Raw genomic sequence first — 51,132 nt, forward strand, 5'->3', positions numbered from 1 at the left:
GTCGGTCGCGACGCACCCGCCCCCCACGTCGAGCCCGCGCATTTACGCGGTCGAGCGCGGTCACGGCCGCGAGACCTCGGGGAAGATTTCGACGCTCGCCGCGCCGTCCGCCTCGATGCACGAGGCCAGCGAGCAGAGCGACGAGCACGAGGCCGGCGTCGAGCGCCGCGCCCCTCGATGGCCTCGGGGTCGGTCGCGACGCACCCGCCCCCCACGTCGAGCCCGCGGATCTACGCGGTCGAGCGCGGTTACAGCCGCGAGACCTCGGGGGAGATTTCGACGCTCGACCCTCGCCGCGCGCCGCCTCGATGCACCCGCCCCCCACGTCGAGCCCGCGGATCTACGCGGTCGAGCGCGGTCATGGCCGCGAGACCTCGGGGGAGATTTCGACGCTCGACCCTCGCCGCGCCGCCTCGATGCACGAGGCCGGCGAGCACGAGGCCCACGTCGAGCCCGAGGCCGACGAGCTAGGGCCGGCGAGCACGAGGCGCACGTCGAGCGCCGCGCCCCTCGATGGCCCCGGGGTCGCCCCCCACGTCGAGCCCGCAGATCTACGCGGTCGAGCGCGGTCATGGCCGCGAGACCTCGGGGGAGATTTCGACGCTCGCCGCGCCGCCTCGATGGCCCCGGGGTCGGTCGCGACGCACCCGCCCCCCACGTCGAACCCGCGGATCTACGCGGTCGAGCGCGGTCACGGCCGCGAGACCTCGGGGAAGATTTCGACGCTCGCCGCGCCGTCCGCCTCGATGCACGAGGCCGGCGAGCAGGGCGACGAGCACGAGGCGCACGTCGAGCGCTGCGCCGCCTCGATGCACCCGCCCCCCGCGTCGAGCCCGCGGATTTACGCGGTCGAGCGCGGTCACGGCCGCGAGACCTCGGGGAAGATTTCGACGCTCGGCCCTCGCCGCTCGCCGCGCCGCCTCGATGCCCGAGGCCGACGAGCACGAGGCCCACGTCGAGCCCGAGGCCGACGAGCTGGGGCCAGCGAGCACGCCCTCGGGGTCGGTCGCGACGCACCCGCCCCCCACTTCGAGCCCGCGGATCTACGCGGTTGAGCGCGGTCACGGCCGCGAGACCTCGGGGAAGATTTCGACGTTCGCCGCGCCGTCCGCCTCGATACCCGAGGCCGGCGTCGAGCGCCGCGCCCCTCGATGGCCTCGGGGTCGGTCGCGACGCACCCGCCCCCCACGTCGAGCCCGCGGATCTACGCGGTCGAGCGCGGTCAAGGGCTCGAAATCCCTGGGACGATTCTCCGGCCGGCAAACCCCGAGGCAGACAAAATGCCCCGCGTCGAACCCCAGGCTGGGCTTCGATACACCACGGGCGCCGGGCCGAGCGGGGGGGCGAGGGCCAGGAGCTGCGGGCCCGCTAGCATGAGGGCCGAGGGCCAGGGCCGGGAGCTGCGGGCCCGCGAGCTCCCGCTTCGGGGCGGGAAGATGCGGCCTCGCGATCACGAGGGCGCCGCGAGCGCCGCTCCCCTCGCCCCAAACAGAAATGTGATACAAGGCAACGGTGATGAAGCGCAGATTCACGCCTGCCTTTTGGGCACGTGGCGACGTGGCGTCCGCCTGGCTTGCCGCAACCGGGTGGAACGTCGGGACTCGGCGAGCGCGGCGCGGAACGGTGAACATCCCCGCTCCGAAGGCCGGAGGGCTGTATGACCTCCATGATGTCGCATGTGTCGAGGGCGTCGGCGCGAGCGACATCGTCTCCCGTGTCCTCGGATGGGCGTCAGCGCAAGGGATTGACCAGGCCAGCACCGCTGCGGGGCCGGTCACCGAATAGCACGCTGTTTGGCACACAGACCACGTCATGAACACGTAAGATGGAACACGATACCACATTGCGCTTCATGGTCAGTCTTGCATGCGACACGCGGGAATTTTTCCGGTGGCAGTGCCCACATTGCGGGCTCGACTTTAAGTTAAAGGTTGATGCCGATGCCACGCAGGATGTTCTTGCAAGCTGGATGAGCCGATATCTCTCAACGCAGGGTGTAAAAGATCAGGACGACACCGAATCCATCACGGCCCCAACCCTGACAACGTGCCCGTACTGCGGCACAGCTTCGGAGCGGCAGGATTTTGTTCATCCCCAGGTCGCCCAATTCATCCGAGCCTTCGCATTCAGGGAAGTCGTCGAGCCACTCGTTACGAAGATGTTTCGTGACTTCGCCTCGGGCATCAAGTCGTCGAAGCACCTCACCGTCAAAGCATCATTTTCTGAGGCGCGCGCACAACGACCCCTGTCCGGTCCTGAGCCTGACGATCAAGTGGTGATTCTGTGCCTGGCATGTCGGCAGGAGTTTACCGTAGAGGAAAGCTGGCGTGGGACCGTTGCGTGCCCAGGATGCCAGACCGTACTCGTCCCACAATAGGATATAAGCTGACCATGACGGATCGAAAAACTATCGTTGATGCCCTCTCGGACTTCAAGCTAGCGCGAGACGCACTCGTACATGCGGGGGCCGACGAGTTTGCTCACCAACTCCAGGCATTCGTAAAGCAGCTCGACGGCAATCCTCTCTGCCGGAATGTAATCTCCGCCGTGCCATCCTTCGATGTTGAAGCATGGTGGTCGGCCCAGCTGGCCAAGCATCCCCAGGGATACCCGCAGTTCGACGTACTCGACTTGCCGACAGACAAGAATCAGCAGCTCGCGATCTTGATCGACCTTGCCCGCTCATTTGCATCCGGCGACCCAAAGCAGACATCCGTGGATGGATTCGGGTCACTCTTCGGCAAGTACAAGCATTCCGAGGCAATCGCAATCACACAATCCCTTATCCTCCGCCCTCTAGCCGAGGAGCTTACGCGCAGACTGCGTGATGCGGCAGCGCTCGCAAACCCGGATATCCGAGAACTAGCCGGTGTGCCGTTGTCCAGAATCCCAAAGGAGGCTGAGGTGCGCATCTTCTTGAGCCACAAGTGGGCAAATAAGCCGATGGTTCGGCGATTTCACAGTGCGCTACAACAGATTGGCTTCACGCCATGGCTGGACGAAGAAGCGGTTACGGCGGGACAAGTCCTGCACCGTGCGCTCGACGATGGCATGAGTGAATCCTGTGCAGCGGTTTTCTTTGTGACACCCGAGTTTCGTGATGACCGCTGGATCAGCCAGGAAGTCGACCTCGCAGTCCACCGAACGATCGAGCAAGGGGACCGTTTCCGCATTATTACGCTTGTATTCGGGGACGCCGAAGTGCCGCGCCCGCTACAGCGGTATGTGTATGCCAAGATTGAACACGAACTGGACGGTCTGCGCGAGATTGTACGTGCGCTGCCTATCGAGCTTGGCCCCCCCCGTTGGAAGGAGTCAGTGACGGACGCGAAGAAACGTGCCTAACTTTGCCCTGGTGCTGACGGGCGGGGTGTACCCCGCCCGCAGCAGACCGCAGGGTTAGCTCAGACTGGCATCGAGACGGCCCCGTCACGATGCCCCGCCCCCACGCAGGGCTTTGGCACTTTCCCGGTCGAATGCGGTCCGGGGCCGCGGGGTCTCGCGAAGATTTCCACCGTCCGACCGGCGTCGAGCCGAGGGCCGGGAGCGCCGGGAGCTGCGGGCTGGCGAGCACGAGGGCGCGGCGAGCGTCGCCCGGCTCGATACCGTGGCCCTCGGGGTCGGTCGCGACCCATGTCCGACTGCTGCGTTTTCGCCGTTGAGCGCGGTCAGGGTCGCGAGACCTCGGGGAAGATTTCGACGCTCGACGCGCCGCGCCGCCTCGATGCACCCGCCCCCCGCGTCGAGCCCGCGGATTTACGCGGTCGAGCGCGGTCACGGCCGCGAGACCTCGGGGAAGATTTCGACGCTCGCCGCGCCGGCCGCCTCGATGCCCGAGGCCGACGAGCACGAGGCCCACGTCGAATGCCACCGCCTCGATGCACGAGGCCGACGTGCACGAGGCCCACGTCGAGCGCCGCGCCCCTCGATGCACGAGGCCCACGTCGAATGCCGCGCCGCCTCGATGCACGAGGCCGATGAGCACGAGGCCCACGTCGAATGCCGCCGCCTCGATGCACGAGGCCCACGTCGAATGCCGCGCCGCCTCGATGCACGAGGCCCACGTCGAATGCCGCCGCCTCGATGCACGAGGCCGACGAGCACGAGACCCACGTCGAGCGCCGCGCCGCCTCGATGCACGAGGCCGACGAGCACGAGGCCCACGTCGAGCGCCGCGCCCCTCGATGCACGAGGCCCACGTCGAATACCGCCGCCTCGATGCACGAGGCCGACGAGCACGAGGCCCATGTCGAATGCCGCCGCCTCGATGCACAAGGCCGACGAGCACGAGGCCAACGTCGAATGCCGCCGCCTCGATGCACGAGGCCAATGAGCACGAGGCAGGCGTCGAGCGCCGCGCCCCTCGATGCCCGGCCGCCTCGCTGTACGAGGCCGACGAGCTGGGGCAGGTGTCGAGCCCCGCGCCCGTCGATGCACGAGGCCCACGTCGAATGCCGCGCCGCCTCGATGCACGAGGCCGACGAGCACACGGCCGGCGTCGAGCGCCGCGCCCCTCGATGCACGAGGCCCACGTCGAATGCCGCGCCCGTCGATGCACGAGGCCCACGTCGAGCGCCGCGCCCGTCGATGCACGAGGCCCACGTCGAATGCCGCCGCCTCGATGCACGAGGCCGACGAGCACGAGGCAGGCGTCGAGCGCCGCGCCCGTCGATGCACGAGGCCCACGTCGAATGCCGCCGCCTCGATGCACGAGGCCGACGAGCACGAGGCAGGCGTCGAGCGCCGCGTCCGTCGATGCACGAGGCCCACGACGAATGCCGCGCCGCCTCGATGCACGAGGCCGACGAGCTGGGGCAGGCGTCAAGCGCCGCGCCCCTCGATGCACGAGGCCGACGAGCACGAGGCCCACGTCGAATGCCGCCGCCTCGATGCACGAGGCTGACGTCGAGCGCTGCGCCGCCTCGATGCCCGAGGCCGACGAGCACACGGCCGGCGTCGAGCGCCGCGCCCCTCGATGCACGAGGCCCACGTCGAATGCCGCGCCGCCTCGATGCACGAGGCCGACGAGCACGCGATCGGCGCGCCATGCTCGCCGGGGGGTCGGTCGCGATGCACCCGCCCCCCACGTCAAGCCCGCGGATCTACGCGGTCGAGCGCGGTCATGGCCGCGAGACCTCGGGGGAGATTTCCACGCTCGCCGCTCGCCGCTCGCCGCGCGCCGCCTCGATGCCCGAGGCCGACGAGCACGAGGCCCACGTCGAGCCTGAGGCCGACAAGCTGGGGCCGGCGAGCACGAGGCCCACGTCGAGCGCCACGCCCCTCGATGCCCGAGGCCGACGAGCAGGAGGCGCACCCGCCCCCCACGTCGAGCCCGCGGATTTACGCGGTCGAGCGCGGTCATGGCCGCGAGACCTCGGGGGAGATTTTGACGCTCGACGCTCGCCGCGCCGCCTCGATGCACGAGGCCGACGAGCACGAGGCCGGCGTCGTGCGCCGTCCCTCGATGGCCTCGGGGTCGGTCGCGACGCACCCGCCCCCCACGTCGAGCCCGCGGATTTACGCGGTCGAGCGCGGTCATGGCCGCGAGACCTCGGGGGAGATTTCACCACTCGCCGCGCCGTTCGCCTCGATGCACGAGGCCGACGAGCACGAGGTCGACGTCGAGCGCTCCGCCGCCTCGATGCACGCGGCCGACGAGCCCGGGGCTCGCGTAGAGCCCGAGGCCGGCGAGCTGGGGCCGTCCGGCGAGCCCGAGGCCGACGTCGAGCGCTGCGCCACCTCGATGCACGAGGCCGACGAGCACGAGGCCCGCGTTGAGCCCGAGGCCGGCGAGCTGGGGCCAACGTCCGGCGAGCCCGAGGCCGACGTCGAGCGCTGCGCCGCCTCGATGCACGAGGCCGACGAGCACGAGACCCACGTCGAGCGCCGCGCCCCTCGATGCACGAGGCCGACGAGCACGAGGCCCGCGTCGAGCCCGAGGCCGGCGAGCTGGGGCCGGCGTTCGGCGAGCACGAGGCCGACGTCGAGCGCTGCGCCGCCTCGATGCACGAGGCCGACGAGCACGAGGCAGGCGTCGAGCGCCGTGCACCCTCCCACGGGGTGCCATCGTGATGACGTATCAGGGTGTTCCGGGGGTTCGTTCATCCGTTCCGGAATCGTTCCGGAATCGTTCTGAACCCCCTCGAAAGGGGTCTTTCGGTGCGCTTGAAGAGGGGAGCGGCGAGGGGCGACCCCTGAAAATCCGCGGAAATCCAGGGGTCGCCTGCTAGGGTGTTCCTCCGCCCCCCACGTCGAGCGCCGCGCCTCTCGATGCCCGAGGCCGACGAGCACGAGGCCGACGTCGAATGCTGCGCCGCCTCGATGCACGAGGCCGACGAGTACGAGGCCCACGTCGAGCGCCGCGCCCCTCGATGGCCTCGGGGTCGGTCGGGACACACCCGCCCCCCGCGTCGAGCCCGCGGATTTATGCGGTCGAGCGCGGTTACGGCCGCGAGACCTCGGGGGAGATTTCGACGCTCGCCGCGCCGCCCGAGGCCGGCGAGCTCGTCGCGCCCCTCGATCTCCCCCGCCCCCCACGTCGAGCCCGCGGATTTACGCGGTCGAGCGCGGTCACGGCCGCGAGACCTCGGGGAAGAGTTCGACGCTCGACGCGCTTCGCGCCGCCTCGATGCACGGCCGACGAGCACGAGGCGCACGTCGAGCCCGAGGCCGACGAGCTGGGGCCGGCGTCCAGGGCGACGAGCCCGAGGCCGGCGTCGAGCGCCGCGCCGCCTCGATGGCCGAGGCTCACGAACACGAGGCGCATGCCAAAGCGCCGCACCCCTCGATCGCCTCGCGGTGGATCACGGCGCACCCGCCCCCACGTCGGGGCCTGCTGATGTACGCGGTCGAGCGCGGTCGCGGTCCCTAGATTTCAGATTTGCAGAGCAAAGGGCGCTACGAACCCCACACGGCGAGGGGTATGCCCGGATCGTTGTTGCGATGCGCCGTTCGGTGGGCGCGCCTTCTCACCATCGATGTTCGAGCACTGAGCGCGGGGACGTCGCATTAATTGGGCGGACAGTCATTCCCTTTCGAGATCTCGGTCCGCGATAAAAGCCTGCCATCGGACCTGAAGACAAGACAAGTCGGCACTCTCGACGGGCTGCTTTGAAAGGGCGGATCGACGTACGTTATGCAGCGAAGCGCGCGAGATCCATCGGGGGCGACGCTTGCCAGAGAGCACTTGTCGAAGCCCGTCCGCTTGGTCCGGCCTTCCCCATCGAACCAACCTTGGTAATTCTTGCGGAGCTGCTCAGCGTCCACGTTCCGCGCCATGAAAAAGCGACGGGTCGGAAGTGCATGACAGGCGATGATGCGTTCCACGTCGCGCGAGTCGATCGCCGATTGATACGTCCCCAGCCATGTTCGCTCGGGCTGTCCTAAAATCTCCATGGGCATGCCGATCGCGGTGGACGTGCCGATCGCGGTGGACGTGCCGATCGCGGTGGACGTGCCGATCGCGGTGGACGTGCCGATCGCGGTGGACGTGCCGATCGGGGCGGACGTGCCGATCGGGGCGGACGTGCCGGAAACGCTGGGCGACAACGACGAGAGCGTGGAGAGCACAACGATCACGGTCACAAGCACGAAAATGCAGGCCGCCAATACGATGATAACGGCGCCCCTCGTCCCGGAGGATCCGCTCGTGCTCGTGGCGCTCAATGGCGCGCCCGGACTGGCGGACTGGACCACGAGCCCACTCGATCCGCCTGTTAGAATTGGCGATGCAGCAACGGCGCGGGGTTCATTACTTCCCGTATCGAACGCTGGTGCCGTTCCGAGCGTGGGCGGCCCGGCCAGTCGACCATGGAGAGCCTTGAGCAATTCCTGGTAAGACTCTTCAGAATAGGGCTCACCTCTCAGGTCGATATAGGCATTTCCCAGGAGGAAGCTCGGTGCAGCGGACTTCCACTCGCCCTTGCGCAGAACGGGAATGAACTTACGGTGATTGGATCTCGTAAACACCTCGGCGGTGATGATCCCCCCCTCGTATCCGACGCCGCCTTGTCTATCGTCGGATTTGGCCTTGTACTTCGGGGTGCAAATGAGAAGGACGAAATCGTTCGCGCGGATGGCCCGCTCCATGAACGCCGGCAATGGGTCGCCGGGCGCGACGTGCCATTGATCAATTTGTACGTCGACCCCGCCCTCTTTGCGGAGACGCGTGGCGAGATCGCGCACCCACGCCTTTACATCGTCCTCCCACGCGTACGAGATGAAGGCCGTCGGCGTTCTGCCGGTCACGTGTCGAATCTCCTTATTGATAATGGTCGGCCGATGACAGCGGGGGACTCCCCCGGGGCGGGCCCTTGCTCTTCTGGAGCCATAAGAGATGAACTACACATAGTTCGTCGCGCACGCAACAAAACCTTAGTCTCAGGCCGAGCACGAGGCCCGCGTCGAGCGGTGGGCCGCCGCGATGCCCGGGGCCGATGAGTACGAGGCAGGCGTCGAGCGCCCCGCCGACTCGATGCACGAGGCCGACGAGCACGAGATCGGCGCGCCCTGCTCGCCGGGATCGGTCGCAACGCACCCGCCCCCCGCGTCGAGCCCGCGGATTTACGCGGTCGAGCGCGGTCACGGCCGCGAGATTTCGGGGAAGATTTCGCCGCTCGACGCGCGCCGCGCCGCCTCGATGCACGGCCGACGAGCACGAGGCGCACGTCGAGCCCGAGGCCGACGAGCTGGGGTCGGCGTCGAGCGCCGCGCCGCCTCGATGCACGAGGCCGACGAGCACGAGATCGGCGCGCCCTGCTCGCCGGGGTCGGTCGCAACGCACCCGCCCCCCGCGTCGAGCCCGCGGATTTACGCGGTCGAGCGCGATCACGGCCGCGAGACCTCGGAGGAGATTTCGCCGCTCGCCGCCCGCCGCGCCGCATCAATGCACGAGGCCGGCGAGCAGGGCGACGAGCACGAGGCGCACGTCGAGCGCTACGCCCCTCGATGGCCCCGGGGTCGGTCGCGACGCACCCGCCTCCCACGTCGAGCCCGCGGATTTACGCGGTCGAGCGCGGTCACGGCCGCGAGACCTTGGGGGAGATTTGGACGCTCGCCGCTCGCCGCGCCGCCTCGATGCCCGAGGTTGGCGAGCCAGAGGCGAGCGTCGAGCGCCGCGCCGCCTTTATGCACGAGGCCGACGAGCTGGGGCCGATGTCCAGGGCGACGAGCACGAGGCGCGCCCCCCTCGGACGCGCTCAATTCATCTTTCGCAGCCTTTCCGGCTCGACGTTCGGAAGCACTCGAAACCGACCATTCCCAGCGAAATCTACCACGCGAGGCCCGCGCAAAGCCTGCTGTAGATGCATCAAGCCGCTCGCTTGCCCTTCCGTGCTGACGACGAAACCGAGCATGGACCAATGCTTCGCCTCGTCCTCGCTGGCGTACGGCATCACGACAAGCTCGCATCCAGCGGCAAAGGACGCGCAGAGTCGGCGGACCACAGCCAAGTCGACATTTCGTTTCCGATAGGCGTCATCAATCGACATCTCTGCGATATAAAATAGGTCGGTACCGTGCCCCTGGTCGTACTCATCCTTGAACCAATCCTCATCAAAGTAGACCGGATAAAGCGCCTCGAATTCGGCCCCCTCCGCGTCGAGCGCATCGAGCAGGGAAACGTTGCACTGTGCAGCTTCGCCTACGTGGATGATCGCGACGAGCGCGCTACCGATGTCCGTTTCGTCGTCGTCCTCGCATTCGTCATCATCGTTGCCGCTCGACTCGTAGACGATGCAGTGGAGCCACGTGATAAGCCCCCTGTCTTCGTTCGGTTCGCCGACAGCCAGGTTTCCTACGATACGGATCCCGAACATGGTGCGCTTCTATCCACGGAAGCGTGCATCCGTCAACCCGGGTAAAACCTGGACGCCTCACGTGCTCGCCTGCGTTCACGCTTGCGTCGAGCGGCGCCACGTGCTCGCCCATCGACGGCACGCCGTGCGCTCGACGGCAAGGCCGGCGCTCGATGTACCGACGAGCGGCGCACGCGCCACGTGCTCGCCTGCGTCCACGTTCGCGTCGAGCGGCGCCACGTGCTCGCCCGTCGACGTCACGCCGTGCGCTCGACGGCAAGGCCGGCGCTCGATGTCCCGACGAGCGGAGCATGCGCCACGTGCTCGCCTGCGTCCACGTTCGCGCCGAGCGGCGCACGCGTCACGTGCTCGCCTGCATCCACGTTCGCGTCGAGCGGCGCACGCGCCACGTGCTCGCCTGCATCCACGTTCGCGTCGAGCGGCGCCACTGCTCGCCCATCGACGGCACGCCGTGCGCTCGACGGCAAGGCCGGCGCTCGATGGTCCGACGAGCGGCGCACGCGCCACGTGCTCGCCTGCGTTCGCGTCGAGCGGCGCCACGTGCTCGCCCATCGACGGCACGCCGTGCGCTCGACGGCAAGGCCGGCGCTCGATGGTCCGACGAGCGGCGCACGCGCCACGTGCTCGCCTGCGTTCGCGTCGAGCGGCCACGTGCTCGCCCATCGACAGCACGCCGTGCGCTCGACGCAAGGCCGGCGCTCGATGGTCCGACGAGCGGCTCACGCGCCCCGCGCTCGCCTGCGTCCACGTTCGCGTCGAGCGGCGCCACGTGCTCGCCCATCGACGGCACGCCGTGCGCTCGACGGCAAGGCCGGCGCTCGATGGTCCGACGAGCGGCGCACGCGCCCCGCGCTCGCCTGCGTCCACGTTCGCGTCGAGCGGCGCCACGTGCTCGCCCATCGACGGCACGCCGTGCGCTCGACGGCAAGGCCGGCGCTCGATATCCCGACGAGCGGCGCACGCGCCACGTGCTCGCCTGTGTCCAGGTTCGCCGCGCTGGCGCCTCATGTCATGATGTGACCGTCCGTACGCCCCGGAGCACGCGCCGAGGCACCTCGCGAGGGGGTTCGGGGTTTCGTTCATCCGTTCCGGAATCGTTCCGGAATCGTTCCGAACCCCCTCGAAAGGGGGGTTTTGGGTAGGCTTGACAAGGGGAGGGGGTTGGGCTCACCCCCTGAAATCCCCGGATTTTCGCTGCTCAGCTCGATCCGATTCCTCTGCCCCCCACACCCCCCGCTGGCTCGCCTCCACTTCGCGGAGCTCCGTTGCGGCTCGCCTTCGAACCGGGGCGTTCGAACCCGGGACGGGCACCGGAACGGGCTCGGGGCACGCGGTGGCGCTCGCTCCTTTGGTTGACAGCCCCTAGGGGCGACTTATCGTCTCACGGCCCTGCGACCTGTGCGGGGCGTCCCTGTCGCCCGCGATCATGAGTCAAAAACGGGATTTTTACGACGTCCTCGGACTGGCCAAGGAAGCTTCGGCCGACGAGATCCGCAAAGCGTACAGGGCGGCTGCCCTCAAGAACCACCCGGACCGGAACCCGGGCGACAAGGAGGCTGAGGCGCGCTTCAAGGAAGCCACCGAGGCCTATCAAGTCCTGTCCGACGACCAGAAGCGCGCGCGTTACGACCGCTTCGGTCACGCCGGCGTCGAGGGCATGCCCGACATGGGCGGCCAGGACATCTTCACGCACTTCCAGGACATCTTCTCGGAGCTGTTCGGCGGCTTCGGCGGCGGCGGCGGCGGCTTCGCCGGACAACGTCGTTCGCGTGGTCCGGCGCGCGGGCAAGACCTCCGCGTCGAGCAACGCCTCACGCTGCGCGAGGCGATGACGGGCACGAAGCGCGAGGTCGTGCTGCGGACGCCGGTTGCCTGCGAGGAGTGCCAGGGCAGCGGCGCGAAGCCCGGCACGAAGCGCAAGACGTGCGGCACGTGCGAAGGCGCCGGGCAGGTGTCGACCGCGCGTGGGTTCGTCATGTTCACGCAGACCTGCCCCGAGTGCCGCGGTGAAGGCACGGTCGTGAAGACGCCGTGCCCCGCTTGCAACGGCGCCGGCGCGGTCGAGAAGTCGCGCAAGGTCGTGGTGAACTTCCCGGCCGGCATCGACGCCGGCCAGCGCCTCCGCGTGCCCGGACAAGGCATGCCCGGCGCGCTCGGCGGGCCTTCCGGCGACCTCTACGTCGACGTCGACCTCCAGCCCGACGAGCGCTTCGAGCGCGACGGCGCCGACCTCGTCACGCGCGCGACCGTGTCGTTTGCCAGCGCGACGCTCGGCGGCGCGTCCGAGATCGAGCTGCCCGACGAGAGCACGGTGCGCGTCGACATCCCCGCGGGCACGCAGCCCGGCGAGGTGATCACCGTGCGCGGCAAGGGCATGCCGCGCGTCGATGGCCGCGGCCGCGGCTCGCTCCAGGTCGTCGTGCAGGTGCAGGTGCCGAAGAAGGTCTCGGCCCGCGCGCAGGAGCTCTTGAAGGAGCTTCAAGCCGAGCTCGGCCACGAGAACGAATCCGCCTCCGCGAAGAGCGCGGCGACGACGTCCTGAGCTTCTAGGCGTCCGACAGTCCCAGCCAGGCCCCGAGGCACGCGAGCCCGAATGCGAGCGGCGCGCACGCGAGGGCGATCACCACCGCCACCGGCGCCGCGAGCCCGAGCAGAACGATCGCCCCGCCGATCGCCAGGAGCGCGCTGATCGCCGGTTCGAGCACGCTCCGCGTCGCCGATGCGCGCGCCACGATCCACCCCGCGAACAGGAACGACAAGAGCGCCGCGCTCGCCAGGAGGAGCAGCGGCGCGATCGCGTTCGACGCGTCCCGATCGATGGCCGCGAACTCGAAGCCGAGCCTTCGACCGAGCAGCACCGCGCCCACCAGCATCGCCGTGATCACGCCCGTCGTCACGAGCATGCCGAGCCCGATCCAGAAGAACGAAATCGGCCGCTCCGAGCGCTTCAGCGCCTCGCGCATCGCTCGCAGCGACGGCGGCGCGAGGGGCAAGAGGCGCGCCTTCTTCGGCTCGTGCTCGCGCTCGCGCGCCTCGATCTTCGGTTTGTCCGTGCCCCGCTGCAGCACGTCGCGGAAGGCGAGCCAGGCGATCCCCGCGGCGAACGCGAGGATCGGCAGCGTCGCGAGCAGCGCCGCCGGCCCCCGGGCAAACGCGACGTGGTGCGCGACCGCGTTGCCGCCCGCGGCGCAGACCCACGCCCCGTTGAACCAGCCGCCGCCCATGCGGCCTTGCTTGTCGCGGCCGAGCGCGAAGCCCCACCACGTCGCGAGACACGTCGCCGTGAGCGTCGTCAGCGCCGTGCGCGCCGGCGCGATGAGCGAGAACGGCTGCCCGATCAGGAACAGCGCGCTCTTCAGCGTCATGAACCCGAGCGCCGCGGCCGTCGCGTACGCGATCGCGTCGATCGGCCGATGTTGCCCCACGCGCAGCCGAAACGCAGGCGTCGTCGCCGCGACCTTGAGCGCCTCTTCGAGCGGCGCGGCCACGAGGTAGGCGTACACGAGCGCCGCGAGATCGATCCCCACGCCGACCTTGCGCGGCCCGAGCAGACCCGTCAGCGCGCGCTCGCAGAGCTCGGCCGGGATGCACGCGAGCATGCCGAGCGCGAACGTCGCGACGACCGAGCGGGGGCTCGACGGCCGCAACGTTTCGCGCGAGGCAAACCCCACGTACAGCGCGACGGGCGCCGCGAGCGCGAGGAGGCCGATGAGGATCTGGAGGGCGAGCAACGTCCTAGAAGTGCAGCCCGAGCACGGCGGTGCCGGTCACTGCGGCACCGTAGCTCGAACCCTCGGCCTTGAGCACCTCCGCGCGGGCTTGCTGGAGGGTCGAGAGGTTCGGATCGCTCTGGATCTCCGTGACCTTCGAGGGATCGAGGCCCGGGCGCGTCAGGCCGAGGACCTCGGCGCTCGCGCTCACGCCGAGCGAGAAGATCGGCGTGATGTAGTAGTCGAGCCCGGCCTGGGCGCGCACGTAAAACCCGTGGATCTGCGTGTTCTGCAGGGCCGTCGCCGCCGCGCCGCTCTGCAGCGCGCTCTTGAAGCTGCCGAGCGCCGTGTAGCCGCCGCCGAGCTCGAAGTGCGGCTCGAGGTTGCCGAGCGGCAGGTGCAGGCCGAGCTCGCCGCCGACGCTGAAGAGGTCCCACGTGTTGAAGAAGCCCACGCGTCCGCGCGCGCCGAGCGTGATGAAGAGCAGCCGCACGCCGAGCCCCGCGCCGATCACCGGGCCGCTTGCTTGCGTCTCGATGAACCCTGCGCTGAAGCTCTCCTCGTCGATGTTGAAGGTCCGGAGACCCACGTGCTGGAAGCCGCCTTCGGCCTCCAGGTAAACCCACTCGAGGCCGCGGCCCGAGTCGCTCTTCTTCGCGTCGTCGAGGTCTTGCGACGTCTCCGAGGCCGCCGAGGCCTGGCTTTGCGCGGGCGCCATCGGCGGCGGCGGCGAAAGCCCTCCGGCCGACATGTCCTGTGCTTCTGCGGTCCTTACGTAAGCCAAGGATACGAGCAAGACCGCGGAGGCGAGCGTGATCCCGGCGAGCCGGGTCGTGCGTTTCGTCGTCACGTTTCTTCGTCTCCCTTCGGTTCGTCGGTGTCGTCGTCCCTGCGCGCCCCTTCGCCCTCCAGCGTACTCGTGTCGACGGGCGGGCCTGGCACACGGTAGGCACCCGTGAGCCAACGCTCCAGGTCGAGCACCTTGCACCGTGCCGAGCAGAAGGGCCGCGCAGGGTTGTCGGGCCCGAGCACGGCCTCGCGGCCGCACTGCGGGCAAGTCGATCGGGAGGATGCTCCCATGATGGCTGCTAACGTAGCAGCCTCCCGGGCGAGCATGTAGCCTCGGGGGCATCATGCGCTCGTGGAACCGAGCCGCGGCATTCGTGCTCGCCGCGGCGCTGCCTCTCGGATGTGCGGGTCGCGCCGACCTCGCCACCACCCTCGAAGACGAGGACGCCGATGCTTCCGTCCCGCCGATCGACATGGGTCCGCCCCCCGCGGCCGCCCGCGCGGACAAGCTTGATCTCCTGCTCGTCGTGGACAACTCGCGCAACCTCGACGCGGCGCACGGCCTCCTCGTCGAGACGTTGCCTTACCTGCTCGACCGGCTCACGCGCCCTGCTTGCGTGAACGGCTTCGGCACCGTCGTCTCCGAGACGGCGAGCCTCGAGGAGCCTTGCCCCGTCGGCGTGCGGGATTTCGCGCCTGTCAGGGACATTCACATCGGCGTGATCTCCACGAGCATCGGCGGCCACGGCGCGGACGTCTGCAGCCCCGCGAGCCCGAGCTTCGACCCGACGGCCAACGATCGCGCGCGGCTCCTGACCCGCGCGGCGAGCGGAGGCGCCGTGCCCACGTGGGAGAACAAGGGCTTCCTCGCGTGGGATCCGGGCCAGTCGTCGAGCCCGCCGGGCGACGCGGATCTCGGCGCGGTCGGCGCGAAGCTCGCGGAGATCGCGGGCGGCGTCGGCACGAAGGGCTGCGGCTACGAGGCGCAGCTCGAGAGCATCTACCGCTTCCTCGTCGACCCCGAGCCGTACCTCGACATCTCGGTGGTCGACAACAAGGCCGTTCCGAGCGGTGTCGACGACGTGCTCCTCCAGCAACGTGCGGACTTCCTCCGCCCCGACTCGCTCGTCGCCGTCCTCCTGCTCACGGACGAGGACGACTGCTCGACGCGCGACGGCGGCCAGTTCTTCGCCGTCAACCAGGCCCTCGGGACCGACGGAAAACCCTTCCGCATGCCGCGCGGACGCAGCGTGTGCGCGGAGGCGCCGAACGATCCTTGCTGCGTCTCCTGCGCGCAGCCCGCGCCTTCGGGCTGCCTCGCCACGGAGCTCGATCCCGCGTGCACCACGCCCGTCGAGGGGATCGAGGATCCCTTGAACCTCCGCTGCTTCGATCAGAAGCGGCGCTTCGGCATCGACTTCCTCTACCCGACCTCGCGCTACGTCGACGGCTTCACGAGCGACGTCGTCCCGAACCGCGCGGGCGAGCTCGTGAAGAACCCGCTCTTCGCGAGCGGCCGTGCAAGCGAGCTCGTCTTCTTCGCCGGCATCCTCGGCGTGCCGTGGCAGGACATCGCGGTCGATCCCAAGTCGCTCGCGATGGGCGTGCGCCCCGCGACGGAGCTCGACTGGTCGCTCCTCCTCGGCGATCCCAAGACCGGCGAGCTGCCCGCCGATCCCCTGATGCGGCCCTCGATCGATCCGCGCGACGGCATCCATCCGCTCACGGGCGTCCCGCTCGCACCGCCTTCGGCGACGAGCGCGCTCGCGAACCCGATCAACGGGCACGAGCGCACGATCCAAGGCCGCGACGACCTCCAGTACGCGTGCATCTTCCCGCTGCGCGTGCCCAAGGAGTGCACAGGCCAGACCGACTGCGAGTGCGCGGGCATCGACGCCCCGACGAACCCCATCTGCCAGGCGCCCGACGGCAGCTTCGGCTCGACGCAGCGCTTCGCCCGCGCCGTGCCCGCCACGCGCCCGCTCGCCGTCATGAAGGAGCTCGGCACGCAGGCCGTCGTCGCCTCGATCTGCGCCGACAAGGTGAGCTCGCCCGTGCAGCCGACCTTCGGCTACAAACCCGCCGTCGACGTGCTGCTCCGCTCGATCCGCCGGAGGCTCGAACCCGGCGGCTGAGCTTTACTCCACACGCACCGCCGCGTAGAGCGCCTCGCCGTCACGGCGCAGCCGCACGAGCAAGGTCCCCGGCCGCTTCGCCTTGTCGACCAAGCGCAAGAAGTCCGCGCCGTGCTCGATCCGCTGGCCGTTCACCTCCACGACCACGTCGCCCACTTCGAGCTCGCCCGCCGCGGCGCCGCGTGGATCGAGCCCGTCGATGCGCGCGCCGCCGCCGAGCGCGTCGCTCACCGACACGCCGATCGTCTTGCGCGGGCCTATGTCCTCGGGTTTCTGCGCCGGCTTCTCCTCGGACTCGGGCTTGGCCAGCACCACGCGCTTGACCCGCTCGTCCTTGCCGTGCCGGACGACGAGCCGCATCGACTCGCCGGGCTTTCGGTGCCCGAGCATCCGCGCGAGCTCGGCCGCCTGCTCGATCGGCTCTTCGTCCGCCGAAAGGATCACGTCGCCCGGCTCGATGCCGACCTTCTCCGCCGGCCCGCCCGCCTCCACGTCGGTCACGAGCGCGCCCGTCGGCCCCGGCAGCGAGAGCGCGCGCGCGAGGTCGTGCGAGATTGCCTGGAACGCGACGCCGAGCACGCCGCGCGACACGCGCCCCTCGTCGCGCAGCTCCGGGATGATGGCGCGCACGTCGTCGATGGGGATCGCGAAGCCGATGCCCTGCCCGCGCGCGTGGATGACCGTGCTCACGCCGACGACGCGGCCGTGCCCGTCGAAGACCGGGCCGCCGCTCGACCCGGGGTTGATGCTCGCGTCCGTCTGGATGAGGTGGTCGAAGGGCCCGAGGCCGAGCACGCGCTCCTTCGCGCTCACGATCCCGAGCGTCACCGTGTGCCGGAGGCCAAACGGGCTCCCGATGGCCACGAGGTAGTCGCCCACGCGGAGCGCCTCGCTCGTCCCGAACTGCGCCACGGGCAGGCCCGTCGCGCCGCGCAGCGCGAGCAGCGCCACGTCGAGCTTCTCGTCTTCCCCGAGCACCGAGGCTTCGTGCTCACGCCCATCCGCGAGCTGCACCCGCACCCGCTCGGCGCCGTGCACCACGTGCGCGTTCGTCACGACGAGCCCGTCGGGGCTCACGATGAAGCCCGATCCCAGAGACCGCTCGATCGAGCGTGACGTCCCACCGGCGCGCACGCGCTGCGGGTCTTCGCGCTCCTCGGATCCGCGTGTGGCCGCGACGCTCACCACGGTCGGCCGCACGTGCTCGACGAGGGCCGAGATGTCGAGCGCGACGCCCGCCTCTCCCGGCGGGGCCGGGGGCAACACCGCCGCCGCGGTGGGCGTGAAGGCGCGGTCATGCGTGGTCGCATCGGCGCGGTTGCTGCAAGCCGGAACCCCCTGAGAGAGGGCCAGGCCAAGCGTGAAGGCCAGCGCGGAGGACGTCATGGACGGCACGTAGAGCCGTCCCCTTGGGTCGCAAGCGAGCCTCACCCACCCCAACCCTCCCTCTCCACCCGGTGGAGAGGGAGGGAGCGCACGCATGCGCCCGTTTCTCCCCCTCTCCGCCGCGCGGAGAGGGGGTTAGGGGGTGAGGTCAGCGTGGGGAGTGAGCTCAGAGCTCGACCCGCAGGAACTCCACCTTGATCTCGACATGACGCCCGCTCGTTTGCGTGAACGAGGCGACCCCGCGTTTGCCCTCCCAGCGATGCGCCAGGCCGAACGCGCCGGCGCCGCTCGGATCCTCGGGCGCCTCCGTGTCGCTGAGCTCGACCGAGAGCCGGAGGATCTGCTTGCCCGCGGTCACCGAGCTGCCTTGCAGCGCGAAGGTCCCGCCGCGGAGCAGGGCCATGGTGTTCTTGGCGGCCTTGAGCAGGTGCGCGGGCGGGTTCGGCGCGAGGGGCTCGACGCCGGTGATCTTGCCCTCGTCGCTGATGATCATGGCCACCTCGATCGACCCACCGCTGCCGACCGGCAGCTTCCCCCACGCCGCATCCGAGCCGCTGGCCATCGGCAGGGCGCGGGTAAAAGCCCGCCCCAGGTCCCGCACCGACGAGGCCCCCGCACTGCCGAACGAGCCCCCGCCTCCCGGAGACGATTCCCCGGGGGGATCCTTGTCGCCGGAGCCGGGGGATGTGTTGTTCGACACGGGGGGCGTCGTTTTGGTGCGGGGGAGTGTGTTTTTGGATACGGGGACTCGCTTGTCGGAGGGGGGGATCGACTCGCCGGAGGGGGGGATCGACTCGTCGGAGGGGGGGATCGACTCGTCGGAGGGGGGGACTGGCTCCTCCGGCTCCGTTTTTGGCTCCTTGGGCTTGGGCGGATCGGCCTTGGGCTTGGGCGGATCGGCCTTGGGCTTGGGCGGATCGGCCTTCGGCTTCGGCGGGTCGACCTTGGGCGGCGGCGGAGGCGGCTCGGCGGGCTCGCTCGGGGCGGCTGCGGGCGGCTCAGGCGGGGCGGCGGGGGCGGGGGCGGGGGCGGGCTGGCCCGGCGCGCCCCCGACCTCGCTGCCGGTCACGTCCACCTCGTGAAGCTCGCCACCGATGGGCGCGGCCGTCGTGCCGGCCCACGTATCCGCGGGCGGCGTGAGCTCCTCGGGCGCGCGCTCCTTTCGTAGCCCGGCGGCGGCGATCAGCGACGCGTGCGCCAGGATCGACACGATGACCGTTCCTTGCATCACCCACGTCGTGCTGGATCCGTCGCGTGCCATCCCGGTTGTCCTCGCGCCTTCGCGCTCGTAGTGTCCGCCAGGCAGGACAACGCCCGCGCGCTCACGTTCCCGGTCCCGGTCCCGATCCAGACTACCACATGAGGCTCCTCGCCATCTCCACCTCCACGCCTCGCGGCAGCGCGGCCGTCTTCGACGGAGGCAAGCTCATCGGCGCGTCCGTCTACACGGACCTCGAAGGCCACGCCGAGCGCATCTTCCTCGCCGCCGAAGACGCCCTCCGCGCGGCGGGCGTCTCCGCCGCGTCGATCGAGGCCTTCGCCTGCGACATCGGTCCCGGCTCGTTCACCGGCGTCCGGGTCGGGGTCGCCGCGACGAAGGGCATGGCGATCGGCCGAGGCGCGCCGCTCGCCGGCGTCGGCTCGCTCGAAGCCATGGCCGCGGAGGCCTTCGCGAGCGGCCAGGCTGGGCCACACGACCTCGTCGTCGCCGCGCTCGACGCGAAGAAGCAGGAGCTCTTCCTCGCCGCCTTCGACGTGCGCGGCGCCCTTTGCTGGGCCCCGCGCCACGTCCCTCGCGCCGACGTGGCCGCGCTCGTGCTTGCTGGCCCGGGCGCGTCTCTTCCGCCGGGCGGGCTCCTTCGCGTCGTCGGCGAGGTCGCGGCCGAGGATCCGGCGCTCGCCGCGTTCGTGCTTCGCTCGCCCGGGACCGACCTGCCCGACGCTGCGGCCGTGGGACGCGTCGCGCTCGGTAGGCTGGTTTCCGGCGGTGACTTCGACCCCGAGTACATCGAACCGCTCTACGTTCGTCCGCCGGACGCGAAGCCGATGGCATCGGGCGGGCCCAGCTAGGTAGACTCCGGACCTGGATGGACCTACCCGACGAAGATCCCGAGGCCGCCGAGGCGGCGCGCGTGCTCATCGCGCGATTCGGCCGCAGTTTCCAGCCCGGCGAGGTGATCTACCGGGAGGGCGAGCCCGGCACGGAGGCGTACCTGCTCGAGGAGGGCCGCGTGCGGCTCATCAAGAAGGTGCGCGGCGCCGAGCGCAGCTTGATGGTGCTCAAGCCTGGCGACCTCTTCGGCGAGTCGGCGCTCGTGCCCGGCGCGGAGCGCTCCTCGACCGCGGTCGCGCTCTCCTCGGGCCTCGCGCTCGCGATCGACCAGACGACGCTGCAGAACTTGCTCGAGCACAACGCCAGCATCGCCTCGCGCATGGTCAAGCAGCTCGTGCGACGGCTGCGTGATGCCGAGGATCAGATCGAGCTCATCATGCTCACGGACGTGCAGTCGAAGATCGTGAGCGCGCTCCTCAAGCTCGCGCAGCAGACGCGCGAGGCGGGGGGCAACAACGCGGTCTTCACGGTCACGCCGATGGAGCTCGCCACGCGCGTCGGCCTCGACGTCGACACCGTGAAGCGCAGCGTCCAGAAGCTCCGGGAGGGCCAGTACATCCGCGTCGCCGACGAGCGGCTCGAGGTCCCGGACATCGAGGGCCTGCGCAAGCTCTACGGCCTCCTCGGACAGAAGGACGAAGTCGCGAACGAGGCGTGAACCGCCCGCGTTTCGGTTCCGTTCGGCGCTCTCGGACGAACGTTGCGCCTCAAAACAACGCCGAATCTTCCCGCATAACACGCTCTCGCCCCCTCGCGCCACGTCTTCCTTGCGTGCGCGTGTTTCTTTGTGCCGACGCGTGGGGGAGGGCGTCTTTTGCGGGTTGACGCTTCTTCCAGCCTGGGTTACCCAAGTTTTCCCGGGCGCTTGGCCCGGATTTGGGCCTCGGGCAGAGCCCGGGGGCGGATCGGGAGAGCCCTTCTCCTACAAAACAAGGGCATCTCGGTCAGTGAGGACGCATGATCCAGGGGCAAACGGGCGAGAAGAGGGGCGGCTGGTCGCGCAAGATGCGCGGCCCCGCGGCGCTCACTTGCTCGGTCTTGCTCCCGCTCCTCCTCACGTTCGGGCCGGCCTGCAGCGGCGCACAGGAGCGTGTGGACGGCGTGGATGCGAAGGCCCGCGCCGAGTATGACCTCGGGCGTGAGGCGTTCGAGGGAGGGCGTCTCCGCGAGGCGCTCGGCCATGCGCAGGCCTCGATCCGTATCGACGAGGCGAACCCCGACGCGCACTATCTCGCCACCGTCATTCTTTTGGCATTCTGCGCGGTGGACGAGACGTCGACCGACTGTCGCTTCGAAGAGGCGGAGCGCCACGCGCGCGCCGCGCTCGAGTTCGCGCCCGACCTGCGCGACGCGAAGAACGCGCTCGGCGTGATTCTCGTGCATCGGAAGAAGTACGACGAAGCTGTGGCCGTCCTCAAGCCGCTGGCCGAGGACATTCTTTATGCTTCCCCCGAGCAAGCGTGGGGAAATCTTGGCTGGGCATATCTTTCGCGCGGGAGCGTCGACGAGGCGATCGACGCGCTCCGGCGATCTCTCGCGGCGCAGCCGCTCTTTTGTGTAGGGAACTACCGCCTCGGGCTGGCGTACGAGCAAAAAGGCGAGCTTGCGCTTGCGCGAGAGGCCTTTACGAAAGCGCTCGAGACGGATAAACCTCAGTGTCGGAACCTCCAGGAGGGGTTCGCCGCCCGCGCTCGCGTGGCGGGAAAGCTCGGGCAGCAGGATCTCGCCCGGGAAGATCTCGAACGATGCCGCGATGTGGCCCCGGCGACAGTGGCCGGAAAACGTTGCGCTGCAGAACTCGGGTCTTTGCAATGAGTTTTTGCGCGGCTTTTTCTGAAATCGTGCAAAAGGGAGTCAATCGAATCGATTGAATGAACGGGTGAAGTAGGGATGGAGTCGATCGGCCGCTACCTGAGACATGCCCGTGAGACGAGGGCAATGAGCGTGGAGGAAGTCTCCCGCGCCACCCGCATTCCCGTCCCCTCGATCGAGCGAATCGAGGCGGATCACTTCGACGATTTGCCAGGTGAAGTGTTCGTCCGGGGGTTCCTCCGCGCCTATGCGCGCGCGGTCTCCCTCCCCGTGGAAGAGGTGCTCGCCCGGTATACCGCGAGCCGCCGCGTCGCCGTGGTCACGCCACTTCCCATTGCGTCCCCAGCCGGCGGCTCGCAAGGGAAGCGCTTCGGCGTGGCGATGGCCTTCGTGCTCCTCTTGATCCTGTTCACGCTGGCCCTGAGCATCGTCATGCGGCCGCGCGGGCACGACATGCCGCCTGAGCTGTCGAGTCGTGACGCCGGGGGAATTTCGGCGCACGTGAACGCCCAGGGATGACGTGATGAAGAGCTTGCAGGCGCTGGGGCTCCTCGCGCTCCTCGCGACGGGATGCAACCCCTTGCCGGCGTGGACGTCGGGGCAGGTCGGCTGCGCCGAGGAGCAGATCGTGATCACCCGCGACGAGATGGGGTTCGCGGGGCGCACCTGGACGGCCGTTTGCCGGGGCAAAACGTTCTACTGCACCTCCGTCAACACCGGGCCCCAGGGGGCCATGCAGGTCTCGTGCAAGGAGGAAGCGCAATCCGACGCCCCGCCCCCGAGCGCCCCGCCCCCGAGCGCCCCGCCTGCCGCGACCGGCTGCCAGTACGACACGCAGTGCAAAGGCGACCGGATCTGCAAAGAAGGGCAATGCGTCGACCCGTAGCTCGACGCTGCGAGCGCCGCCGCTAGAACATCGATCGGTTTGCAACCGCTCGATGTTCTAGCTCTTTTGTCCCGAGGGGGACGCCTCGCGTCCCCCTCTCGTCCGGGCAAAGCCCGGACGATTCACCCCCCGAGGGAAGCTCGCTTCGCGATCTTCCGAGCATCGAACCGGTCGATGCTCTAGAGAAGGCGCATGCCCCGCCCCCCCCGGACCAGCTCGACCCGCTTGCGCACCGAAGCGCTGCTCGTCCGGCGGGTCCCCGTGGGCGAGGCCGATCTCATCGTCACATTGTTCACCGAGGCGCGGGGGATCATCTCGGCCGTCGCGCGATCGGCGCGTCGATCGAACAAGCGGCTCGTCGCGCTGGAGCCAATGCATCTGCTCCGCGTGACGCTCGAAGAGCGCGAGCAAAAAGATCTGGCCGTGCTCGGCGAGGCGGCGATCGCGCACCCACGCATGCAGCTCGTCTCCGCGCTGGATCGCCTGGAAGCCGCAGGAAGAGCGCTGCGCTGGGTCCGCTCGGTCGCGCCGCCCGGCACACGCGAGCCGGGCCTTTTCGCCACGGTGAACGAGCTGCTCGACGCGCTCGACGCGCCCACGCCCGCGCGCTCGTCCGAGGCGGAGCTCGCGACGTCAGGGCTGCGTTTGCTCGCGGATATGGGCTTCGGCCTGGTGCTCGATCGATGCGTGCGTTGCAGTCGCGTTTGCCCAGCGGAGGCACCTGCGTGTCTGGATGCACTCGCCGGCGGGCTCGTCTGTCGCGCTTGCGGCGGGGCGCGGCTCGTGCTTCGAGCAGACCTCCGGGGGCGAGTCGAGGCTGCCTGCGCGGGCGACGATGAAGCGCTGCGCGCAGAGGACACGCGAATCGTGGTGGACCTCGTGGAAGCCGTGATCCAGGCGCACGCCGGTCCGGCGAAGTAGGCGCTGGGAGGCGCTGAGCTGGGGCGTTGCCCCAGGCCCCACCAGGGGCTATCCGCCCCTGGACCCGGACCAGCGCAAGCGCTGGACCCGGGGTCGATGAACTGCGCGATGCGCAGTTCATCGAACAGGCCGAGTCAAGACTGGCGAGCGACGCTGCCAATCGAGACAGCCGCGCTGCCATTTCGACCGGCAACGTTGTTCCTGGTCTTGCCACCGGCTCGTGGAAGAACCGCGCATCGCGCGGTTCTTCCAACCCGAGTCCAGGGCTTGCCCTGGTTCGGGTCGAGGGGCGAACAGCCCCCGCGGGGTCCGGGGCAGCGCCCCGGCGCGGCGGCCCTAGGCCACCAGATACCGCCGCACCGCGCGCGGCACCCCGTACGCCTGCTCGATCTCCAGGTACGGCCTTCCCGGCGCATTCCGCGGGAATGCGAAGCTCGCCGTGTTCGCATACCGCTCGGTGAGCGCCTCGCGGTGCGTGTGACCAAAGACCACGAGCCGCGCGCCCGTCGCGTCCGCGATGCGCGTCGCGCCCTCGGCGAGCTGCTCGGCCACCGACCCGGCATAACGGTTGTGCCCGCGCGCCCAGCTCAATGTCATTGCCAGCGCGCCAATCGAAAAGGCTGCCCCGCCTGCTCGCTTTTGGCCGAGCGCCGCTGCGGACAGCCCCGCGCTCATCGCGAGCGTGGACAGCACCCGATCGAAATAGAGACGCGAGAACGTCCGGCTCAGGCTGGCCATCGTCGGCCGCGCCCCGAGCGGGAGCATCGTGCCCACGAGCTCGGGCGGGATGCCGAGCTCTGCGATGAATCGAGCGGCCTCCTCCGCGCCGAGCGGCGCCTCGTCGTCCGCGCGCCTTTGATAAGACCGCCCGCTGCGCAGGATCGCGTGAATCGCGGCGTGGAAATACCGATAGATCACGTACGGGGCGCGCGGGCCGTAGAACGAGAACGCCGAGAGGAAGAGCCTTAGGGGCGTCTCGTCGTTCATGTTGAGGTAGCGAAACGCGCCCGTCGGAGCGATGAATTGCTCGACGAAATGCACGCCCAGGCTCGCTTCGCCCACGACGAGCGGGTGAGCCGGGGCGTTGTCGGGGTCGTAGAGGTGGCCGTGCTCGATGTGGAGGTCGCCCTCGCGAAAGAACCAAGGGGTCGTGCGCAGCCGCGCGCGGGCCTCCGCGGGTGGGTCCAGCGCCGTGACCAGGGCGCTCCGGAAATCGGAAAGCGCGAGGGCCGCGTCGTGGTTGCCGCTCACCAGCCAGAGCTCGCCTCCTCGCGCAAGGTGCCGGCCGAACGCGGCTTTGGCGGCCGGATGCGCCTCGAACACCGCCTCCACCGCGCGAGGCAGCGGCAGGCGGGGCAGATCGGCCGAGAGATCGAAGAGGTCGCCGGCGCACACGATTCGCGCGCCCGGGTGTGCGTCGACCAGGCGGGCGAGATCCTCGGACACGGCCCGTGGCACCGAGCGGGTCAGGTGAACGTCACCGAGCACGACCGTGGAGGGCGATTGCACCATGGTCACTTCTTATGACCCGTCCAGCCGGGGCGAGCAAAGTGATGTTTTGGGTCGTCGAGCGCCCGGCAGTCGAGTGCAAGTGATGGGGGCTTTCGCTCGGCAAGCCGAGCTGCCGCCCCCATACCCCCGCAGCCCCCATCGACAAACCAGAGGGCACGCACCAGGGAGCCATTCATGGAGAGCTCGATCCGTCGCCGAGAGGCCAATGAGCAGCCCCTCATGGAGCAGATTCGCCACGCCCTTCAGATGCGGGACGTGGAAGCGCTCGCCAACCTTTATGCCGAGGACGCCGTCCTCGAGGAGGTTTCGAGCCTGAACCCGCCCGCCCACCCCATCGTGGTGCAGGGCCGCGACGCCATCTTGAAGCAGCTCCGCGACGAGTTCCTGCGGGACCCGGTCGGCGGGTGGCATCGCGAGGTGAAGAGCACGGACATCATCGACGAGATGGAGACGGACGAGGCCGTCGCCTTCACCGAGGTGCGCACCTACGCGGCCGGGGACAAGGTGATCACCCAGCACCTGGCCCACAAACGGAACGGACGCATCCAGCACGATCGGCTCGTCGTGGCGCGCGACTCGGATTAACGAGGCGAGGCCGGGAGCGCTCGCTCGATCGCGCGTTCCATTTCGGCGAACGCCTCGGCGTCGAGCGTGAGCTTGCCGCGACGACGGTGAAGGATGCGGCCGTCGGGGCCGAGGACGAGGAAGGCCGGGATATCGACGACCCCGGCCGTCTTCGCCCATTCGCCGCGTGTGTCGAGGTAGGTGGGATACACCATCTTCTCCTCGCGCGCGGCATCCTCGGCGGCCTTGCGCTCGGCCTCCGCGTCGTCCGGGTCGAAGTTCGATACGCCGATGACCCGCAGACCGCGGGCCCCGAAGCGTTCGTGCAGCGCGAGGATCGCGGGCACGGACGCTCGGCAAGCGCTTCAGGTCGGGTGCCAGGCCTCGACGAGCACGACCTTGCCGCGGGCCTCGGCGAGCGGCGCGGGCGCGCCGTTGATCCACGAAGAAGCTTTTGCGTTCGGGAAATCGGCGAGCGGGGCCACCCCGTCGCTTGCCGAGGCGTCCGGGCTTGCGCTCGATGGGTTTTTCTTGTCGCAGCCGAGCGCACAAAGCGCGAGCGTGACGAGCGCGAGACGGGCGGGATGTAGAGCCTTTCTGCGGCGCATTCTGCCAGTGTAGCGCAAGACGAGCGGCCCGCCGTGCTCGGCGCGTGATAGCGTCGTAGACGGAGGACTTCGGACATGAGACGTCGCTCGCTTGGATTGGGTTGGCTTGTGATGTTCGCGGCGATCACCGCGTATGCTTGCGGAGGCGGGGAGAATTCGTCGGGCGCGGGCGGCGGCGGCACGGGCGCCGCGGGGCCCGGGGGGTCGGGCGGGGGCGCGCCTGATGCCGGGGAAGACGGCCTGTTCGTCGATCACGGCCCGGTCGTCTCGCTCGCCGTGGATCCGCCTTCGATCACGATCGTCGTGCAGAATGGCGTCGTCACGCCCGTCGACTTCCAGGCCATTGCCACGTTCCAGGACCAGACGACCGCCGTCGTGTCGGCCGACTGGACCTTCGATCGACCGGATGTCGCGCTCGTTGGCCTCGGCACGGGCAAGCTCTCGCCGACGGGCACGGTGGGTGGCATGGGCAAGGTCACGGCGAGCTCGAATGGGCTCACGGCCTCGGCGGACGTCACGGTCAAGCTCGCGTTCGTGGACAACGCGGGCGGGCTCACGCCTGAGGAGCAGGCGGCCTTCGACGCGCCGGATCCGGGCCCCTCGGGCGCGATCGTGTATCCCTACGACAAGACCGTCTTCGCGCGTGGCATTCTCGCCCCCGAGATCATGTGGAATGGCGGCGCGCCCGGCGACGCGTGGCTCGTGCACCTCCAGCAATCGTACGTCGACGCGAAGTTTTACGTGAAGGCCGATCCGCCCTCGGCCTTCCTCATGGCCGAGGATTTCTGGGGCAAGCTCGCGGCCTCGAATGCGGGCGAGCCCGTGCAGGTCTCCGTCTCGCGCCTCTCGGGCGGCAAGGCGTATTCCCCGACCAGCCAGACGTGGTCGATCGCGCAAGGCAGCCTGCGCGGATCCATTTATTACTGGGCCGTCAACACGGGCCAGCTCATGAAGATCGCGCCGGGATCGGCAAATCCGTCGGTCGTCTTCGATTCGGGCTCGTACGATCAGCTCGGCACGCCGCCGCCGCCCGAGTACGATCAGTACCAGCCTCCCTGGTCGCAGGGCGTGAACAACAAGCGTTGCGTCGCTTGCCACGTGGTCAGCAAGGACGGCAGCCGCCTCGCCGCCGTCTTCGAGCGCAAGGGTCAGGCGCCGAGCCCCTGGGGCACGATCGACCTCACGCTGCCGGATCCGCAGGTCATCCAGGTCTCGTCGTACCAATCGCAGACGCTTTTCGTCGCGCTCACGCCGGACGGCAAGGTCGCCGTGCAGAACGACGTCGACCTCCGCATGCGCATGAAGGACGCCACCACGGGCGCGGCCATCACGAGCGAGCTCGACGCGATCGCCGACAAGACCGCGGACCCGGCTTTCTCGCCGGACGGCAAGCTGCTCGCTTTCTCCAGCAACGTCACGGGCAGCTACCCCGTCGAGTTCTCGCGCGCCGACCTCGACGTCTTCGATTTCGACGCCGCCACGAACGCGCTCGCGAACCGCCGCCAGATCGTCGCCGCCGGCAACCTCGCCATCGCGTTCCCGAGCTTCTCGCCCGACTCGCAATGGATCCTCTACCAGAAGGGCGATTTCAGCCGCGCCAAGTACGGCGCGAACCAGGTCGGCCTGAACGACCTCTACATGGCGGACGTCGCCAAGGCCGTCGGCGAGCTCCCGCTCGACGCGGCGAACGGCGTCGGTTACCTCGACGACAAGAACCGCCGCATCAATTACCAGCCGACGGTCAACCCCATCGCGGTCGGCGGCTACATGTGGGTCGTCTTCGTCAGCCCGCGCGATTACGGCAATCGTATGGTCTCGGCCTCGAACCCGACCTACGAGAATCGCAAGCAGCTCTGGGTCGCGGCGATCGACGTGAACCCCGCGCCCGGCAAGGACCCGAGCCACCCGGCGTTCCTGCTCCGCGGCCAGGACCTCTCGACCATCAACATGAGCGGCTACTGGTCGCTCGAAGCCTGCAAAGGCGAGGGCAACTCCTGCGCGCAGGGCTTCGAGTGCTGCACGGGCTTCTGCCAGCCCGACGCCGGCGGCAACTACGCCTGCGTCCCGCCCCCCGCGGGCAAGTGCTCCGAGATCGGCGAGAAATGTACGACCGGCGCCGATTGCTGCGGCAACCCGCAGAACCAGTGCATCGGCGGGTTCTGCGCGCAATCGCAGCCGAAGTGAGGCCGAGCCCGGGGGGCCGCGTCGCCCCCCTCGCCCTCCGCGCTCCGTCTAGCGGTTCGCCGACGCGCGGATCAGCCCTCGGATGAACTGGATCCCGCCGAAGATGATCGCGCCCCACGCCATGACGTAGCGCCCGCCACCGTTCGCTGCGCTCGCGTACGTGGCGGCTGTCACGACGATACCGCCCACACACCAGAGCCCCCCGACCACCATGTCACGCTTGCCATCCATCGAAACTCGTCTCCCGCGCGATGCGCCCAGCACGCATCATCGCCGCGGTGTGGCAGGAGACGCAAGCTCGGATTGCGTCAGGGCTTGCAACCGAGGCGCAGACTCCGGTTCACCTCATCGGCGCGGATCGCGTTGTTGCCGCTGCGGGTCGCGATCTCGATGGCGCGCGCCTGGATCGCGCATTTCTCGGCCTTGTAGCGGTCGATCATCACGTGAAGGACCTCGGTCGCCTCGAGCGGTCGTCCCTCGTCTTCGAGGATCTGCGCGAGCCGGTTCAGCTCCTGCTTGATGACGTCCTCGTTGCTCTCGGCGAGCCGCACGAAGAAGGCCGCGGCGTCTTTCGCGCTGAGCGGCTTGCGCGTCGCGGCGAGCTTGGGCGCGTCGCGGTAGATCTCGTCCACGGTGCCGGCGGGCCCGTGGATGCGGGCGGCGCTGGCGGCGCCTTCGAGCGCCTTCCACGACTCGTCGAGGCGGCTCAGCTTGTGGAGCGAGAGCGCGAGCCGGTAGCCCGCGACGCTCGTGCGTTCGCTCGGCGTGTACTCGACGATGCGGGCGTAGAGCTTGTAGGCGTTCTCGTAGTCCTCTGCGTTGAAGAAGAACTCGGCGAAGTTCCAGTACGCCTCGGGCACGAGGGGGCTCTTCGGGTGCTTCTCGATGAGCTCGAAGTAGACGGGCCGCGCCGCGGAGACCTGGCCGTACGCCACGTAGAGCCCGCCGAGCCGGAAGAGGACCTTGTCCATGTCCTTGTAGTCCGGATGATCGGCGATGAGCTTCTTGTGCGCCTTGATCGCCTCGGCCGCGTACATGTCGGCCTTCTGGATGAGCTTCTGCGCGTCGGGCTTGAGGCGCTTGACGGCGGCGGCATTGCGCGCGGGGAGCACGGGGCCCGCCTTCGCGGGGGCATCGCTCACCTCGCCTTCGGCCGCCTTCGGTTCGGCCGGCGGGGGCAGGGACGAGACGTTCGGATCGGCGGCGAGGGCGCGGTCGCGGTTGTTCTTGGACAGCTCCGCTAGCAGCTCGCCGAGGCGATCGAGGGCCTTGGGCCGACCCGGATCGGACTTGTCGATCGCGGCGAGGAGCTGGTTCAGCTGTGTGATCTCGCCGAGCAGCGCGGCGTCGGGCCCTGCGTCGGCCTGGGGCTGGGGTTTGCCCGAGGAGCCCTCGGACGAAGGATCTTTCGGTTCTGGCGTCTCTCCGCCGCCGCAACCGGCGAGGGCGAGGGAGAGGCCGAGGCCGAACGGGAAGAGGAGCGAGGCAACCGTGCGCATTGCGAGCATGCTAGGCGATCTTTACCGCTCTGCGTCGGTCGCTAGCAAGATCGTGTCGCTCACCCCTCCTGCTTCGAGGCGAGGAGGCGCGCGAGCCGCTCGGGCTCGACGCGTACCACGAGAATCTTCTCCCGATCGAACGTCACCGCGCCCGGTGCACTTTTCCTGGGCTTTCGGACATGACGGCGCTCGACGTAGCTCACCTCGCAAGCGTTCTCGCCGCGGGCGTCGCTGAAATGAGCGGCGAGGGTCCCGGCGTCGACGAGCAGCTCCGCGGGACAATTCTGCCCCTTGTCGAGGGGCACGATGACGTGGGCGCCGTGGATGTTCTTCGCATGCAGCCAGAGATCGTGCGGACGCGCATGCCGCGTGATGAGCTCGTCGTTGTCCTTGCCTCCGCGCCCGACGAGGATGGTTCGTCCGAGCGCATCCCGAAACGTGTGGTACGGCCTGCGCTCCTTGTCCTGCTGCCGCGAGGCTTTTCCGCGGGAAGCGGCCTCGATCTCGGAGGCGGAGACGCCGGCGCGCTTGGCCTGCTCGGCGAGCGCGTCGAGGGCGGCGGGATCGGCCGGGGCCACGGTGATCGCGTCGACGAGCGGAAAGACCGTCTCCCACGCGCGCTCGGTCTCGGCGAGCCGCTTCTCCATGACGGCGGCGCCGCGCTGAAGGCGCCTTGCTTTTTGGAAGAAGGTCTCGGCCTGCGCCTTCGCGGGTTTGTCGGGCGCGAGCGTGACCTCGATCGTCCCGCCTTCTTCCCAGTCGTCGAGCGTGGCGCGCGTCGCGCCCTTGGGGACCTTGTTCCCCTGCGCGACGAGCAGCCGGCCGATCTTCTGGAGCCGCGGCGCATCCTGCAGCCTCGCGAGATCCTGCCGCACGGCCTCGGCGCGCCGTTCGAGGGCCTTGAGCTTGGCTTTGGCCGCACGAAGCAGGCCCGTGCGAAGGAGGTCGAGGGCGCGCGCATCGGAGGCCTCGACCATGGTGAGGCCGTGGCGTTCGAGGTCCTCGGTGGAGCTGATCCATCGGGAAGGATCGACGCCGTCGCGCGGGGGAGCGCCCTCGGGATCGAGCGGCCAGACGACGGTGGCACCGGAGGGAGACGAGACGGACGCCTGGCCACGTCGTCCGACGCGAAGGGAGAGGCGGGCGCCGGGGAGGGCGTCGTCGGGGGGATCGAAGGTGAGGTGGAGGGCGCCGTCCTGGAGGAGGATCGAGCGAACGCGGTGATCGACGAGGTGTGCGCGCATGGCCGCGACGAGGGGATGCGCGGAGGTGGCGCGCGCCCGCGGGAGGCGCGGGACGAAGCCGAGTCCGGTGACGTGCGGGCCGAGGCCGGCGGCGAGGAGGAGCCTGCGACCGATGTAGAAGGGGAGGACGAGGAGGCCGGTCTCCGGGCAGAGGTGGGCTGCTTCGAGGCGGGCGTGGAGGAGGGGGGAGAGGGGGGCGGGAGCCGAGGAGGGATCGGGCGGGGGCGCAGGAGGCGGCGCGGTGGTGGTCATCGGGGAGCGGCGTAGGAGAGGGTAGATTGTCGGAGAAATGCGGCCCTATGGCGGAATGGTAGGCGTGGCGGATTTGAATTGCCCACGTAAGATGATTTTTTCTACCACCCTGAACGAGCTCTGCTTCCGCCTCTCCAAGGTGTCCACGGATCCGGGAGAGGATCAGCAGACGAGGACCCCCTGTAGATTGTATGCTTGCCTGACATGGCCCAACGGAAGCAACAGCGCTACGACCTACCACCCTACACCGAAGGATGGTTTCAGATGGGCTGGAGCGACGATCTCGCGATCGGTCAGCTCCGCCAGCTCCGTCACTTCGGCCGCACCTATGTCATGTTCCGCGGCGACGACGGACGCGTCGGAATCCTCGACGACGTCTGCCCGCACCTCGGAGCCCACCTGTCCGAGGGCGGCTGCGTGCGCGGCAACTCGGTGCGCTGCCCCTACCATCATTGGGCTTTCGACGCCGGCGGTCGCTGCACCGACATCCCGTACGCGACCAAGATCCCGGTCAAGGCCCGGATCGCCGCGCACTCCGTCGTCGAGCGTTACGGCATGATCTTCATGTACCGCAACAAGGCAGGCACCGCGCCGGCCCGCGACCTGCCGACGATGGACGACTTCGACGAATCCTCGTACATGCGGCCGGCGAAGTACGAGTTCGAGGTCGAGATCCACGGTCAGGACATCATGGAGAACTCGGTTGACAGCCCGCACTTCTCCGCGGTGCACGGCCACGACATGCCGGTCAACACCTTCCGCGAGGAGGGCCATGAGCTGCGGGTCACCCAGTTGACCTCGGTGCGACGCTTCGGCACCACCCTGCGCGCTCGCCTCGAGTTCCACCTGATCGAGCCCGGCTTTCATTACGTGCATTTTCCGGAGATGCCGGGCCCGGCCGCGCATGTCTTCTCCTCGATCGTCCCCGTCGACGAGCGGCGGGTCCGCCACCGGCTCTCGTTGCGGATCAAGCGCTCGCCGATCCCGGGCTTCTCGCTCGTCGCCCGCCAGTTCCTGCTGTGGCAGATGATGAAGACCTACCGCGAGGACATGCGGATATGGCAGAGCAAGGAGTACCTGCCGCACCCCGTCCTGTGCGAGGGCGACGGATCGATCATGAAGTTGCGCGCCTGGTACCGCCAGTTCTTCGACCCCGACGAGCCGTCCGTCCGCCGCCTCGACGTAGTGCCTAGCTGAGGGGTTGGGTCCCTCATCGCTGAAAGTTCGCCGCTCGTCACGCTCACCGGCACCACGGGGATCGGCAAGACCGCGCTCGCGGCGCGCCTCGTTGCCAGGTTCGAGGAGCCCTTCCATGACGAGCGAGGAGGGGGGAGAGGGAAGAGGGGGCGGGGAGGGTGGTCATGACCGGGGGAGAAGGTGTATACAGGCAGGTCGAGGCGGACGGGAGCCGAGGCGGGAGCGGTAGGGAGGAAGGACGAGGAGGCAGCAGAGGTACGGTAGATTGGGCCTCATGGCGGAATGGTAGACGCCGGGGATTTAAAATCCTCTGCCCGAAAGGGCGTCCCGGTTCGAGTCCGGGTGAGGCTACTGCGAGGGGAAGCGGGGGAGGCAAGGTCGGCGGCGACGGCCCCGGGAGCGGGCCGAGCAAGACGGCATGTTTCCTCCGAGGCGGGAGGATCGCACGGTCGCAGGGGCTCGCGCGAGCGATCTGACGGCGAGCATGCAACGTTAGCATCCCGGCCATGGGCGGCCGCGGAGCCAGCGTGTGACCGAGAGGGCAAACGGTGCGCCCTGGAGATAGAGCGCGGGTAGCCACAAGGGCACGAGGACGAGCTCTCGGTGCTCGTAAGCGCAGGCGCCCGTGGCGTGGAGCGCGATCTCTCCGAGCGTGCCGAGCACGCCGAGCACCGCCGAGAACGCGATCACGACGCGGCGATCGGGGCGCCGGAGGACGCGGCCAAGCCACGCTCCCGTGAGAAGTACCGTGACCGGGACGATATGCGCACCGAGGATGCCGGTCATCGCGTACGAGCCGAAGAACCAAGCCCCGTCGAGCACGATGGACCGGCGCGTCGGCTCCACGACGTGCGCCGATGGCCGCCAGGCGGCGAGAATGAAGCCGAAGATCGCCAGCGCGAAGCTAGGCGCGACCCACCACGGCTGACCGAAGGGGCGAAAGTCAGACGAATACGAGAGCACGCCGAACTGAACGTGGAATTGATCGCCGACGGTGAGCAGCGCCGTGCATGCGACGAGCGCGAGCACGAGTTCCCTGGGCGATCGTGCGACGAGGGGGCGGGCCGGGGGCGACATGGTGGATGCCGCATCCTACTCCTCCGCGAACGTCGGCCAAGCTGACGCCGAGCCGCCGTCATCGACTGTGATCGATCTGCGCGACGTTGCCTGGCACGCCGAGGGCGACGGCGCCCGCGCCCATGCCCTTGAAGGGGTGATGCCAGAGCAGCGCGCCCGTGTTCACATCCACGCAGGCGGCCTCGCCGCCAGAACCGACGAAGATCTCGTCGCCGTCGACCACGATCGAGCTTGTCGGCATCGGCACAGCCGTTCGCCACAAGACCTCGCCGGTTGTGTATGCGAGGCAGACGAGCTCTTTGTGATAACCGAGCAGCACGCGTCCGAGCGGGAACAAGAGCCGCGCCGCGAACGGCTCGTGGTACTCCTGCTGCCATACGCGCTTGCCGGTGCGACGCTCGACCGCGATGACGTAGCCGTTGAAGGCGATAACGAGCAGCGGAGCGTGCGGGTCCTGTTGTCGATACATGGTTCCTCCGAGGCGGGAGGATCGCACGGTCGCAGGGCTCGCGCGAGCAAAGCGACGCGTGTGGCGCGTCTTCCAAGGGAAAGCGTTTGCGTCCGGATGCTCAGCCGGGGGCGGCCTGCCCGTTGATCCTGTCCGCGGGTACGGCCGTCTTCTTGCGCGTGACGTTCCGCGATTGGAGGGGCGGGACGTGCTGGTCCACGTCGTCGGCCCATAACCACATTCCGACGCGGCGCAGATCGCGGTGACGCTGGACGAGCAGCGTCCATAGGCGGTCGCGGACCTTGACGCTGTCGAGGGCCGGGTCTTTGCTTTTCGTTCCCTTGGGCTTGACGCGCTTCAGGAGATCGGTCCCGATGGTCGCGGCCTCTTTGATGCTTGCGGCGGTGACGGCGGTCTTGCCCTTGATGTCCTTGGCGTGCTTGGTGAAGAGGGCAGCGAGGTCGACGCAATCTTGAGCGAGGTCGATGCCGCCCTTGCCCGCGCGGATCTTCTCGACGGTGCGCAAAGGAATGAGGCCTGCGGCGGCGAGCGCGTCGGCGGATTTGATGAGCACGTCGCGGTGCGCGCGCGCCTTTTCCAGCAGAGCAGGGGTGGACCCATCGCTCGAGCGGTCGACCTGCGCGGCGGCATAGATGACGGCGAGCGCGAGGTCGTCGAGGGTTTGGAGCGCCGCGACGTCGACTTTCGGTAGCTCCTCGGTGATCCGGGCGATATGCGGCGCGATGGCGTCGAGGCCGCTCTTGACGTTGTGGTACGCGAGGGAGGGGTCGGCGCGGAAGGTGCGGACGTCGGCCTCAGGGAGGTCTTGCGCAGCAGGGAGGAAGTCGTCGTAGGCTTTCTGGGAGCCAACGATGTCGGGGGATTCGAGCTTGCTGGGTTTGGTGGGCATGACGGGTGAGGGTAAGTACAGGTTGAACGGTTGGCAAGAGTGAGGCGGTGGGGGAACGGAAGGGTGGAGCGGTTCGGGGGAGTGAAAGGTTCGGTCGGCGGGAGGGGGAGAGTGTGGCGGGAGGGTGAAGGTTTTGGGGGAGGGGATGGGTGGAGGCTTCGAGGGAGGCTGGCGGAGAAGGGGGCGGATGGGTGGAGGGGTTCGGGGGAGTGAAGGGTTGGGGGGCGGGAGGGGGAGAGTGTGGCGGGAGGCTGAAGGTTTGGGGGGAGGGGATGGGTGGAGGCTGCGAGGGAGTGTGCAACCGGAATCTTGGGTAACACTTCAGACCGGGACCTCGGGTGACACTTCCTCGCTGTTGGCGATGTCGACCCGTCCCCTCAGTTGGCGCAGACCGGGGGCTTGAGCACGTAGACCGGGACCATAGGTGACACTGTCCGGCATGGCGGGTACGGAGACCCTCAGCGTCCGAAACGTGGTCCGACAGGTCGATTCTCGGAAACCGTCAAGGCGGGTGCGAAGGCCATCGGCCTCCGTAACGTGATCCGGCAGGTTGATCCTCACGGACCGATCAAATAAAAATCGTCGTCGTCGTCAGGTGGTCTTGAAATGCCGCTTCAGCAGAGCCATGGCAGCCACAACGGTACAGGTGGATCCGAGGGGGGTCTGGGGGGAGACTGATAACTTGTGAATCGCGTGTGGAATATCAGGTGAAAACGACCATGCGCGACTCAGTCTCCGCGCAGGAAGCGGGGCTGCTTGCCCGTCTCGTCGATCGTCCCGAGCAGCACCGGGCCATAGAAGACCTCCCAGCGCCCGTCGTCGAATTCTCGCAGGCCGACGGGCTCTAGCTGCAGCATACGCGCAAGATAATGCTTCGTTCCCCGGTAAAGGATACGGCCGTTTTCATCCGCTTTGCGCACCATGAAACCATCGCCGTACTCTGGTTGCTTCAGCGATTCGGGGTAGGCCCGCGCTGAAGTCGTGTACGCCTTCGTCGGCGGTTTTTGCCCGAGCGCCTCGTGCGGACGCAGGTCGTTGTATTCGTGCCTGAAGCGGTCGAAGGCCCGTTGCTGCTCCGCCATCGTCGAGCAAGGCTCAGCAGGTATCGGCTGTATTCGTCGGTAATCGTCAGCGGATGGCAATGCGTGTGATCACCCAGCGCGAAATGGCCCTTGAAATCTGCGCACCATAGGCTATTAGGTCGGTCGCTGCTCGATAGCGGGCTCGTGTGCAGCGGGACGCGCAGCCGCCGACGTCGAGGCCGCACCTGGCCGCGGCTCTTCAGCAGCTCGCCGATGGTGCTGGCGGCAGGAACTGAGCGACTCGGCTCAGGGCGTCGGGCCCGTCGGGCGTGGCCCCCGAGGCGCGACACAGTCGTACCCGATCGCTCCGGCTCGTGCTGCGACGCGTACGAGATGGTCAGGCCTCGAGCTCCTCGCTATCGTTGGAGGCATGATGCCGAAGCGTCGAACCCTCGCACTCTGGACCGCACTCACCATCGGTCTCGTCGTCAACGCCTGCAGCTCGACCAACGGCGCAAGCAGCGCAAGCGTTGGGCAGGGGAACGGTGGCCCGGGTGGAGGAGGGGGGAATGGCGGCTCGGGTGGCGGTGGGATGAACGACGATGCCGGTGTACCCTTCGACGAAGGCACCAACCCTTGTTCATCGCAGGACAACCCGGCCGGCCAGGTGAAGGAGCTCGCCTGGCCGGCTGCGTCGAACACCGGGCACACGATCGAGCCGGGTCAGACGCTGCGCTTCAAGTGGAGCGGCACGCACAGCGTCGTCCAGGTCGCCGACTGGGACGGCACGCCGATCGATGCGAGCCTCGGTCGCAGGATCGACAGCGGCGCGCCGACAAACAACGGGACCTTCGATTGGAACGTCGGAGGATTCGCTTGTGGCTATCGCCCTGGCCTCTACTACTTCAAGGACGGTGCGGGTAGCGGTGGCGTCACGGCGGTGTCCCTCACCGAGCCCGAGTTCGGACAGAACCACTTCGATCCAAAGCCTTGCAGCACGCTTTCCGACGTCACTGCCTACGGTGGGCGGTACGCCTCGTACGCGGGCCGCGAGGACTGCACCATTTACGAGGTCAACAACTTCCAGACCGAGACGCACTACGACTGGGTCGATCCGACCTTCGCGGCGCGGCAAGGCGATCTCGTCCTCTTCCGCTGGACGGGATACCACAGCGTCGTCCAGGTTCACGACGTCACTCAGGACACCCTTTTCGGTCCGAGCGGTATCACGAGCGGAGCGAAGCGCAATTGCACCGGAGGTCCGAACTATCTGTGCTCGAACGGCTCGTCCTCGCTCGGCGAGCACATGGTCGATACGGCCTCCTTTCGCCCCGGCATGATCCACATCTCGGACGAGTGCGCGTACAACCACTCCGACTGCCCGAGCAAGACCGGAAACCCGAGCCCCACCGGGGTCAACATGCAGTTCTTGCTCCGCGCGCAAAGCTCGCCGGTCGTCGGCGAGAAGGGGAGTTGCTGCGCGATCGACAAGAGCAAGGGCCAGGCGTGCCGCGTCGTCGATTTCTACAACGACCGCGACGGTTTCCAGTACGAATACAACGTTGGGGTCAACCGAGGTGACATCGTTCGCCTTCGCTGGTCCGGCAAGGTGCGCATGGTCCAGGTTCAGGCCGCGCCCGGGAGCGACGATCCCAGCACGACGCCGCTTTCGGGCGGACTGTCGGCGCCCGAGTACGACTGCGTACCGGGGCCGAAGGGCTCGTGCATCGGCGGCGACGCCAGCAAGGCGGAGCTGGTCCTCGACGTCGACGCGGCCATCAAGAGCGGGAAAGTGCACAACGGAGGCGGCGAGACGTTCTTTCTTTTCCACGCCTTCGGCGAGAACATGGATGGCTATTCGTCGGCTGACGCAAACGTCCGCCTCTATCTCGCGCAGGAGACGCCCTACTCGGACAACGACGCGTGTCCTTGAGTACGTCGGGCGTTGCGCCTGATCCTCCCCGCCATTCGACGCGCTGATCCCGAAGCTCGCCTGATGACACGTCGAGGGCCCGCCGTTCGAGAGACAGTCTTCTTGCGGGCCAGGCGAGGGCGCGTCGATGCCCGCGACGATCAGGAGGTACTCGCCCGGCGCGAGCTTCGTCCCGGCCTCGAAACGCACGGGGTTGGGCCGCGTCCGTTGCCTTCCCATTGCCTTGAAGACAGTTCGCCATGTCTCACCTGTCTCGCCCTGTCCACCTGCACCCTTCATCTCGCGGATTCGCAGCGTAGCCGAAATGCTCAGGCGCGATGGAACCTCGAAGAGACCAGAATCCTCGAGGAGGCGGAGGCGTTCGCCAACGCCAAGCTGAGGTGGGCAAAGCTCAATCGTTCGGAGCGCTGGACCAAAATCGCGCTGTGGACGATCTTCAAAGCCCCGTACAGGACCCGTTGGAATCTCGCGGACGTCGTCCTTGAGGCATGCGAGCGCTGCGGCAACGAGGCGGGCATTCGATTCATCCAGCACGCCCCAGGTGAAGAGGATGAGTGGCTCGGGGAGGCGTGTTTGAAAGAACTCGGGCCGGAGCATTGACCAGTTGGCAAAAAAACGCGACGGAAGCCGTCTTTGGCTCGTCGCGCTCGTGGGCTTGGCGATGCTGGGTGGTTCCGTGACAGGGAGATCCCGGTCGAGGACTTTTACGGTCTCATCACAAGAAAGCGACGATTCCTCTACGCATACGCAAGACTCGAGCATCCCCTCCAAAGCCGGGTACCATCCGCCCATGCACAACCCCGGCCCTCTCTTCTCTCGACGCCTGATCCTACGTGGAGGCCTCGCCGGCCTCGCCACGCTGATGACCCCCTCCCTTCTCGCGAGCTGCTCCTCGGAGAGCGCCCCACCTCCACCGGCGACGGGTGCCGACGAACCGCCGTTTGGCGTACCCATCGACGGACCCAAGCTCGTCTCGCGCATCGCCGAGATCGGCCCGCTCGGCGATCCCGACGCCAATGGGGTCAAGCTGCCACCAGGCTTCTCCGCACGGATCGTCGCGCAAACGAACACGAAACCCCTCGACAGCTCCGATTACGTTTGGCACATCGCGCCGGACGGCGGGGCGACCTTCCTCCTCGAGGACGGCGGTCATGTGTATGTATCGAACTCGGAGGTCCCCATCGCTGGCGGCGTGGGCGCGCTCCGCTTCGACGCTGCGGGAAAGCTCGTGGACGCTTATCCGATCCTGAGCATGACGAACATCAACTGCGCCGGAGGGCCAACGCCCTGGGGCACGTGGCTCTCGTGCGAGGAGGCCTCGCGGGGGCGCGTCTTCGAGTGTGATCCTCGCGGCGAACACGAGGCGATCGTCCGCCCAGCCCTCGGCATCTTCAAGCACGAGGCGGCCGCGATCGATCGGGTCAAGCACCACGTCTACCTGACCGAGGACGAGAACGACGGGTGTTTTTATCGATTCGTACCAGACAAGCTCAATCGACACGGCTTCGCGGACATCTCGAGCGGCAAGCTCCAGGTGGCCGAGGTCGGCATGGACGGGAGCGTCAAGTGGCTGGATGTGCCGGATCCGCTCTTCGAAGGCCTGACCCCCACGCGAAAGCAACTCGCGACCGCGACGCTCTTCGATGGCGGAGAAGGAATCTGGTACCACCAGGGGATCGTGTACTTCTCGGCCAAGGGCGAAGGACGCGTTTACGCCTACGACACGATGACCGAGACGCTTGCCGTGCTCTATGACGCGAGCCAAGCGGAGAATCCCATTCTGACGGGCGTAGACAACATCACCGTCTCGTGTTGCGGCGATGTGCTCGTGGCCGAGGATTCGGGTGACATGCAGTTCGTGGCGATCTTGCCGAGCGGCGAGCTCAGGCCCATCGTGCAGGTGATGGGGCACGACAAGAGCGAGATCACGGGGCCTGCGTTCGATCCTTCGGGAACGCGTCTCTACTTCAGCTCGCAGCGCGGCAATGGGAGCGGCGGCGTGACGTACGAGATCACGGGTCCGTTCCACGCGCCTGCATAGTCGCCGCGACCTGCATCCCGTTCATGGCTGGGGATCGGGCTCGTGCAGGCGGGGAACTGCTTGCATGGATGCGCAATCCCTTGCCGAGGTACGCAAGCTGTTCAAACGCCAGATTTTGGCTCCGCCACACACGGACCGCACCGCGCCGGCTGGCGTAGCGATTGCTGGAGGTCGCGGGAGACCTCATGCCCACGACCGCGCTCCCTGCGCACCTGAACGAGGAAAAACGATGAGCCTGCTTGCAAGGAGGCTGCCCGGCCTGGTTGCTCCCCTCCTCGCCGCGACCGCCGTCCTGCCGAGCGGTTCCGCCTCGGCCAGCACCGATTGCCTTGGGCCGAATTCCTACACGTTCGGCGCTGTGGATCGCCTCACGCGCTGCGTGAGTCCGAACATCGTGGTCTTCGCGGACTCGGCCGTGGAGGCACTGGAATGCGCGCTGGCGAGCGCCGCGCGCCGCGACGCTCAGCTCGCCCTCTCTGGGTCACCGCGAACGTATCCGATTTGCGTCACGGGCCCCATTGGGAGATCAAGCCTCCAAGTCTTCTCGTACTCCCAGGGCGACGCCGAGGCGTGCGCACGCTCCCAGGTCTGCGGGGCCCTCGGCGACTGCACCGCCGCTCCGGGCGCGTGTCGGTGATTCCAGCGGGACGATCGCAAAAGCGTCAGCGGTAATTCGGGACCTCTTTCTTGAGCCGAACGATGAAGTCGACGATGTTGTCCTTGGCCTGGTCCTTCCCGAGCCACGAGGGGACGGAGCCCGCGACATCGAGGTGGAAGCGGTAGACGGCGCGGGTGCCTTTGGCGCCTTCGGGTTCGAGTCGCCAACCGCCCTGGTGCGCGTTCACGCGGACCACGCCGTCCACGGGCTTCGGCCCGCGCTCGTTGGCGGCGACGAAGCGCATCCAGAGGATCGGGCCCTCGGCGCCCCAGGTGACGTTCAGGGTGTAGTCGCGATCGTCGATCACCGGGAGGTCGAGCCGCTGATAGACCAGCAGCGAGTCGGCGTTGCGGGCGAGGATCTTGTTTTCCTTGAGGTGCTCTTGCCACTTCTGGTGGTTCGCGTAATCGAGCAGCGCGCGGCGCACCTGCTCGGGCGGCGCCGGGAGGCTCGCCTCGAGTGCGAACTCGACGCCGGCGCGCTTCTCGCGGCGGTGGACGCGGACGCCCTTCTCCTCGGTGACGAGCGTAAAACCCTCCGACGCGAGCGCGCTCGCGGGCGCCGGAGCGCGTCCCTGCGACGGGGCCCCGGCCGGCGCGGGCGGGGGAGGCTCGGCCGAAGCGGCCACGGGCGCGAGGGCGAACAGGATGGCGAAAAAGGTCCAGCGTCTCATCGTCTGTGTCCTCAAAGGAGGTGGATCAAAGAGGTCCCGACCACCGGCGCCGCTGGGAGATTCCACGGATCACCCTGCGGCGGCGAGCAGCCCTGGTACCGGCGCCCGCAGATCGAGCGTAAGGGAAATGGACAGTGATGTCCACTTGGGTCTGGAGGAGATGCGCGCGTGTCAGGGCGCCGACGTCCCATCGGATCGGATATCCTGAGGCTGGGAAGCTCATCGGATGCGTGTGCGAGGTGTTCCATGCAACTTCGACCGAGGACTCATCAACGAGCGTTCGTGATCCTGTGCCCTGGGCTGCTCCTCGCGGCGAGCTGCTCGGGCTCGTCGATCGAGGATGCCGCAGACGGAGGCGGAGGAGCCGATGGGGGCACTTGCAGCTATGTCTGGGAACCGCCGCCGGCGAAGTTCGACGCCTACAAGTCGGGAGCGGAGTCGGCGCCCTCGTGCGGCGTGCAGGCGTGGGAAGCGCTTCCGTGCGGCGCCTGCATCGGCGACGAGGTCTGCGCGGCGGGACATGCGCGCGATTGTTGCGGGATGCCGCCGGCCCCCGGAAGTCTGACGTCGCCGCTCGACCAGTGGCTGTGTAGCTGTGACGGCGGCGAATGGATGTGCTGGGTGCTCTTTCCCGCCGCCAGCGCCTGTATCTGCTCATCGCCCGACGGGGGCTGATCGACGCCAACGGGACGTCTTCACGTGAGGCGCGTCAAAACAGCGCCATCACGAGGCAAGCCATCTCCGCCAACCCCACGAGGATCGAAACAACGAGCGCCGCTTTCGACCACCGCTCCCCGCGGCGTGAAATCCGATAACCGAGCGCCGCGAGCGAAAGCGGCAGCGCCGTGAGGACAATGCCGATCCACGCGGTCAGCCTCGCGGACGCATGCCAATCCGGCCCATACGTACGCCTCACGTCGGCGGGGGGGCCATAACCGCCCGTATCGATCCAGAAATCGATCCGCGCATGTAGCTTCGCCGTCGTCACCGCCGCGAGGACGAGCACGAGCGTCGCGACAATGGCCGAGATCGCGGCGGCCACGGCCGAGCCCTTCGGGCGGAAGCGCGCGACGAGCGCCGCGACGAGCGCCGCGACAAACGCAGGCGCCGTGGCGAAGACCAGCACGACGAGGCTCGCGAAGCCTGCTTCGTGGATGGGGTTCATCGCATCAGACCCTTCGCGCGACGGCGCTCATCCCGCGAGGATACACGCTTTGCCTTGTCGCGCGCGTGGGACATCGCTTTCATCGCGCCGATCCATGACGCTCTCGAGGAGTGCCTGGTCTCCTCAGTGCGCGAGCGGGCGCGCGAGGGCGTTGCGCCAGGTGGTCATCGCGGGGCGTGCGGCGCCGTTTTCGTCGAAGAAGCCGGTGTCGCGCCAGACCGTGAGCAGATCGCCGCCGCCGGCCTTTTGCCAGAGGGCGTCATAATCCTGCACCACGAAGTTCACGACGAACGGCATCTTCAGGGTTTGCGCCTCGTTGACGAGGAGATTCACAAAATTGTCTTGCTTCTCTGGGGACCCATGGAAGGTGATGCCGGCCATCGCCAGGGTGGTTACTTGCGCTGTGTATCCGCTTTCGGCGATGGCGATGGGCTTGCCGGGCGCGAGGGCCGCGAGGTCGGCGAAGACGGTCGGCGGGAGCGAGTCGGCGAGGTACTTGCTCATATAAGGATAGAGCGAGATCGCCAGGATGTCGGTGTACGGCAGGATGTCGGCGAGCGCGGCCATCTGGCCTTCGTGGTTTGCGTCGGTCCAGCCCTCGAGGAGGTCGACGCCGGTGAGCGTCACGAAGACGGGTAGATCGGGGTGCGATATCTTCAGGGCTTCATAGGTGGACTTCTGGAGCTCGACGTAGGCAGCCCAGCGCGCCGGGGCGTTTTTCTTCAGCAGGTTGACTTCGATGCCGATGCCCATGAAATCGGGCTTGTAGTTGGCGATCGCGGTCTCACAGAAGCTCAGGTAGGCGGCTTTCACCTCGGGCGCGTTGAAATCGTAGGTATCCCACGGCGGAGGCAGGGGCATGTGCTCCTGAGCGCCCCAATAATCGGCCATCCTGGAGCGGGAGTCGTCGAGCGGGGTGAGCCCCAGATAGATTTTATGATCCGGCTTGATGTGAGCTTTTTGGAAGGCCCATGCATCCTTGACGGACTGGCCGTAGCCGTCGAGGCCGAGGCCTTGGCCTGCTTCGACCCAGGGCACGCCCGAGAGGGTGTGGAACGCGTAGAGATCGCCCTCTTGGGCGAGCTTGTCGTAAACGTCGAGCACGGCGGCTTCGGTGATGTCGTAGGGGAACGGCGTGAATCCCATCGCGAAGGAGCGGGCCTCGGAGCCGCCCGAGCCGCCGGAGCCGCCCGAGCCGCCCGAGCCGCCGGAGCCGCCGGAGCCGCCGGAGCCGCCGGAGCCGCCGGGGCCGCCGGAGCCGCCGGGGCCGCCTGTGTTGTTGGTGGTGGTGCCCGTGTTGCTGGAGGAGCAGGCGAGGACGAAGAGAGCTGCAAAGGTCGCGGGAAGGAAGTTGGTAAGGTATTTCATGGGGGATCTGGGTTTGAAGATACCGTCGATCTTGGTTCCCGCACAATACGCTCATTCAGGGTTGCTCAGACAGGCAACGCGCGGCTTGGTCGTCCCCCTCGCCATGGCGAGACTGGGGGCTACTGCGTTGGAAGCGTTGTCGTACGTTGTTGTCGCGAAGGAGGGAGCCATGGGCAAAGGTGGTGGCGGCGGTAAGGGCGGCGGCGGCGGAAGTGGAGGCGGGGGGAAAGGCGGAGGCGGCGGCGGCGCGCCCAAAGGTGGAGGTGGGGGAGGCAAGGGAGCCGGCGGCGGGAGCCACGGCGGCAACTGGCCGAGCACGACGGGCAGGCCGTCGGGGGGCGGTCGGGGGAATGCGCTGCCGTCGAAGTGATGGCATGGTTGCTTTGATGGCTGGATCCGGGGCGTGATGTTGGAGCGCCCCGGTTGGTACTGCGTGGTTGTCCTGTTGATGGAGAGCGCCTTACGCAGCGTCGGCAGCCCACGCGGCCTGATAAAAGCTTGGCTCGCTGACGCGCGCGCGTGCGGTGGAGGAAGCGCTAAGGGGCATGGCAGGCGAGGGGAATGGCAGACGCGCTTGTCATGGTGAGCGCGCCTCAACGGCTTCGGCGCAGCTTGTGGGTGTGCAGTCAATGGGGACTCCGAGGATGGCATAGTCCGAGCCCCGCGCATTCCTCAGCGTCGACTTGATCGGCGCCTCGTCAGAGCCAATCGCCGCGTTCGTTGATAAGTAGCTCTCCGCGAGCGGTCTCGATTTCGCGAACGAGCCACATTGAGTTGGCAGTAGTCTCTGTGATCGTATTCATCAATAATCGTATGACTGCCTCGCGGGGGTGTACGCGTACAATCTGTGCGATGTCTCTATACATGAATAAATTGGTCGTTAGGTTGAGGGCCCGAGCAATGACTGTGCCATGGAACCGCTCGTGTACAGGACTGCTTGATGTGCTGAGTGCTCTTAGGAATGTACTAAGGTCGACGCCGGGCGTGTCAAGCAGGCGTAGAAGAACGTGCTCAGGAAAGGAATCAAAAGCCCGCGAGAATACCATGGGTATCAAGCTGGCACGAGAAGGGGTTGCTACCAAGTACTCAAACAGCCCTTCATGGTACCCTTCTGCCAGCCCATCTATGTTCAGTAATTTTACACTTGTGGCCTCGTTGTTGCTGTAGTGCGTCAGAGCTATGTCGATCACTAAATCGCGCGCGTTCTGAATGGCTTCTATAAAGAAGTGATCGTCGCGGTCGCGCGCGAGACGCCTAAGGAGAAGCCACTCTGTCAAGGAGTAGTCCCGGCTATCAACTTGCACCCGGAAGGAATGATGATTATCCGCCTCCCATTTGCCGAGGAGTCGTAGAAATAGGTTGAGATGGTAAGTTGGAAGGAAGAACGGATCTCGACTCAGTATGTCAGCGATACTCGCTATTCCCGTAAGCCGCGCCTTCGACAGCGCCACGAGAACATCTTGCATCGCTCTTGGCGTCATTTCGCCGCCCACGCGTTGCCATATCTCATCGGTCAGTGACTCCGGAGCGTTGTTGAGGTAGCGCATTGCCGACAACGCCGGAATGACGTGCAACTTCTCGAACGACGCCGGAAGATGTGTAAGCATTTCTGGTATAATGCTGCTGCCGTATCGCGCAATGAGGACCCGCCAGCCAAGTTCGGTCGGACCGTCCACGATCCATCTGCGCGCAGTGGAATCATCGATCTCGGGCGATGCGACTTTATTGAGAGTGTAATGGTGTTGACTGTCTAAGCGAGCCTCGAACGCCTTTTGTTGAAAGCGGGACAGCCATGGATCTCCGCGTCTGACAACCGCGTAGCATAGCAGCTTCCGGGCTTTGGGGGGCATTGTTGGAAACTGATCGAGGAGATGCGCGAAAGCAGTGGCATCGTCACATCCGACAAGCACATCATTGAGGTTAAAGCCAGTGCTGCTGTCTCCAGCAGCATACTCGGAATAGTGAGTGGCAATCCAGCGCGCGAGTTCCACGTTCGTGCCGCGGCTGGCGGCGGGACGTAGCTTGTAGCTATTTGTCGTTATTAAAGTTGGCAGGTGGGGGAGTGTCCATGCTGGTATCCGAGCCTCGCACGCAAGTGCTGTGCAGACCGCACTAGATATGGAAAGCTTGCCTGCGTTTGCTAATTGCTCGAGCCATGCCCCCCATCTTGCATCGCCACGTTCCGCAATAGCATCAATCAGCTGGTCCGTTCCAGTCGAGCCGATCCACTCGCCCAGTACGCCGCGGTAGGGATACAAGATCTCCGGATTTAGTGCGGTATCAAGCGCGTGTACATATAATTTCGCATCTCGCACCTCGGTCAACACGCTGAGCGCCATCTTCAACAGCGTCCCACTTCGGGATCGAAGCGCCGCTATGGCGCCTCGACAGCGAACGGGCAATAGCTCATTTGAGAGCATTGCTCGTAGGGTATTCTCATAGGATGTTTTCTGGCGCCCATGAGGATCCATCGTGCTGCTGAGCTGCGCACCTAAGACTGCGTCGGTCTCGAGCGCGACTGAAACCATCGCTTCGCTTGGACGGGCTCCGGACTCAAGCGCAAGTTCAATGCTCTCACGACTCGAGAGGTTCGGAAGGCAGGCGTGAACCTGACCCTCAGCCAGGAGGCCCAGCCCGCTAAGCCAACTCCAATAGAGGTCGTGCACCGGCACAATGACTCCCCCTCGGGACTCCAGGGTACCGAGGCGGGCAAGGAGTGCTTTGGGCTCGGATAGTGAGCTGCGAGCCGCCCGTGCCTGGAGTTCATGTTCGAGCCGGGCCCGAGAGCGGTCTGGGGGAGACATGCTTACCGATGCGACCGCCCCTGCCAGAACGTCTCGGAAGCTCTCAGGGAAGCCGCGGGATAGATGATCATGGAAACGCGTAAGCAATTCGCCGCGAGTAACGGCAGAGCCACCGAGAAGTATGTAGAGCGATAAGGCAAGCGGGAGGCGAAGAAGCTCTGTAAGAGCTGCCGGGGGAGGTGGTACCTTGGGAAGCGCTATCTTGATAGCACGCGTAACCATTGACGCGGGCAGCGGATCTAGGTTCCACACACGAAACCGAGCATCTGACTCCTGACCTCGACGACCGTTGGCGATGATGCGTGTGTTGGAGAGTGCTCGTAGTGCGCGAGCGCGTTCTGAGGGCTGCTGGCCTGATGCAAACTCCGACCATCCGTCGAGTAGGACGCACACTCGGGGGGCGCGGAATACAGCCTGAATATCAATACCAGGGGCGGCCGCGTAGATATCTTTTAGCAGGTCGTCCCATGTCGCCGCCGCGCCTGCAGCAAGAAACAGTGGAACTTGCCGCCCTGACGCAAGCAACTCTTGGGCTGAGTTCCATAACACATGTGTTTTCCCAGAACCAGGTGATGCGACTATCAAATGGTGTATGTGGTCGCTGACCAGCAGCTCAGGAATAGCCGATGAAAGCTTCGGGTTTGCGTCGGGTGTGGTTACCGTCCGTCGCGCATGCCCCAGCTCCAGCAGAGCACGCCGGGACTCGCTGGACGCATCGGCGAAGAGCGGAAGGAGCGATGGCGGAGTACCAGCCAGTAAGAGTGCTTGAGCAAGCTTATGAAGACTTGGAGAGGCTGCCTCTTCGATGCGGGCTTGTCGAACGACTGCTGAGCCTGATCGAAATGGCGGCATCTCCTCAAGGAGAGCGCGCGTATAGGCCGCGGCGATAACTGCGGCATACCCCTGCCATTCGTTGTTCTTGCGACTATCGCAATAGTCGCAGATTCCACGAACAACAAAATATCCGATCCGTTGATTCCACGTGGCGTCCGCGATGCCGAATCCTTCCATTTCCACCGCGCGAACGTCGAAGTCGTCGCGCAGTTGGTCGCGGTGCACGGGGTTCTTCAGAACCCTATTGGCGCACGCAATAGTACCTATGAATACGCGTGGCGTGCCGGGAAGTCGGTCCCGCTCTGGATCGAGTGGGTGCTCGATCCATACCTTGGGATCGTCCGTAGCAGCGAGCCGATCGGTGTCCAATGGTGGACGAGCGGAATTCGGCAGATGCGCCGCACGCGTTAGATGATCGAGCCAGGGGAATCGACCCTCAAGAACTGCCGCGGCGAGCCGACGGGATGCCTTGTATAGACCTGGATGAGGCGGACGCGGGGGGTGACGCGGTTCGAGTCGCGTCGCGTGCTCCTTGACGAAGTCGTAGGCAATAATGCCCTGTTCGCCGGAAACGACAATGTCACCAAGGCGCACGTGACGGTCGGGTCTGCTGATGTGGGGGATGCCTCCGGCAATGCCAACCATTATGACCGCGTCAACTCCAGGAAAATCCTCGACGAGAACCGTTGCGTGGTGCGCCGCTGACGCGGTGCCTTGGTCCGCCAAAGCGAGCATAATAGTATGCGATCCACCGCCCTTTGCACGTGTCGCACCACACCAGTAATGTCTTCCGCGTTGGGTTACGTACTCCGTGGGCGAGTCAAGCATTGACTTCATTGCCGCATATTCAGTCTCGAGAGCGGTGACTATGCCAAAAGTCACCTCTGGTGCGGCAGATTCAATCGAAGTGCTATGGGTACCCAAGGCGAGTGCTCGCTATGCAGTGGACTCGCCTTTAAATGTTTCATGATGTTCCCAGAATTGCAAGGACAAATTGAGATCCTGCGAACGCATCCGCCGCCCGAGCCCCTCGACCGTCGCCGCCCTCTCTCTCTCCGCTTCGGCGCCACCTTCCCGTTGCGCTCATCTTACCGCACGCCGCACCGCATCGGATCCCTTTGTCCCTCCCACACCGCCGCACGCTTCCTCCTTCGGCCGCCGAATAGGCTCCGGCCCGGAGGCCGGCGCCCATCCGAGGCGCGTCGAATGATGTGCTCGGCGCCGATCTGCTGTATGGTGGACCGGCGAGCGCTTCACGGACTCGCCGGTCGATGTTCCTGGATTCTTGGGACTGGGAGGATGCACATGAAACAGCTCGTCCTCGGGTTGCAGCTCCTTGCGGCCTTCGTGCTCGCAACTGCCTGCACCGACGACGACTGCAAGAACCCCAAGAAGATCGAAGGCTACCACAAGCGGTCGAACAGCTTCCGAGATGGTGTAGCCTTGCAGTGCAACACTGTTCTGATCTGCCCTCGGAAAGGCGGGGGGTACGACGAGCGGCGTCCTCTAGGGCTGGAGGACCCGACCATCATTGATCAGCAGGGCGACGGCTGGAATCGTGCCCGGTGTACGGAGATGGCGCTTCCTCTCGTGACGGGTACGGACTGCAAAGTCGAGGTTTCCCCCAGCGTCATCTGCTTGGATGTCGACGGGGGTTCGGGTATCCCCGGCACCAACCCGACGGGTGGCACCATCGTCACGGTGGGCGGGGCCGCGACGGGTGACTTCAAGGGATATGATGACGGGGTCGGCGGCGCGGGCGCCTTCAGTGCGGGGGCCGGCGCGGAGGGCCAGGGCGGAATCTGAGCCTGGAATGTCGCTGCTCGTTGGAGACCGAGCGCGATAGAAACAGCTTATTGTCCCAGCGCGCTCAACATCCGCGCGTGCCAATCGGTCCCAACCAAAGCCGGGCAACGTTGCTCCACGTCAGCCTTGAAGCAGGCGTCCCATGCCTCTCGAAGGGCCAATGTCTCCTCGCGAGAGCGGGGCATCTTGAACTTGATGTCACATTGCGTCTCTGCCGCGTGTGTTTCCCGCCAGAAGCGAGCGCCCTTGAGGTCTTCGCACGGCGCACGCCAGATCGGGTCGGCGTCGTGCGGCGGCAACGGGGCGTAGTCCGGGCAGTACGTCGTCATGCAACCGGCCTCGCAAGCGTCGGCGAAGTCGTCCGTGACCGTCATACAATCGCCGAAATGAGCGCCTTGCTCGCACATCTCGCGCGTCGAGGCGAGATCCGAGAAACAACTCTCTTCCCCCTTGTGGGGCACTTCCCCCCGCGACGCGCCTAGCCCCACGGTGACGAGCGCGATGGCGGCGACGGCGATGGCGATGAACGGTCCGCGGCGTCTCATGGCTGTCTCCCCTGGGCCCGGGTGAGCCTACACCACCCCGCCGCGGAAGACGAGCATCTCGGACCGCATCACGTGCCCACCCCCCCACCCGCACCACACCTCCAAGACAGTCGCCCCACCCCCGCAACCCACTCCCACCTGGTCGCACATCCACTCCGGACAATTGTCCAAACTTGTCCGGATTTGTCCGGACATGTCCGGACCTCCCCCCGTGACCTCTCTCACCTCTCCCCGCGACCCCCCCACCTATCGCCGCCCCCAATCCCGCCCCTCTTCCCCCCGAAAACCCTATCCCTCGCCGCCACACCCACCCATCCCCGCACCCACATCCCACACCCCCGCCAGCCCCTCGAAACTGCTCCCAAATCCAGCCCGATCCCCCCTCCCATCCACCCCGCCCAATCCCACCCCCGACGCCCAATTCTGCCCCGCCACACCCGCCCCTCGCCCCACGAAACTCCGACCTCACCCCCGCTCCAATCTCACCACCCGCAATCCTGGCATCCCCCTTGCACAAAGCCCTCGCACGCACCGACGTCACCCACGTCGGACTTTCATTCGACGCACCATCACCCTTCCCCCGAGGAAGAGGAGACCATCCCCCATGAGTGATTCCAAGCATCCCCAGCCCGGCGATCGCAGCATCGACGTCACCGATCTCGACCTCGTCGACATCACCCCCGATCACATTGCCCGGTTGAGCAAGCTCCGCGACGGGTACGCGAGCGCCATCAAGGCCATTCTCCTTGCAGACCCCGCGGTTCGGCAGCGGGCCGGCCTCAGTGAGATCGAGGTCGCCGAGCTCGGAGCGGACTGGGAAACGTCCAAGCGTATCGACGAGGTCGTGCCCGCGGTCGAGAAGCTCCTCGAGCTCCTCCACGAGACGCGCCTCATGCGCAATCACGCGATTGCGTTCCGCCTCGGCGAGATGGCGCATCAGGTACGGCGTCGGGCCGACCGGCTACCCAATGGCACGGAGGTGGCCGCCCCGTTCGAGCCGCTCCTCGCGTATCACTTCGCCGTCGGCCAGAAGATCGCCGCCATGCGCGAAAAGAACAAGAAGGCCGCGGAGAAGACCAAGCCCTCCCCGGCCTGAGCCACAGGCACCCGCCTCCCTAAGAGGGTGTTCCACAGACGTCGTCGGCCCCAGAACCTCACCCCCCCGACCCCCTCTCCGCGCGGCGGAGAGGGGGCGAAAGGCGCTGGATCGAGCCGGAAACT

General features: G+C 67.3%; 49 protein-coding genes, 1 tRNA gene and 1 pseudogene. 24 read left to right on the top strand and 27 right to left on the bottom strand.

All coding sequences use genetic code 11. The features are described from left to right. Positions 1–308 precede the first annotated feature (308 nt). From KEG57_RS48460 to KEG57_RS48475, 4 genes are all read left to right on the top strand, one after another. The gene (locus KEG57_RS48460; RefSeq protein WP_272459778.1) at positions 309–1,055 is read left to right on the top strand and encodes a hypothetical protein; all 747 of its coding nucleotides are present in this window, start codon (positions 309–311) and stop codon (positions 1,053–1,055) included. A gap of 770 nt (positions 1,056–1,825) precedes the next feature. Next, positions 1,826–2,377: a hypothetical protein gene (locus KEG57_RS48465; protein ID WP_272459779.1), complete on the top strand. Its 552-nt coding sequence runs from the start codon at positions 1,826–1,828 to the stop codon at positions 2,375–2,377. A 14-nt stretch (positions 2,378–2,391) separates the two neighbouring features. Beyond that, positions 2,392–3,345 carry a toll/interleukin-1 receptor domain-containing protein gene (locus tag KEG57_RS48470; RefSeq protein WP_272459780.1) on the top strand — a complete coding sequence of 318 codons (954 nt, stop codon included), beginning with the start codon at positions 2,392–2,394 and terminating at the stop codon, positions 3,343–3,345. A gap of 1,192 nt (positions 3,346–4,537) precedes the next feature. Further along, positions 4,538–4,903: a hypothetical protein gene (locus KEG57_RS48475; RefSeq protein WP_272459781.1), complete on the top strand. Its 366-nt coding sequence runs from the start codon at positions 4,538–4,540 to the stop codon at positions 4,901–4,903. A gap of 217 nt (positions 4,904–5,120) precedes the next feature. Here KEG57_RS48475 and KEG57_RS48480 read toward each other — a convergent pair whose 3' ends face one another. Together KEG57_RS48480 and KEG57_RS48485 are read right to left on the bottom strand one after the other, a co-directional pair. Next, positions 5,121–5,276: a hypothetical protein gene (locus tag KEG57_RS48480; RefSeq protein WP_272459782.1), complete on the bottom strand. Its 156-nt coding sequence runs from the start codon at positions 5,274–5,276 to the stop codon at positions 5,121–5,123. Between the two features lie 287 nt (positions 5,277–5,563). Then, positions 5,564–5,878 (bottom strand): hypothetical protein, encoded by a 315-nt coding sequence (locus tag KEG57_RS48485; RefSeq protein ID WP_272459783.1) that lies wholly within the window; start codon positions 5,876–5,878, stop codon positions 5,564–5,566. A gap of 20 nt (positions 5,879–5,898) precedes the next feature. Between KEG57_RS48485 and KEG57_RS48490 the strand changes: the two genes are divergently transcribed. Further along, positions 5,899–6,072: a hypothetical protein gene (locus KEG57_RS48490; RefSeq protein WP_272459784.1), complete on the top strand. Its 174-nt coding sequence runs from the start codon at positions 5,899–5,901 to the stop codon at positions 6,070–6,072. Positions 6,073–6,442: 370 nt separating this feature from the next. Here the strand turns inward: KEG57_RS48490 and KEG57_RS48495 are convergent, their stop codons facing one another. The 5 genes from KEG57_RS48495 to KEG57_RS48515 form a co-directional block, all read right to left on the bottom strand. Continuing rightward, positions 6,443–6,766 carry a hypothetical protein gene (locus KEG57_RS48495; RefSeq protein WP_272459785.1) on the bottom strand — a complete coding sequence of 108 codons (324 nt, stop codon included), beginning with the start codon at positions 6,764–6,766 and terminating at the stop codon, positions 6,443–6,445. 242 nt (positions 6,767–7,008) lie between these two features. Next, on the bottom strand, positions 7,009–8,247 hold the full coding sequence (locus KEG57_RS48500; protein ID WP_272459786.1) for a toll/interleukin-1 receptor domain-containing protein: 1,239 nt from the start codon (positions 8,245–8,247) through the stop codon (positions 7,009–7,011). A gap of 950 nt (positions 8,248–9,197) precedes the next feature. Further along, positions 9,198–9,815: a hypothetical protein gene (locus KEG57_RS48505; RefSeq protein ID WP_272459787.1), complete on the bottom strand. Its 618-nt coding sequence runs from the start codon at positions 9,813–9,815 to the stop codon at positions 9,198–9,200. A 75-nt stretch (positions 9,816–9,890) separates the two neighbouring features. Next, positions 9,891–10,055, bottom strand: a complete 165-nt coding sequence (locus tag KEG57_RS48510) for a hypothetical protein (RefSeq protein ID WP_272459788.1) — start codon at positions 10,053–10,055, stop codon at positions 9,891–9,893. Then, a complete protein-coding gene (locus KEG57_RS48515) occupies positions 10,052–10,435 on the bottom strand; it encodes a hypothetical protein (RefSeq protein WP_272459789.1) in 384 nt (127 codons plus the stop codon). Before KEG57_RS48515 ends, KEG57_RS48510 begins: the two co-directional genes overlap by 4 nt. A gap of 806 nt (positions 10,436–11,241) precedes the next feature. On the opposite strand from KEG57_RS48515, the gene dnaJ reads away from it, so the two are divergent. Next, positions 11,242–12,357 (top strand): molecular chaperone DnaJ, encoded by a 1,116-nt coding sequence (gene dnaJ / locus KEG57_RS48520; RefSeq protein WP_272424989.1) that lies wholly within the window; start codon positions 11,242–11,244, stop codon positions 12,355–12,357. A gap of 4 nt (positions 12,358–12,361) precedes the next feature. Here dnaJ and KEG57_RS48525 read toward each other — a convergent pair whose 3' ends face one another. Genes KEG57_RS48525 through KEG57_RS48535 form a run of 3 tightly spaced genes read right to left on the bottom strand, consistent with a single transcriptional unit; the run spans position 12,362 to position 14,605 of the window. After that, positions 12,362–13,546: a protease PrsW gene (locus KEG57_RS48525; protein WP_272424990.1), complete on the bottom strand. Its 1,185-nt coding sequence runs from the start codon at positions 13,544–13,546 to the stop codon at positions 12,362–12,364. Between the two features lie 4 nt (positions 13,547–13,550). Further along, positions 13,551–14,375, bottom strand: coding sequence for a hypothetical protein (locus tag KEG57_RS48530; RefSeq protein ID WP_272424991.1), 825 nt, complete (start codon positions 14,373–14,375; stop codon positions 13,551–13,553). Then, positions 14,372–14,605 (bottom strand): DNA gyrase inhibitor YacG, encoded by a 234-nt coding sequence (locus KEG57_RS48535; RefSeq protein WP_272424992.1) that lies wholly within the window; start codon positions 14,603–14,605, stop codon positions 14,372–14,374. Before KEG57_RS48535 ends, KEG57_RS48530 begins: the two co-directional genes overlap by 4 nt. Before the next feature lie 53 nt (positions 14,606–14,658). Between KEG57_RS48535 and KEG57_RS48540 the strand changes: the two genes are divergently transcribed. Then, positions 14,659–16,449 carry a hypothetical protein gene (locus KEG57_RS48540; RefSeq protein WP_272424993.1) on the top strand — a complete coding sequence of 597 codons (1,791 nt, stop codon included), beginning with the start codon at positions 14,659–14,661 and terminating at the stop codon, positions 16,447–16,449. Between the two features lie 3 nt (positions 16,450–16,452). Here KEG57_RS48540 and KEG57_RS48545 read toward each other — a convergent pair whose 3' ends face one another. Both KEG57_RS48545 and KEG57_RS48550 read right to left on the bottom strand, forming a co-directional pair. After that, positions 16,453–17,835, bottom strand: coding sequence for a trypsin-like peptidase domain-containing protein (locus KEG57_RS48545; RefSeq protein ID WP_272424994.1), 1,383 nt, complete (start codon positions 17,833–17,835; stop codon positions 16,453–16,455). Positions 17,836–18,001: 166 nt separating this feature from the next. Next, complete coding sequence (locus KEG57_RS48550; RefSeq protein WP_272424995.1) at positions 18,002–19,096, bottom strand: hypothetical protein; 1,095 nt, start codon at positions 19,094–19,096, stop codon at positions 18,002–18,004. Positions 19,097–19,194: 98 nt separating this feature from the next. On the opposite strand from KEG57_RS48550, the gene tsaB reads away from it, so the two are divergent. The 6 genes from tsaB (at position 19,195) to recO (ending at position 23,567) form a co-directional block, all read left to right on the top strand. Further along, the gene (tsaB, locus tag KEG57_RS48555) at positions 19,195–19,905 is read left to right on the top strand and encodes a tRNA (adenosine(37)-N6)-threonylcarbamoyltransferase complex dimerization subunit type 1 TsaB (protein WP_272424996.1); all 711 of its coding nucleotides are present in this window, start codon (positions 19,195–19,197) and stop codon (positions 19,903–19,905) included. Between the two features lie 17 nt (positions 19,906–19,922). After that, positions 19,923–20,606 carry a Crp/Fnr family transcriptional regulator gene (locus KEG57_RS48560; protein WP_272424997.1) on the top strand — a complete coding sequence of 228 codons (684 nt, stop codon included), beginning with the start codon at positions 19,923–19,925 and terminating at the stop codon, positions 20,604–20,606. Positions 20,607–20,905: 299 nt separating this feature from the next. Continuing rightward, positions 20,906–21,763 (top strand): tetratricopeptide repeat protein, encoded by an 858-nt coding sequence (locus KEG57_RS48565; RefSeq protein ID WP_272424998.1) that lies wholly within the window; start codon positions 20,906–20,908, stop codon positions 21,761–21,763. Between the two features lie 75 nt (positions 21,764–21,838). Continuing rightward, positions 21,839–22,279, top strand: coding sequence for a helix-turn-helix domain-containing protein (locus tag KEG57_RS48570; RefSeq protein ID WP_272424999.1), 441 nt, complete (start codon positions 21,839–21,841; stop codon positions 22,277–22,279). Between the two features lie 4 nt (positions 22,280–22,283). Then, a complete protein-coding gene (locus KEG57_RS48575; RefSeq protein WP_272425000.1) occupies positions 22,284–22,646 on the top strand; it encodes a hypothetical protein in 363 nt (120 codons plus the stop codon). A gap of 192 nt (positions 22,647–22,838) precedes the next feature. Beyond that, the gene (gene recO / locus KEG57_RS48580; RefSeq protein ID WP_272423952.1) at positions 22,839–23,567 is read left to right on the top strand and encodes a DNA repair protein RecO; all 729 of its coding nucleotides are present in this window, start codon (positions 22,839–22,841) and stop codon (positions 23,565–23,567) included. A 336-nt stretch (positions 23,568–23,903) separates the two neighbouring features. Here recO and KEG57_RS48585 read toward each other — a convergent pair whose 3' ends face one another. After that, a complete protein-coding gene (locus tag KEG57_RS48585; RefSeq protein WP_272428570.1) occupies positions 23,904–25,079 on the bottom strand; it encodes a metallophosphoesterase in 1,176 nt (391 codons plus the stop codon). Between the two features lie 219 nt (positions 25,080–25,298). Between KEG57_RS48585 and KEG57_RS48590 the strand changes: the two genes are divergently transcribed. Continuing rightward, positions 25,299–25,664, top strand: a complete 366-nt coding sequence (locus tag KEG57_RS48590; protein ID WP_272428568.1) for a nuclear transport factor 2 family protein — start codon at positions 25,299–25,301, stop codon at positions 25,662–25,664. On the opposite strand, the pseudogene KEG57_RS48595 reads toward KEG57_RS48590, so the two are convergent. Together KEG57_RS48595 and KEG57_RS48600 are read right to left on the bottom strand one after the other, a co-directional pair. Then, positions 25,661–25,993: pseudogene (locus KEG57_RS48595) on the bottom strand (peroxiredoxin family protein); the annotation flags it as partial. The gene KEG57_RS48590 and the pseudogene KEG57_RS48595 overlap by 4 nt on opposite strands. 15 nt (positions 25,994–26,008) lie before the next feature. Next, on the bottom strand, positions 26,009–26,251 hold the full coding sequence (locus KEG57_RS48600) for a hypothetical protein (RefSeq protein WP_272459791.1): 243 nt from the start codon (positions 26,249–26,251) through the stop codon (positions 26,009–26,011). Positions 26,252–26,326: 75 nt separating this feature from the next. Between KEG57_RS48600 and KEG57_RS48605 the strand changes: the two genes are divergently transcribed. Next, positions 26,327–28,435: a TolB-like translocation protein gene (locus KEG57_RS48605; protein ID WP_272428564.1), complete on the top strand. Its 2,109-nt coding sequence runs from the start codon at positions 26,327–26,329 to the stop codon at positions 28,433–28,435. A gap of 48 nt (positions 28,436–28,483) precedes the next feature. On the opposite strand, the gene KEG57_RS48610 is transcribed toward KEG57_RS48605, so the two are convergent. From KEG57_RS48610 to KEG57_RS48620, 3 genes are all read right to left on the bottom strand, one after another. Further along, a complete protein-coding gene (locus KEG57_RS48610; RefSeq protein WP_272428562.1) occupies positions 28,484–28,666 on the bottom strand; it encodes a hypothetical protein in 183 nt (60 codons plus the stop codon). Positions 28,667–28,743: 77 nt separating this feature from the next. Further along, positions 28,744–29,934 (bottom strand): tol-pal system YbgF family protein, encoded by a 1,191-nt coding sequence (locus KEG57_RS48615; RefSeq protein WP_272459792.1) that lies wholly within the window; start codon positions 29,932–29,934, stop codon positions 28,744–28,746. A 59-nt stretch (positions 29,935–29,993) separates the two neighbouring features. Further along, positions 29,994–31,430, bottom strand: coding sequence for an NFACT RNA binding domain-containing protein (locus tag KEG57_RS48620; RefSeq protein ID WP_272459793.1), 1,437 nt, complete (start codon positions 31,428–31,430; stop codon positions 29,994–29,996). 204 nt (positions 31,431–31,634) lie between these two features. On the opposite strand from KEG57_RS48620, the gene KEG57_RS48625 reads away from it, so the two are divergent. Next, on the top strand, positions 31,635–32,627 hold the full coding sequence (locus tag KEG57_RS48625; protein WP_272459794.1) for a Rieske 2Fe-2S domain-containing protein: 993 nt from the start codon (positions 31,635–31,637) through the stop codon (positions 32,625–32,627). 268 nt (positions 32,628–32,895) lie between these two features. Next, positions 32,896–32,978: transfer RNA gene (locus KEG57_RS48630), tRNA-Leu, on the top strand. A gap of 141 nt (positions 32,979–33,119) precedes the next feature. Here the strand turns inward: KEG57_RS48630 and KEG57_RS48635 are convergent. From KEG57_RS48635 to KEG57_RS48650, 4 genes are all read right to left on the bottom strand, one after another. Continuing rightward, positions 33,120–33,704, bottom strand: a complete 585-nt coding sequence (locus KEG57_RS48635; RefSeq protein WP_272459795.1) for a DUF2878 family protein — start codon at positions 33,702–33,704, stop codon at positions 33,120–33,122. Between the two features lie 58 nt (positions 33,705–33,762). Continuing rightward, entirely contained in the window at positions 33,763–34,173 is a 411-nt protein-coding gene (locus KEG57_RS48640; RefSeq protein ID WP_272459796.1) for an outer membrane protein assembly factor BamB family protein, read from the bottom strand. Positions 34,174–34,273: 100 nt separating this feature from the next. Continuing rightward, on the bottom strand, positions 34,274–35,062 hold the full coding sequence (locus KEG57_RS48645; RefSeq protein ID WP_272459797.1) for a hypothetical protein: 789 nt from the start codon (positions 35,060–35,062) through the stop codon (positions 34,274–34,276). Positions 35,063–35,790: 728 nt separating this feature from the next. Then, the gene (locus tag KEG57_RS48650) at positions 35,791–36,144 is read right to left on the bottom strand and encodes an integrase core domain-containing protein (RefSeq protein ID WP_272459798.1); all 354 of its coding nucleotides are present in this window, start codon (positions 36,142–36,144) and stop codon (positions 35,791–35,793) included. A 532-nt stretch (positions 36,145–36,676) separates the two neighbouring features. Between KEG57_RS48650 and KEG57_RS48655 the strand changes: the two genes are divergently transcribed. The 3 genes from KEG57_RS48655 to KEG57_RS48665 all read left to right on the top strand — a co-directional run bounded on the left by KEG57_RS48655 (position 36,677) and on the right by KEG57_RS48665 (position 40,058). Then, on the top strand, positions 36,677–38,017 hold the full coding sequence (locus tag KEG57_RS48655) for a hypothetical protein (protein WP_272459799.1): 1,341 nt from the start codon (positions 36,677–36,679) through the stop codon (positions 38,015–38,017). A 12-nt stretch (positions 38,018–38,029) separates the two neighbouring features. Then, positions 38,030–38,617, top strand: coding sequence for a hypothetical protein (locus KEG57_RS48660; protein WP_272459800.1), 588 nt, complete (start codon positions 38,030–38,032; stop codon positions 38,615–38,617). A gap of 262 nt (positions 38,618–38,879) precedes the next feature. Further along, a complete protein-coding gene (locus KEG57_RS48665; protein WP_272459801.1) occupies positions 38,880–40,058 on the top strand; it encodes an alkaline phosphatase PhoX in 1,179 nt (392 codons plus the stop codon). A 662-nt stretch (positions 40,059–40,720) separates the two neighbouring features. On the opposite strand, the gene KEG57_RS48670 is transcribed toward KEG57_RS48665, so the two are convergent. Continuing rightward, positions 40,721–41,389, bottom strand: a complete 669-nt coding sequence (locus tag KEG57_RS48670; protein WP_272459802.1) for an START domain-containing protein — start codon at positions 41,387–41,389, stop codon at positions 40,721–40,723. Positions 41,390–41,671: 282 nt separating this feature from the next. Between KEG57_RS48670 and KEG57_RS48675 the strand changes: the two genes are divergently transcribed. Continuing rightward, positions 41,672–42,064, top strand: a complete 393-nt coding sequence (locus KEG57_RS48675) for a hypothetical protein (protein ID WP_272459803.1) — start codon at positions 41,672–41,674, stop codon at positions 42,062–42,064. A 34-nt stretch (positions 42,065–42,098) separates the two neighbouring features. Here the strand turns inward: KEG57_RS48675 and KEG57_RS48680 are convergent, their stop codons facing one another. After that, positions 42,099–42,554, bottom strand: a complete 456-nt coding sequence (locus KEG57_RS48680; protein ID WP_272459804.1) for a hypothetical protein — start codon at positions 42,552–42,554, stop codon at positions 42,099–42,101. Positions 42,555–42,677: 123 nt separating this feature from the next. Further along, a complete protein-coding gene (locus tag KEG57_RS48685; protein WP_272459805.1) occupies positions 42,678–43,700 on the bottom strand; it encodes a glycoside hydrolase family protein in 1,023 nt (340 codons plus the stop codon). Between the two features lie 391 nt (positions 43,701–44,091). Here KEG57_RS48685 and KEG57_RS48690 point away from each other — a divergent pair, with 391 nt between their 5' ends. Then, positions 44,092–44,292, top strand: a complete 201-nt coding sequence (locus KEG57_RS48690; protein ID WP_272459806.1) for a hypothetical protein — start codon at positions 44,092–44,094, stop codon at positions 44,290–44,292. A gap of 328 nt (positions 44,293–44,620) precedes the next feature. On the opposite strand, the gene KEG57_RS48695 is transcribed toward KEG57_RS48690, so the two are convergent. After that, complete coding sequence (locus tag KEG57_RS48695) at positions 44,621–48,397, bottom strand: 5'-methylthioadenosine/S-adenosylhomocysteine nucleosidase family protein (protein WP_308215670.1); 3,777 nt, start codon at positions 48,395–48,397, stop codon at positions 44,621–44,623. Positions 48,398–48,865: 468 nt separating this feature from the next. Between KEG57_RS48695 and KEG57_RS48700 the strand changes: the two genes are divergently transcribed. After that, on the top strand, positions 48,866–49,366 hold the full coding sequence (locus tag KEG57_RS48700) for a hypothetical protein (RefSeq protein ID WP_272459807.1): 501 nt from the start codon (positions 48,866–48,868) through the stop codon (positions 49,364–49,366). 47 nt (positions 49,367–49,413) lie between these two features. On the opposite strand, the gene KEG57_RS48705 is transcribed toward KEG57_RS48700, so the two are convergent. Next, on the bottom strand, positions 49,414–49,911 hold the full coding sequence (locus KEG57_RS48705) for a hypothetical protein (RefSeq protein WP_272459808.1): 498 nt from the start codon (positions 49,909–49,911) through the stop codon (positions 49,414–49,416). Between the two features lie 604 nt (positions 49,912–50,515). On the opposite strand from KEG57_RS48705, the gene KEG57_RS48710 reads away from it, so the two are divergent. Beyond that, positions 50,516–51,007, top strand: a complete 492-nt coding sequence (locus tag KEG57_RS48710) for a hypothetical protein (protein WP_272419739.1) — start codon at positions 50,516–50,518, stop codon at positions 51,005–51,007. Positions 51,008–51,132: the final 125 nt, after the last annotated feature.

The organism is Polyangium jinanense (assembly GCF_028435365.1).

Excerpts from the sequence above, each read along its gene's own strand:
- KEG57_RS48550 (WP_272424995.1), bottom strand. The coding sequence starts at position 19,096 with ATGGCACGCGACGGATCCAGCACGACGTGGGTGATGCAAGGAACGGTC.
- KEG57_RS48710 (WP_272419739.1), top strand. The coding sequence starts at position 50,516 with ATGAGTGATTCCAAGCATCCCCAGCCCGGCGATCGCAGCATCGACGTC.
- KEG57_RS48635 (WP_272459795.1), bottom strand. The coding sequence starts at position 33,704 with ATGTCGCCCCCGGCCCGCCCCCTCGTCGCACGATCGCCCAGGGAACTC.
- KEG57_RS48600 (WP_272459791.1), bottom strand. The coding sequence starts at position 26,251 with ATGCGCCGCAGAAAGGCTCTACATCCCGCCCGTCTCGCGCTCGTCACG.
- KEG57_RS48620 (WP_272459793.1), bottom strand. The coding sequence starts at position 31,430 with ATGACCACCACCGCGCCGCCTCCTGCGCCCCCGCCCGATCCCTCCTCG.
- KEG57_RS48610 (WP_272428562.1), bottom strand. The coding sequence starts at position 28,666 with ATGGATGGCAAGCGTGACATGGTGGTCGGGGGGCTCTGGTGTGTGGGC.
- KEG57_RS48495 (WP_272459785.1), bottom strand. The coding sequence starts at position 6,766 with ATGCGCCTCGTGTTCGTGAGCCTCGGCCATCGAGGCGGCGCGGCGCTC.
- KEG57_RS48505 (WP_272459787.1), bottom strand. The coding sequence starts at position 9,815 with ATGTTCGGGATCCGTATCGTAGGAAACCTGGCTGTCGGCGAACCGAAC.
- KEG57_RS48705 (WP_272459808.1), bottom strand. The coding sequence starts at position 49,911 with ATGAGACGCCGCGGACCGTTCATCGCCATCGCCGTCGCCGCCATCGCG.
- KEG57_RS48605 (WP_272428564.1), top strand. The coding sequence starts at position 26,327 with ATGAGACGTCGCTCGCTTGGATTGGGTTGGCTTGTGATGTTCGCGGCG.
- dnaJ (WP_272424989.1), top strand. The coding sequence starts at position 11,242 with ATGAGTCAAAAACGGGATTTTTACGACGTCCTCGGACTGGCCAAGGAA.
- KEG57_RS48535 (WP_272424992.1), bottom strand. The coding sequence starts at position 14,605 with ATGGGAGCATCCTCCCGATCGACTTGCCCGCAGTGCGGCCGCGAGGCC.
- recO (WP_272423952.1), top strand. The coding sequence starts at position 22,839 with ATGCCCCGCCCCCCCCGGACCAGCTCGACCCGCTTGCGCACCGAAGCG.
- KEG57_RS48545 (WP_272424994.1), bottom strand. The coding sequence starts at position 17,835 with ATGACGTCCTCCGCGCTGGCCTTCACGCTTGGCCTGGCCCTCTCTCAG.
- KEG57_RS48590 (WP_272428568.1), top strand. The coding sequence starts at position 25,299 with ATGGAGCAGATTCGCCACGCCCTTCAGATGCGGGACGTGGAAGCGCTC.
- KEG57_RS48475 (WP_272459781.1), top strand. The coding sequence starts at position 4,538 with ATGCCGCGCCCGTCGATGCACGAGGCCCACGTCGAGCGCCGCGCCCGT.
- KEG57_RS48465 (WP_272459779.1), top strand. The coding sequence starts at position 1,826 with ATGGAACACGATACCACATTGCGCTTCATGGTCAGTCTTGCATGCGAC.
- KEG57_RS48655 (WP_272459799.1), top strand. The coding sequence starts at position 36,677 with ATGAACGACGATGCCGGTGTACCCTTCGACGAAGGCACCAACCCTTGT.
- KEG57_RS48540 (WP_272424993.1), top strand. The coding sequence starts at position 14,659 with ATGCGCTCGTGGAACCGAGCCGCGGCATTCGTGCTCGCCGCGGCGCTG.
- KEG57_RS48490 (WP_272459784.1), top strand. The coding sequence starts at position 5,899 with ATGCACGAGGCCGACGAGCACGAGGCCCGCGTCGAGCCCGAGGCCGGC.
- KEG57_RS48585 (WP_272428570.1), bottom strand. The coding sequence starts at position 25,079 with ATGGTGCAATCGCCCTCCACGGTCGTGCTCGGTGACGTTCACCTGACC.
- KEG57_RS48665 (WP_272459801.1), top strand. The coding sequence starts at position 38,880 with ATGACCCCCTCCCTTCTCGCGAGCTGCTCCTCGGAGAGCGCCCCACCT.
- KEG57_RS48460 (WP_272459778.1), top strand. The coding sequence starts at position 309 with ATGCACCCGCCCCCCACGTCGAGCCCGCGGATCTACGCGGTCGAGCGC.
- KEG57_RS48695 (WP_308215670.1), bottom strand. The coding sequence starts at position 48,397 with ATGAAGTCAATGCTTGACTCGCCCACGGAGTACGTAACCCAACGCGGA.
- KEG57_RS48615 (WP_272459792.1), bottom strand. The coding sequence starts at position 29,934 with ATGCGCACGGTTGCCTCGCTCCTCTTCCCGTTCGGCCTCGGCCTCTCC.
- tsaB (WP_272424996.1), top strand. The coding sequence starts at position 19,195 with ATGAGGCTCCTCGCCATCTCCACCTCCACGCCTCGCGGCAGCGCGGCC.
- KEG57_RS48560 (WP_272424997.1), top strand. The coding sequence starts at position 19,923 with ATGGACCTACCCGACGAAGATCCCGAGGCCGCCGAGGCGGCGCGCGTG.
- KEG57_RS48700 (WP_272459807.1), top strand. The coding sequence starts at position 48,866 with ATGAAACAGCTCGTCCTCGGGTTGCAGCTCCTTGCGGCCTTCGTGCTC.
- KEG57_RS48640 (WP_272459796.1), bottom strand. The coding sequence starts at position 34,173 with ATGTATCGACAACAGGACCCGCACGCTCCGCTGCTCGTTATCGCCTTC.
- KEG57_RS48625 (WP_272459794.1), top strand. The coding sequence starts at position 31,635 with ATGGCCCAACGGAAGCAACAGCGCTACGACCTACCACCCTACACCGAA.
- KEG57_RS48680 (WP_272459804.1), bottom strand. The coding sequence starts at position 42,554 with ATGAACCCCATCCACGAAGCAGGCTTCGCGAGCCTCGTCGTGCTGGTC.
- KEG57_RS48690 (WP_272459806.1), top strand. The coding sequence starts at position 44,092 with ATGGGCAAAGGTGGTGGCGGCGGTAAGGGCGGCGGCGGCGGAAGTGGA.
- KEG57_RS48670 (WP_272459802.1), bottom strand. The coding sequence starts at position 41,389 with ATGAGACGCTGGACCTTTTTCGCCATCCTGTTCGCCCTCGCGCCCGTG.
- KEG57_RS48565 (WP_272424998.1), top strand. The coding sequence starts at position 20,906 with ATGATCCAGGGGCAAACGGGCGAGAAGAGGGGCGGCTGGTCGCGCAAG.
- KEG57_RS48570 (WP_272424999.1), top strand. The coding sequence starts at position 21,839 with ATGGAGTCGATCGGCCGCTACCTGAGACATGCCCGTGAGACGAGGGCA.
- KEG57_RS48645 (WP_272459797.1), bottom strand. The coding sequence starts at position 35,062 with ATGCCCACCAAACCCAGCAAGCTCGAATCCCCCGACATCGTTGGCTCC.
- KEG57_RS48575 (WP_272425000.1), top strand. The coding sequence starts at position 22,284 with ATGAAGAGCTTGCAGGCGCTGGGGCTCCTCGCGCTCCTCGCGACGGGA.
- KEG57_RS48650 (WP_272459798.1), bottom strand. The coding sequence starts at position 36,144 with ATGGCGGAGCAGCAACGGGCCTTCGACCGCTTCAGGCACGAATACAAC.
- KEG57_RS48685 (WP_272459805.1), bottom strand. The coding sequence starts at position 43,700 with ATGGGATTCACGCCGTTCCCCTACGACATCACCGAAGCCGCCGTGCTC.
- KEG57_RS48470 (WP_272459780.1), top strand. The coding sequence starts at position 2,392 with ATGACGGATCGAAAAACTATCGTTGATGCCCTCTCGGACTTCAAGCTA.